The 57,671-nt window shown below is 69.8% G+C and carries 49 protein-coding genes and 1 tRNA gene (2 of these 50 only partly in view); 13 read left to right on the top strand and 37 right to left on the bottom strand.

The features are described 5' to 3' along the window. On the top strand, positions 1-580 hold the final stretch of the coding sequence (locus tag AC1DIW_RS12095; protein ID WP_442277725.1) for a sugar transferase. It extends 863 nt beyond the left edge of the window; the window shows 580 of its 1,443 coding nt (coding positions 864-1,443); the start codon falls outside the window, past its left edge; it ends in the stop codon at positions 578-580. A 190-nt stretch (positions 581-770) separates the two neighbouring features. Here AC1DIW_RS12095 and AC1DIW_RS12100 read toward each other — a convergent pair whose 3' ends face one another. From AC1DIW_RS12100 to AC1DIW_RS12130, 7 genes are all read right to left on the bottom strand, one after another. Continuing rightward, positions 771-1,760, bottom strand: a complete 990-nt coding sequence (locus AC1DIW_RS12100; RefSeq protein ID WP_478108433.1) for a nucleoside triphosphate pyrophosphohydrolase — start codon at positions 1,758-1,760, stop codon at positions 771-773. A 19-nt stretch (positions 1,761-1,779) separates the two neighbouring features. Then, complete coding sequence (locus AC1DIW_RS12105) at positions 1,780-2,340, bottom strand: hypothetical protein (protein WP_478108434.1); 561 nt, start codon at positions 2,338-2,340, stop codon at positions 1,780-1,782. A 33-nt stretch (positions 2,341-2,373) separates the two neighbouring features. Then, complete coding sequence (gene mfd, locus AC1DIW_RS12110; protein WP_478108435.1) at positions 2,374-6,021, bottom strand: transcription-repair coupling factor; 3,648 nt, start codon at positions 6,019-6,021, stop codon at positions 2,374-2,376. A 155-nt stretch (positions 6,022-6,176) separates the two neighbouring features. Continuing rightward, on the bottom strand, positions 6,177-7,016 hold the full coding sequence (locus AC1DIW_RS12115) for a sulfotransferase family protein (protein WP_478108436.1): 840 nt from the start codon (positions 7,014-7,016) through the stop codon (positions 6,177-6,179). After that, positions 7,013-8,479, bottom strand: coding sequence for a hypothetical protein (locus AC1DIW_RS12120; RefSeq protein ID WP_478108438.1), 1,467 nt, complete (start codon positions 8,477-8,479; stop codon positions 7,013-7,015). The genes AC1DIW_RS12115 and AC1DIW_RS12120 overlap by 4 nt, the downstream gene beginning before the upstream one ends. Next, positions 8,476-9,453, bottom strand: coding sequence for a hypothetical protein (locus tag AC1DIW_RS12125; RefSeq protein WP_478108440.1), 978 nt, complete (start codon positions 9,451-9,453; stop codon positions 8,476-8,478). Before AC1DIW_RS12125 ends, AC1DIW_RS12120 begins: the two co-directional genes overlap by 4 nt. A 20-nt stretch (positions 9,454-9,473) precedes the next feature. Then, positions 9,474-10,196, bottom strand: coding sequence for a hypothetical protein (locus tag AC1DIW_RS12130; RefSeq protein WP_478108441.1), 723 nt, complete (start codon positions 10,194-10,196; stop codon positions 9,474-9,476). Between the two features lie 234 nt (positions 10,197-10,430). Here AC1DIW_RS12130 and AC1DIW_RS12135 point away from each other — a divergent pair, with 234 nt between their 5' ends. Further along, complete coding sequence (locus AC1DIW_RS12135) at positions 10,431-11,708, top strand: glycosyltransferase (RefSeq protein ID WP_478108442.1); 1,278 nt, start codon at positions 10,431-10,433, stop codon at positions 11,706-11,708. Then, positions 11,705-12,652, top strand: a complete 948-nt coding sequence (locus tag AC1DIW_RS12140) for a sulfotransferase (RefSeq protein WP_442277716.1) — start codon at positions 11,705-11,707, stop codon at positions 12,650-12,652. The genes AC1DIW_RS12135 and AC1DIW_RS12140 overlap by 4 nt, the downstream gene beginning before the upstream one ends. On the opposite strand, the gene AC1DIW_RS12145 is transcribed toward AC1DIW_RS12140, so the two are convergent. Together AC1DIW_RS12145 and AC1DIW_RS12150 are read right to left on the bottom strand one after the other, a co-directional pair. Then, entirely contained in the window at positions 12,634-12,813 is a 180-nt protein-coding gene (locus AC1DIW_RS12145; protein ID WP_478108444.1) for a hypothetical protein, read from the bottom strand. The genes AC1DIW_RS12140 and AC1DIW_RS12145 overlap by 19 nt on opposite strands. A 121-nt stretch (positions 12,814-12,934) precedes the next feature. Continuing rightward, on the bottom strand, positions 12,935-15,259 hold the full coding sequence (locus AC1DIW_RS12150) for a hypothetical protein (RefSeq protein WP_478108445.1): 2,325 nt from the start codon (positions 15,257-15,259) through the stop codon (positions 12,935-12,937). 696 nt (positions 15,260-15,955) lie between these two features. On the opposite strand from AC1DIW_RS12150, the gene AC1DIW_RS12155 reads away from it, so the two are divergent. Further along, positions 15,956-16,978: a hypothetical protein gene (locus AC1DIW_RS12155; RefSeq protein ID WP_478108446.1), complete on the top strand. Its 1,023-nt coding sequence runs from the start codon at positions 15,956-15,958 to the stop codon at positions 16,976-16,978. 54 nt (positions 16,979-17,032) lie between these two features. Here AC1DIW_RS12155 and AC1DIW_RS12160 read toward each other — a convergent pair whose 3' ends face one another. From AC1DIW_RS12160 to AC1DIW_RS12175, 4 genes are all read right to left on the bottom strand, one after another. Then, on the bottom strand, positions 17,033-17,458 hold the full coding sequence (locus AC1DIW_RS12160) for an Ig-like domain-containing protein (protein WP_478108448.1): 426 nt from the start codon (positions 17,456-17,458) through the stop codon (positions 17,033-17,035). An 82-nt stretch (positions 17,459-17,540) separates the two neighbouring features. Next, positions 17,541-18,794 (bottom strand): phytase, encoded by a 1,254-nt coding sequence (locus AC1DIW_RS12165; RefSeq protein ID WP_478108449.1) that lies wholly within the window; start codon positions 18,792-18,794, stop codon positions 17,541-17,543. Positions 18,795-18,992: 198 nt separating this feature from the next. Continuing rightward, positions 18,993-20,408, bottom strand: coding sequence for an O-antigen ligase family protein (locus AC1DIW_RS12170; RefSeq protein WP_478108847.1), 1,416 nt, complete (start codon positions 20,406-20,408; stop codon positions 18,993-18,995). A gap of 376 nt (positions 20,409-20,784) precedes the next feature. Then, complete coding sequence (locus AC1DIW_RS12175; RefSeq protein ID WP_442277710.1) at positions 20,785-21,231, bottom strand: hypothetical protein; 447 nt, start codon at positions 21,229-21,231, stop codon at positions 20,785-20,787. 28 nt (positions 21,232-21,259) lie between these two features. On the opposite strand from AC1DIW_RS12175, the gene AC1DIW_RS12180 reads away from it, so the two are divergent. The 4 genes from AC1DIW_RS12180 (at position 21,260) to AC1DIW_RS12195 (ending at position 24,583) form a co-directional block, all read left to right on the top strand. Further along, positions 21,260-21,424, top strand: a complete 165-nt coding sequence (locus AC1DIW_RS12180; RefSeq protein ID WP_442277709.1) for a hypothetical protein — start codon at positions 21,260-21,262, stop codon at positions 21,422-21,424. Between the two features lie 229 nt (positions 21,425-21,653). Next, the gene (locus AC1DIW_RS12185) at positions 21,654-22,598 is read left to right on the top strand and encodes a sulfotransferase domain-containing protein (RefSeq protein WP_442277708.1); all 945 of its coding nucleotides are present in this window, start codon (positions 21,654-21,656) and stop codon (positions 22,596-22,598) included. Positions 22,599-22,674: 76 nt separating this feature from the next. Then, positions 22,675-23,820, top strand: a complete 1,146-nt coding sequence (locus AC1DIW_RS12190; protein ID WP_442277707.1) for a GumC domain-containing protein — start codon at positions 22,675-22,677, stop codon at positions 23,818-23,820. Continuing rightward, the gene (locus tag AC1DIW_RS12195) at positions 23,813-24,583 is read left to right on the top strand and encodes a sulfotransferase family protein (protein WP_442277706.1); all 771 of its coding nucleotides are present in this window, start codon (positions 23,813-23,815) and stop codon (positions 24,581-24,583) included. Before AC1DIW_RS12190 ends, AC1DIW_RS12195 begins: the two co-directional genes overlap by 8 nt. Before the next feature lie 87 nt (positions 24,584-24,670). Here AC1DIW_RS12195 and AC1DIW_RS12200 read toward each other — a convergent pair whose 3' ends face one another. From AC1DIW_RS12200 to AC1DIW_RS12245, 10 genes are all read right to left on the bottom strand, one after another. After that, on the bottom strand, positions 24,671-26,173 hold the full coding sequence (locus AC1DIW_RS12200; RefSeq protein WP_478108452.1) for a flippase: 1,503 nt from the start codon (positions 26,171-26,173) through the stop codon (positions 24,671-24,673). A 14-nt stretch (positions 26,174-26,187) separates the two neighbouring features. Then, complete coding sequence (locus AC1DIW_RS12205) at positions 26,188-27,162, bottom strand: sulfite exporter TauE/SafE family protein (protein WP_478108454.1); 975 nt, start codon at positions 27,160-27,162, stop codon at positions 26,188-26,190. After that, complete coding sequence (cysC, locus tag AC1DIW_RS12210; RefSeq protein WP_478108456.1) at positions 27,159-28,568, bottom strand: adenylyl-sulfate kinase; 1,410 nt, start codon at positions 28,566-28,568, stop codon at positions 27,159-27,161. The genes AC1DIW_RS12205 and cysC overlap by 4 nt, the downstream gene beginning before the upstream one ends. Beyond that, the gene (locus tag AC1DIW_RS12215) at positions 28,565-29,683 is read right to left on the bottom strand and encodes a glycosyltransferase family 4 protein (protein WP_478108458.1); all 1,119 of its coding nucleotides are present in this window, start codon (positions 29,681-29,683) and stop codon (positions 28,565-28,567) included. Before AC1DIW_RS12215 ends, cysC begins: the two co-directional genes overlap by 4 nt. 101 nt (positions 29,684-29,784) lie before the next feature. Beyond that, complete coding sequence (cysN, locus tag AC1DIW_RS12220) at positions 29,785-31,041, bottom strand: sulfate adenylyltransferase subunit CysN (RefSeq protein WP_442277702.1); 1,257 nt, start codon at positions 31,039-31,041, stop codon at positions 29,785-29,787. A gap of 4 nt (positions 31,042-31,045) precedes the next feature. Further along, entirely contained in the window at positions 31,046-31,891 is an 846-nt protein-coding gene (cysD, locus tag AC1DIW_RS12225; protein ID WP_478108849.1) for a sulfate adenylyltransferase subunit CysD, read from the bottom strand. Positions 31,892-31,956: 65 nt separating this feature from the next. After that, a complete protein-coding gene (locus AC1DIW_RS12230; protein WP_478108459.1) occupies positions 31,957-32,787 on the bottom strand; it encodes a 3'(2'),5'-bisphosphate nucleotidase CysQ in 831 nt (276 codons plus the stop codon). A 312-nt stretch (positions 32,788-33,099) separates the two neighbouring features. Next, positions 33,100-33,693 carry an aminoacyl-tRNA hydrolase gene (gene pth / locus AC1DIW_RS12235; RefSeq protein WP_478108851.1) on the bottom strand — a complete coding sequence of 198 codons (594 nt, stop codon included), beginning with the start codon at positions 33,691-33,693 and terminating at the stop codon, positions 33,100-33,102. A 122-nt stretch (positions 33,694-33,815) separates the two neighbouring features. Beyond that, entirely contained in the window at positions 33,816-34,496 is a 681-nt protein-coding gene (locus AC1DIW_RS12240; protein ID WP_442277700.1) for a 50S ribosomal protein L25/general stress protein Ctc, read from the bottom strand. 264 nt (positions 34,497-34,760) lie between these two features. Next, entirely contained in the window at positions 34,761-35,825 is a 1,065-nt protein-coding gene (locus tag AC1DIW_RS12245; RefSeq protein WP_478108461.1) for an EamA family transporter, read from the bottom strand. A 108-nt stretch (positions 35,826-35,933) separates the two neighbouring features. On the opposite strand from AC1DIW_RS12245, the gene AC1DIW_RS12250 reads away from it, so the two are divergent. Then, entirely contained in the window at positions 35,934-36,494 is a 561-nt protein-coding gene (locus AC1DIW_RS12250) for a CGNR zinc finger domain-containing protein (RefSeq protein WP_478108462.1), read from the top strand. 141 nt (positions 36,495-36,635) lie between these two features. Here AC1DIW_RS12250 and AC1DIW_RS12255 read toward each other — a convergent pair whose 3' ends face one another. The 4 genes from AC1DIW_RS12255 to AC1DIW_RS12270 form a co-directional block, all read right to left on the bottom strand. Next, positions 36,636-37,616 (bottom strand): ribose-phosphate diphosphokinase, encoded by a 981-nt coding sequence (locus AC1DIW_RS12255; protein WP_442277697.1) that lies wholly within the window; start codon positions 37,614-37,616, stop codon positions 36,636-36,638. After that, a complete protein-coding gene (glmU, locus tag AC1DIW_RS12260; protein ID WP_442277696.1) occupies positions 37,613-39,073 on the bottom strand; it encodes a bifunctional UDP-N-acetylglucosamine diphosphorylase/glucosamine-1-phosphate N-acetyltransferase GlmU in 1,461 nt (486 codons plus the stop codon). Before glmU ends, AC1DIW_RS12255 begins: the two co-directional genes overlap by 4 nt. 235 nt (positions 39,074-39,308) lie before the next feature. Beyond that, positions 39,309-39,387, bottom strand: a tRNA-Gln gene (locus tag AC1DIW_RS12265). A 57-nt stretch (positions 39,388-39,444) separates the two neighbouring features. Then, positions 39,445-41,523 (bottom strand): sigma-70 family RNA polymerase sigma factor, encoded by a 2,079-nt coding sequence (locus AC1DIW_RS12270; protein ID WP_478108464.1) that lies wholly within the window; start codon positions 41,521-41,523, stop codon positions 39,445-39,447. Positions 41,524-41,814: 291 nt separating this feature from the next. On the opposite strand from AC1DIW_RS12270, the gene AC1DIW_RS12275 reads away from it, so the two are divergent. Beyond that, positions 41,815-42,420, top strand: a complete 606-nt coding sequence (locus tag AC1DIW_RS12275; protein ID WP_478108853.1) for a TetR/AcrR family transcriptional regulator — start codon at positions 41,815-41,817, stop codon at positions 42,418-42,420. Between the two features lie 636 nt (positions 42,421-43,056). Here AC1DIW_RS12275 and AC1DIW_RS12280 read toward each other — a convergent pair. After that, positions 43,057-43,938, bottom strand: coding sequence for a methyltransferase domain-containing protein (locus tag AC1DIW_RS12280; RefSeq protein WP_478108465.1), 882 nt, complete (start codon positions 43,936-43,938; stop codon positions 43,057-43,059). 55 nt (positions 43,939-43,993) lie between these two features. Here AC1DIW_RS12280 and AC1DIW_RS12285 point away from each other — a divergent pair, with 55 nt between their 5' ends. Continuing rightward, entirely contained in the window at positions 43,994-44,530 is a 537-nt protein-coding gene (locus AC1DIW_RS12285) for a MarR family winged helix-turn-helix transcriptional regulator (protein WP_442281171.1), read from the top strand. Positions 44,531-44,543: 13 nt separating this feature from the next. Here the strand turns inward: AC1DIW_RS12285 and AC1DIW_RS12290 are convergent, their stop codons facing one another. From AC1DIW_RS12290 to metG, 7 genes are all read right to left on the bottom strand, one after another. Beyond that, positions 44,544-44,906, bottom strand: coding sequence for a VOC family protein (locus tag AC1DIW_RS12290; protein ID WP_442281170.1), 363 nt, complete (start codon positions 44,904-44,906; stop codon positions 44,544-44,546). Between the two features lie 121 nt (positions 44,907-45,027). Then, positions 45,028-46,899: an ABC-F family ATP-binding cassette domain-containing protein gene (locus AC1DIW_RS12295; RefSeq protein ID WP_478108467.1), complete on the bottom strand. Its 1,872-nt coding sequence runs from the start codon at positions 46,897-46,899 to the stop codon at positions 45,028-45,030. Positions 46,900-47,049: 150 nt separating this feature from the next. After that, positions 47,050-47,994, bottom strand: coding sequence for a 4-(cytidine 5'-diphospho)-2-C-methyl-D-erythritol kinase (locus tag AC1DIW_RS12300; protein ID WP_442281168.1), 945 nt, complete (start codon positions 47,992-47,994; stop codon positions 47,050-47,052). 30 nt (positions 47,995-48,024) lie between these two features. Then, positions 48,025-48,960: a 16S rRNA (adenine(1518)-N(6)/adenine(1519)-N(6))-dimethyltransferase RsmA gene (gene rsmA / locus AC1DIW_RS12305; RefSeq protein WP_478108468.1), complete on the bottom strand. Its 936-nt coding sequence runs from the start codon at positions 48,958-48,960 to the stop codon at positions 48,025-48,027. 86 nt (positions 48,961-49,046) lie between these two features. After that, on the bottom strand, positions 49,047-50,192 hold the full coding sequence (locus AC1DIW_RS12310) for a transglycosylase family protein (protein ID WP_478108470.1): 1,146 nt from the start codon (positions 50,190-50,192) through the stop codon (positions 49,047-49,049). 184 nt (positions 50,193-50,376) lie between these two features. Beyond that, positions 50,377-51,258 (bottom strand): TatD family hydrolase, encoded by an 882-nt coding sequence (locus AC1DIW_RS12315; RefSeq protein ID WP_478108471.1) that lies wholly within the window; start codon positions 51,256-51,258, stop codon positions 50,377-50,379. Continuing rightward, on the bottom strand, positions 51,255-53,153 hold the full coding sequence (metG, locus tag AC1DIW_RS12320) for a methionine--tRNA ligase (protein ID WP_478108472.1): 1,899 nt from the start codon (positions 53,151-53,153) through the stop codon (positions 51,255-51,257). The genes AC1DIW_RS12315 and metG overlap by 4 nt, the downstream gene beginning before the upstream one ends. Positions 53,154-53,291: 138 nt before the next feature. Between metG and AC1DIW_RS12325 the strand changes: the two genes are divergently transcribed. Next, a complete protein-coding gene (locus AC1DIW_RS12325) occupies positions 53,292-53,723 on the top strand; it encodes an SRPBCC domain-containing protein (protein WP_478108474.1) in 432 nt (143 codons plus the stop codon). A 79-nt stretch (positions 53,724-53,802) separates the two neighbouring features. Here AC1DIW_RS12325 and AC1DIW_RS12330 read toward each other — a convergent pair whose 3' ends face one another. Both AC1DIW_RS12330 and rsmI read right to left on the bottom strand, forming a co-directional pair. Further along, entirely contained in the window at positions 53,803-54,228 is a 426-nt protein-coding gene (locus AC1DIW_RS12330; RefSeq protein ID WP_330476399.1) for an OsmC family protein, read from the bottom strand. A gap of 140 nt (positions 54,229-54,368) precedes the next feature. Further along, positions 54,369-55,199: a 16S rRNA (cytidine(1402)-2'-O)-methyltransferase gene (gene rsmI / locus AC1DIW_RS12335; RefSeq protein ID WP_478108476.1), complete on the bottom strand. Its 831-nt coding sequence runs from the start codon at positions 55,197-55,199 to the stop codon at positions 54,369-54,371. 184 nt (positions 55,200-55,383) lie between these two features. Between rsmI and ppc the strand changes: the two genes are divergently transcribed. Next, positions 55,384-57,671, top strand: the 5' portion of a protein-coding gene (ppc, locus tag AC1DIW_RS12340) for a phosphoenolpyruvate carboxylase (RefSeq protein WP_478108478.1). 553 nt of this gene lie beyond the right edge of the window; the window shows 2,288 of its 2,841 coding nt (coding positions 1-2,288); the start codon lies at positions 55,384-55,386; its stop codon lies beyond the right edge, outside the window.

Raw genomic sequence — 57,671 nt, forward strand, 5'->3', positions numbered from 1 at the left:
CTTCGACCTGGTGGGCGCCACCGTCGCACTGCTCCTCGCGTCGCCGGTCATGCTGACCTTCGCGCTGCTGACCAAGCTGCAGGACGGCGGCCCGGTGCTCTTCCGCCAGACCCGTGTCGGCCGCGACGGTCAGCTCTTCGAGTGCCTCAAGTTCCGCAGCATGGTCGTCGATGCGGAGGCCCGCCTGTCGGGCGTCAGCCACCTCAACAAGAACGCCGAGGGCGTCCTCTTCAAGGCCGAGCACGACCCGCGGATCACGCGCATCGGAGCCGTCATGCGCCGGTTCTCCATCGACGAGCTTCCGCAGCTGATCAACGTCATCAACGGCGACATGAGCCTCGTCGGGCCGAGGCCGGCCCTGCCGGCCGAGGTCCGCCGCTACGAGACCGACGTCCAGCGCCGGCTCCACGTGCGGCCCGGGCTGACTGGCCTCTGGCAGGTCTCGGGTCGGAGCGACCTCTCGTGGCAGGACACCGTCCGCCTCGACCTCTACTACGTCGACAACTGGTCGATCGTCCAGGATCTCGCGATCCTGGCTCGCACGGTCCATGCCGTCTTCGCCTCACACGGAGCATACTGAGAGTGGACCCCATGAACGGCGGGGGCGCGGGTACCTCAGCCCGTGCATCCGCCCGCGGGCCCGGCGCTCCCGGCACCCCCCCTGCCGAGTTGCGCCGGGCTCGCCCCTTCGGCCTCACGCCAGGCCGAAGGGGCGGATCCGCGCCAGGAGTGACACGAGTGACGCGAGTGACGCGAGACTGAGACACGGCTCAGGAGGCCGGGTGGTCCTCGACTCCATCGGTCGCGGCTGAACGCTGCTCCAGCTGCCGGAGGGTCTCACGCAGGGCGGCTTCCGCGTCGACGCCCTCGGCCCGGGCACGTCGGACGAGGTCCAGCAGCTGGGCGCCGACGTCCCCTGCCGCGACGGCCGCGTCGACGAGGTCGTCCTGGCCGCTCCGGTGCAGCCGCGACACGAACTTCTCGGCCCGGGCGAGGGCCGGGAGGGAGCTCGGCACACCCTCGAGGGGGTGCGTCCGATGCTGCTTCTCGGCGGCCTTGATGGCCTCCCAGTTGGCCTCGACAGCATCAGCGGTGGCCGCCTCGACCTCCGCGAAGACGTGGGGATGACGCCGGACGAGCTTGTCGACGAGGCCGCCGGCCACGTCGTCGATGTCGAACGGCTCGGTCGCGTGCTCCTCGGCCACGCGGGCCTGGAAGGCGATCTGCAGGAGCAGGTCGCCCAGCTCCTCCTGCATGTGCATGGGATCGCCGCTCTCGATGGCCTCGATCGCCTCGTGGGCCTCCTCGAGCAGGTAGGGGACGAGGGAGGTGTGCGTCTGTTCCGCGTCCCACGGGCAGCCGCCCGGCGAACGCAGCCGGTCCATGACGGCGACGACGTCGAGCAGGCGCGCACCGGGGACGTCGAAGGAGCCGATGAGCAGCTCGACGTCGGGAGGTTCGGGAAGTCGCGTCACCTCGACGGCGATGGCGTCGCTGAGGCCGGGGTCGCCATCGGAGGAGCCGACCCACACCACGTCGCCGACCTCGGAGGCCGCCACGAGGTCACGCGCCAGGTCGGCCGGGTGGGCAGGCTCGCGGGGCAGCACCTCGACGCCGGCCTCGACCAGCGCGGCGACCTGCGGCTCGTCGGGACGTCCCCACACGGCATACGCCTGCTCGAGGCTCGACCACGCCTCGCGGGTGAGGAGCCCCGGCGCGATGCGGGGGGTCGTGACGAGCAGGACGACGCGGGCAGTCACGGCGGCGAAGGTGGCAGGGCTACTGCGCGGCGGACGGCGTGGCGGGAGCAGGGTTGGCAGCGGGCTTGACCCAGTTGGGCGTCTGCTGACCGATCGTGAAGTAGACCGGTCCCTGGTCGGACTTCACGACCGAGCCGTACTTGGGGTTGACCGTGATGTCGGCCTTCTGGAGGTCGGCGCGATAGGCGGCGACGTCGGCCGGCGTCATCTTCTGCGACTGGATGAGGGCGACCGCCGCGACGAACTCCTTCGTCGTGTCGGTGGCGCCGGGGATCGAGGAGATGACGGAGGCGTAGGTCGCGTCGGGCTTCCAGCTGCCGGAGGTCGCGACGGCGTCCTGGAGCAGCGGCGCCGCGACGAGGGCCGTCACGACGATGTTCTCGGCGAAGTCGAGCTTGGCGGCCTTGAGCTGGTCGAACGTCTCGCGCACGTCGGACTCGTGGATGACCTTGCCGTTGACGACGGCGGCAGCCTGCTGGCGCGTCTCGAAACCGCACCCGCCGAGCAGCGACACGGCACCGAGCGTGGCGACGCCGACCACGGCCGCACGCTTCGCGGATTGAGCAGACCAAGCCTTCACGAATTTCCTCCTCTGGCGGATGCGTCTGACATCCTACGGTGCTCCCACGCCGGACCTGGTCGCACCCGACGATGCGGACGACGCCGACGATGCGGCCGCGATGTCGTCGAGCAGGACGGCCTGGATCAGCTGCCGCGCCCACGTGAGCACCTCGACGTCGCGCAGTGGCTTGCCACCGACGCGCGCCGTCATCGGGACGGGAACGAGGATGGTGCCGAGCGCCTCCTTGACGAGCGTGCCCGGATACAGGCGCATGAGGCGCAGCTGCTGGCTCTCGCGCAGCTCCTTGACCGGGCCGAAGCGCACGACCTTGCCCTGGACGCCGATGTCGCCGATGCGCGCGGCGCGGGCCACGACACGCAGTCGCGCGACCTCGAGGAGGTTCTGCACCGGCTTGGGCGGCGCCCCGTAGCGGTCGCGAAGCTCGGCCTCGATCTCGTCGACGGCCTCGAACGTCTCGACGGTCGCGAGCTTCTTGTACGCCTCGAGACGCAGCCGCTCTCCCGGCACGTAGTCGTGCGGGAGGTGGGCATCGACCGGCAGCTCGATCTTGATCTCGGCGGGCACGTCGACGGCGTCGCCGCGGAAGTCGGCAACGGCCTCGCCGATGAGGCGGACGTAGAGGTCGAAGCCCACGCCCTGGATGTGACCGGACTGTTCGCCGCCGAGCAGGTTGCCCGCGCCGCGGATCTCGAGGTCCTTCATGGCGACGGCCATGCCGGAGCCGAGGTCGGTGTTGCTCGCGATGGTGCGCAGGCGGTCGTGCGCCGTCTCGGTCATCGGCTTCTCGGGCGGGTAGAGGAAGTAGGCGTAGGCGCGCTCGCGTCCACGGCCCACGCGACCACGCAGCTGGTGCAGCTGTGACAGACCGAGCATGTCGGAGCGTTCGACGATGAGCGTGTTGGCGTTGGAGATGTCGAGCCCGGTCTCGACGATCGTCGTGCAGACGAGCACGTCGAAGCGCTTCTCCCAGAAGTCCTCGACGACCTGCTCGAGCTTGTGCTCCCCCATCTGTCCGTGGGCCGTCGCGATGCGCGCCTCGGGCACGAGCTCGCGCAGACGGCCGGCGGCCTTCTCGATGCTGCTGACCTTGTTGTGCACGAAGAAGACCTGTCCCTCGCGCAGCAGCTCGCGCCGGATCGCGGCGGTGATCTGCTTCTCGTCGTAGGCGCCGACGAAGGTGAGGACCGGGTGACGCTCCTCGGGCGGCGTTGCGAGAGTAGACATCTCACGGATGCCGGTGACAGCCATCTCGAGGGTGCGCGGGATCGGCGTGGCCGACATCGACAGCACGTCGACGGCTGTGCGCATCGTCTTGAGCAGCTCCTTGTGCTCGACGCCGAAGCGCTGCTCCTCGTCGATGATGACGAGCCCCAGGTCCTTGAAGCGCGCATCCTTGGCGAGCAGCCGGTGCGTACCGATGACGAGGTCGATGCTGCCGTCGGCCATGCCGGCCATGACCTCCTTGGCCTCCTTGTCGCTCTGGAAGCGCGACAGCGAAGCGACCTTGACCGGGAACTGCGCGTAACGCTCGGCGAAGGTCTGCTGGTGCTGGCTGACGAGCAGCGTGGTCGGCACGAGGACCGCGACCTGCTTGCCGTCCTGGATCGCCTTGAACGCCGCACGCACGGCGATCTCGGTCTTGCCGTAGCCGACGTCCCCACAGATGAGCCGGTCCATCGGCACCTGCTTCTCCATGTCGGCCTTGACCTCGTCGATGCTGACCAGCTGGTCGGGCGTCTCGATGTAGGCGAAGGCGTCCTCGAGCTCGCGCTGCCACGGGGTGTCCGGCGCGAACGCATGACCCTTCGTGGCCTGGCGGGCGCTGTAGAGGCGGATGAGGTCGGCCGCGATCTGCTTGACGTAGCGCTTGGCCCGCGACTTGGTCTTGGTCCAGTCGGAGCCACCCATCTTGTTGAGGGTGGGCTCCTCGCCGCCGACGTACTTCGTCACCTGGTCGAGCTGGTCGGTGGGGACGAAGAGGCGGTCGCCCGGCTGGCCGCGCTTGCTCGGGGCGTACTCGATGACGAGGTACTCGCGGGTGGCTCCGGCGACGGTGCGCTGCATCATCTCGACGAATCGGCCGACGCCGTGCTGCTCGTGGACGACGTGGTCCCCCGGCCGCAGCTGCAGCGGGTCGACCTGGTTGCGCCGGCGCGACGGCATACGCCGCATGTCCTTCGTCGACGTCGAGCTGCCGACCTGACCCGTGAGGTCGGTCTCGGTGAGCACCTCGAGGCGTGCGGCCTCGTCGACGAATCCCCTTCCGAGAGAAGCGGTCGCGATGAGGGCTCGGCCGCTCGGGACCGTGTCGGCGAGCCGGTCGACGGGCACCTCGTGGTCGCGCAGCACCTCCTCGACGCGCTTGGCGAGACCTGGCCCCTCGGTGACGACGGCGACCCGCCACCCGTCGCCGGTGCGCTCCCTGAGGTGGGCGACCGCCCGGTCCGTGTCTCCACGGAACGCCTCGGGGTCGACGGTCCCGAGGGAGAGCCGGACGTCGACGTCGTCATCCTCGATGACGAGCTCGGCGTCCGAGCTGAACGGGGTCAGCGTCCACCACGGACGTCCGGACGCAACGGCGTGCGCGCGCACCTGGGCGAGCGTCCAGTAGGAGGCCGAACCGAGGACCGACTCGAGGTCGACGGGCACGTTGTTGCCGGCGGCTGCGTTGGCCCAGCTGGCCTGGAGGAACTCGTCGCTCGTGAGGACGAGGTCGTGGGCGCGGGTGCGGATGCGTTCGGCGTCGGCGAGCACGATGATCGACTCGGTGGGCAGCACGTCGAGCACGGACTCCATGCCGTCGACGAGCGCGGGCGCCAGCGACTCCATGCCCTCGACCGCGATCCCCTCGGCGACCTTGGTCAGCATGTCGGCGACGCCGGGCAGCTGCGTGGCCAGCTCGGCCGCTCGCGCCCGTACCTCGTCGGTCAGCAGGACCTCGCGGCACGGCGGGGCCCAGAGACCGTGCTCGGCGACCTCGAGGCTGCGCTGGTCGGCGACCTTGAACCACCGCACCTCCTCGACGGTGTCGCCCCAGAACTCGATGCGGACGGGGTGCTCCTCGGTCGGCGGGAAGACGTCGAGGATCCCGCCGCGCACGGCGAACTCACCGCGACGCTCGACGAGGTCGGTGCGCGTGTAGGCCGCGGCGGCGAGCGCCTCGACCACGTCGGAGAGCGGCTGCTCGTCGCCGGGACGCAGCGCCACCGGCACGAGGTCACCCAGACCCTTGGTGATCGGCTGGAGGACCGCACGGACCGGCGCGACGACGACCGACAGGGGGCCGTATGCCGTGTCGTCGGGGTCGGGGTGCGCGATCCGCCGCAGGACGGCCAGTCGCCGGCCGACCGTGTCGCTGCGGGGCGAGAGGCGCTCGTGCGGAAGGGTCTCCCAGCTCGGGAAGACGGCAACGGCGTCGCGCGGCAGGAAGGCCTCGAGGGCCGCGGCCAGGTCGTCGGCCTCACGTGTCGTTGCCGTCACGACCACGACCGGCCCGGCGTCGCCGGCGGCGCGCGCCAGGGCCGCGACGAGGAACGGACGGCTGCCGTCGCTCCCCGACACGTCGACGAGCTGGGCCCGCCCCACCTGCTCGAGCACCCGGCGGGCGGTGGGCTCTGCCTGCCAGGCGTCGAGGAGCCCGGACAGGCGAGCCGGGGTTCGGGTGGTGGTTGTGCTCATGAGCAGACGTCCCAACATTTCAGACGGCGATCGACAGGTCCCCCGACGCGCAGGCAGCATGACGGACCCACGTCGATCGGACACGGGGTGCCCCACCAGAGTAATCGCGCCGCGAGCGCAGCTTCACCGCGCCGGCACGGTCACGCCGTACCCCGTCAGATCGCTGCCGTCAGCCCCAGCGGGGTGCGGTGCTGGGAGAAACCGGACAGGTCGGCCCAGTCGTAGCCGAAGGCGGCGATGTCCTCGGCGTGGCGAGACCCGATGATGCGACGCTGCCATGCGCCCGGCCGCCACCAGCCCTCGTACGACGCCCACCGTTCCGCATAGGAGTCGCTGTGACTCCTGCTGAGCTTCGAGGAGTCGATCGGCTGACTCAGGCCGAGGAACGACTGCACGCGCTTCAGCTCCTCGTCCGGGCTCTGGATCAGGCGTTCGTAGTGCACCACGAGCAGCCGGTCGAGGTGTGGTGCGTCGGCCGCCAGGATCGTGTGAGCCGCTAGCCAGTGCTCCACCATCTGGTTGAGCGACTGGAACTTGCGAGGGTTGGTGGACGTGATGCGTCGCCACTTCTTGTTGGACAGGGCGACTGCCACCGGATGCCGGACCACGACGATGAGTGCCGACCCGGGGAACTGCGCCTGGAGGAAGCGGCCCATGATGATGTTCGGCGGGGACTTCTCCACGAGGAACGTCCGGCTGGTGTCCCAGAAGGGGACCCAGCTGTCGAGCATCGCCTGCGCATTCGCCGGCGACGTCAGCGGTGACGCCTCGGTGAGGTGCGCCTCCGGTCGGTGGGCGAACCGGCCGGACCCGCCGTAGACCTTCGCCTTGGGGTAGACCCGCTGGAGGTGTTGTCCTTCGTCCTCGCGGACCCCGGTGTCGACGAGTCCACTGATCTCCGGGTTTCCGTCCAGGATCTTGGCGAAGGGCGTCGTGCCGCTGCGGTGCAGTCCGCCGACGAACACGAGTCGCTTCGGGTCGGGATCGAGGCTCATAGCGTGCTCAACAATTCGGAGACCGTTCGGTTGGAGGCGATCTGGACCGGTACCGCACCGACCTTGGCCGACCCGGTGGCCCCCGAGCCACCCTGGGCGGCAACCGGCTTGACGACCTCACCAGGACCGAGCTTGATCATGACGTCGCCGGCCGGGCTCCAGGCGAACACCTGTGTCTTGCCGTCCTTCTCGAGGGCCACCCCGCTGAGGCCCTTCCCCGAGACTGAGGTCGCCGTCGCGCCGGCCGCGGCCTGGGCCATTGCCGTGAAGGCGGTGCCGGTCAGACGCGTTGAACCATCCGGGTTGAGCAGGCCGTAGCGCGGTTCGTTGCTGTTGCGTCCGACCGGGTTCATCACGAGAGGGAGCCACAGCACGCGCCGAACCCCGCCGGCGAGCAGGAGGGACACGGTCTTGACCATCTCCTGCGCGCGCTGCTCGTCGGTGAGGGTTCCGTCCTTGAGGAACTGGCCGACCTCCCATGCCTCTATCGGCATGCCGGCTGGAGTCGTGGCCTTGAGGTAGTCGACGAAGGCAGGGGCGGCTTGCCAGCTCTCGTAGAAGTGCACCTGCCTGATGTCGACCACCTTGTCCTTCTGGAGCTTCTCGGCGAGCGCGAGGTACTCGAGGTTGCGGGCCGCCTGGGGAGCGGCGAGAGCCGCAGAGAGACTCGCCCCGTCCGTGACGGACTGGAGCTGTTCGCCACGCGTTCCGATGCGGCGTGAGTAGTAGGTGTTCCAGGCCTTGACCGCCTCGGCGACCTTGCCCTGGTCCATCAGGCGTTTGGCAATGGCCGCCCCGTATGCCGTGCTGCTGATTCCCGGGTCGGCCACCGCTGCAGCCGGGTCCGCGGCGCGGATCGAGGCCGCGGCAGCCTTGGCCAGGGACTCGAACTCGGTGGTGCTGCCGCCCCAGAAGGACTCCGAGTTGATCTCGTTCTCGACGGCGTAGGTGTGCACACCCTGGGCGGAGTAGCGCTTGACGACCGAGGAGACGAACGCGTTGTACTTGCTCATGTCCTTGGGCATGAAGGACTCGGTCTTGTTCTTGGTACCGCGCACGTGCTGCGGGTCGCTCTGGGTGGTGGCCCAGCAGGAACCGACCCGGATCTTGATCATCAGCTGCGCACCGACGGTCTTCGCCTTGCGGGCAACGGCGTCCATGGTCGCCCAGTCCTGCTTGCCCTCGGTCGGCTCGATGTCGCACCAGACGAGCTCGTAGAACGTCGAGCTTCCCGACAGGTTCTTCAGGTACGGCGAGACGATGTCGAACCGCGACCAGTCGTACTTCGCGCCGAGCGGGGCGGTGAGCTTGGCAGCCGTCCCGGAAGGTGGACCACTCGGCGTCCCGGTGGGGCTGGTCGTCGGGGGTCTGTTGACGTAGGCCGGGCCGGTGCAGGCGCCGAGCACCAGGGCGCCGACCACCACGCCTGCTGCGGTGCGCATCGCCGCGGTCCTGGTCCTCATGAGGCGCTTCTCCCGCCGGCCGCGGACGAGTCCTGGTCCGCCGACCGGCGGTTCTGGGCCTCGCGCGCGGCCTCGAGACGCTCGTGGACCTCGATGGCGAGTGCGCGGACTCGAGGATCGATCTCCAGCGGCGTCGTCCCGTGCGAGACCCTGCGATCGACGTGCTCGTCGAGCTGGGGCCGGTAGGTCACCCCGACGAACCGGCAGAGACGCCGCATCTCGTCCGCCGGGTGGGCGGCGAAGGCGTCGTAGGACAACAGCAGCACGTCCTCGCGACGGTCGAACCCGAGCTCGAAGAACAGCTGGTTGCGGATGGCCCAGAAGAGCACCGCCGCGGTGACAGGAGTCATCGTGTCGAGATCGAACGACTGGACGAGCTCGACACTCGCCCTGGGCAGACGCTCCCCCTGCCACCGCATCTCACCCTTGCCGGCGGCGATGTCACGTAGGGCCAGAAGGTTGGCCGGCCCGAACTTGGAGACTTCCGACCGGGCCCGGGAGTCCGGGTCGCGGTAGACCCAGACCCCGCGTCCCGGGGCCAGCCCGTCGATGTCCAGGAAGGTGTCGAGCAGCTGCGAGTCACAGATCGGCTTGACGAAGACGAACTGCTGCCGGCTCGCCATGACGGTCGAACGCAGCACGTCGACGGACCTGATCCGGAAACGGTGGAACAGCACGCGGTCGTTCTCGTTGCGCACCTCGGTCTCGGGCGCCTCGTCCAGCCCACGCATGAGCATGTTGGTCCCCGACCGCTGGAGTCCGACGACGTAGACGGGCACGGCCGAACCAGGCGCGACGGGGTGACGGTGACGCCACCGGCGCTTGCGGGCGGCCGCTCGCAGCCGAGGGCGCGGGTCGAGGCGGTCCTCCTCGATGACCCGGCCGACACCTTCGGTCCGGGCCCAGTGGATCCGGCGCACGATCTTGCGGGTCAGGTGCTGCCTCGGGGTCTGCGGACCCGTCGGCGGATTCACGTACCGGTCCCACCACGCGCTCATCGCTCGACCACGTCCAGCCACTGCGCCTTCACCAGGGCTTCGAGCTCCGCGAGGCGGTCCGGGCAGGTGTGCTCGACTCCCGTCCAGAGCGCGTCCAGCGAGTCCACGGCAGCGTCGAGGAAGCCGAGGGAGAGGAAGGCCGCATACTCCCGCTCAGGCAACCGCAGTGCGGGGGCGAGGATCGCGGTGTTGTCGATGACCTTGCTCGGACGCGGGTCGATGCGGTGCATCGACGGTTCGAGAAGGCCTCCCGAGCGGTAGAGGAGGGCCAGTCGGTGTCCACCGTCGCCGAGGTGGAGCACCCGTGGGACGAGGACGCCGGAGTCGCTGACCGTGGGGCGAGCCAGACGGCGCAGCATGATCGGCTGGCGGGCATCGAAGCCGCGCTGCTGAAACGACTCGAAGGTGCGGACCGCGCGTTCGACCCGAGCGGCGTACGCGTCGGCGACGTCCCGTGGCTCGTTCAGCACCCACGGGAAGAAGCGACGGAGCTCGACCTCACGGAACCACACCGCGTAGGGATGCTCCGCCACCGACGACACGAACTCATCCATCGACTGGCCGTCCGGTCGCGCCGCCACCGCGTCGAACAGCTGCGCCCGCACGACCACGTCGTAGCGGAACGGGCTGATCAGCCGAGCCACGTCGACGCTCTCGGTCCCGTCGCGCTTGGGCCTCCACGTCGCTGCACGGCGCACCGTTCGTCGTGCGGTTGCCACCACGGATCGTGCCACGCTGTTACGTCCCCTCCGTCGAACATCGACAGCCGGGCGTCCCCCCCGGGGTCCCTCAGAGCCGATGCTGTCCCGGCTCATTATTGATCGGCTGCCGAGCTCGCACGGGAGAACCGCAAAATGTGCTCAAGCCAGCCGAATCGGCCGACCGTTCCCCACGATTCGCGGACATCTCGGGACGGCATGTGGTCAACTGTGCGAGTTCAGAAGGGACCGGCGATGCGCATTCTTCACGTCAACAAGTTCCTCTACCGACGCGGAGGCGCAGAGGGCTACATGCTGGACGTCGCCGCCCTCCAACGGTCGGCCGGACACGAGGTCGGCTTCTTCGGCATGGACCACCCGGAGAACGAGACTCCGCAGCCCCTGGGTCGGACCTTCCCGTCGTTCGTGGAGCTGGAGCCTGCACCCAGTGGGTGGGCCGGCATCAAGGCCTCGGCGCGGATGGTGTGGTCGAGCTCCAGCGCCCGAGGGATCGAGCAGGCGATCCGCGAGTTCCGACCCGACATCGTGCACTGCCACAACATCTACCACCAGCTCTCCCCCGCCGTGCTGCGGCCGGTGAGTCGCGCCGGCATCCCGTGCGTCATGACCCTCCATGACTACAAGCTGGCCTGCCCCAGCTACCAGATGCTCGACCACGGACGTCCGTGTGATGCGTGCGTGGGCCACGGGACGTGGCACGCTGCGGCGCACCGGTGCAAGAGCGGATCCCTTGGCGGGAGTGTGCTTCTCGCGGTCGAGTCGGGACTCCATCGCGCTTTCGACGCCTACGGCCCGGTCGACGCCTTCGTCAGCCCCAGCCGTTTCCTGGCTGCGGTGATGGTGCGCCAGGGCATCGCGGAGGATCGGATCAGCGTGGTGAACAACTTCACCCACATCCCCGAGCCTGCGCAGGATCCAGTGCCCGGCGAGGGCTTCGTCGTCGCTGGACGCCTGTCGCACGAGAAGGGCGTCGACACCGCCATCCGGGCGATCGGCCGTCTGTCGAGCGCCTGCGTCCTCCACGTCGCAGGAGACGGTCCGGAACGACCGAGCCTGGAACGGCTGGCGGCCGAGGTGGCCCCGGGTCGGGTGGTGTTCCATGGCCGCCTCAGCGCGGACGAGCTCGCTCCGCTGGTGCGGCACAGCCGCGCCCTGCTCGTGCCCTCGCGCTGGTACGAGAACCAGCCGATGACCATCCTCGAGGCGTTCGCCGCCTCGACCCCCGTCGTCGTCACGGACATGGGCGGGATGCCCGAGCTGGTGGAGCCCGGCGTCCACGGTCTCGTCGTTCCCGCTGACGACGACGCCCTCCTCGCCGGAGCCCTGGCTCGCCTGGACTCGAACCCCGAGGAGGCGGTGGCCATGGGCGTCGCCGGCCGCCGTCGGCTCGAGCAGGACTTCGCTGCCGCTGCGCACCTCTCGAGGCTCGAGGTCGTCTACGACAAGGCCTCGACGCGGGCGGGTCGATCGACGAAACCGCCTGTCGCGCAACGATCGGAGACCTCCCGGTGAGCACCCATCCGGCCTCCACGAAGGTGCTCTTCGTGGCTGGCACGGGCCGCAGTGGCACGACGATCCTCAGCACGATCCTGGGTCAGCTCCCCGGTGCCATGGCCGTCGGCGAGCTCCGCTACGTCTGGGAGCGCGGCTTCCTCGAGGACCACCGGTGCGGATGCGGCCTGCCGTTCAGCCAGTGTCCCGTCTGGAGGGCCGTCGTCGACCGCGCCTACCAGGGCGCCCCGCCACCCGACCCGCTCGCAGTGTCGCAGGACCTGCTGTCCCGGCTGCGGATGATGCGCATCCCCTCGATGGTGCTGCGCCAGCTCAGGGGTCGACCGGCCGTGCCGCCGCACCCCAACGACGACACGATCGCTGCCCTCTACAGCGCCCTGTCCGAGCTCGAGCATCCCGCAGTGATCGTGGACTCCTCGAAGCTGCCGCCCTACGGCAAGATCCTCGAGCGCCTTCCCGGGATCGAGCTCTACGTCGTCCATGTCGTCCGGGACCCGCGGGCCAACGCGTTCTCGTGGCGTCGGGTGAAGGTGACTGGCGACCGCGACGACGACGACGCCACCATGGAACGGCTCGAGCTGTGGCGCTCGTCGGCGATGTGGGTCGTGTGGAACTACCTCGTCGAGTTCTGGTGGCCCGTCAAGCGCGGACGCACGGTCCGGATCCGCTACGAGGACTTCGTCGATCGTCCGCGCGAGACCGTCGAGCGCATCGCACAGCTGCTCGACCTCGACACCAGTCCGACCCCCTTCGTCGACGAGCGCAGTGTCAGGATGCAGCCGACCCACACGGTGGCCGGCAATCCCAACCGGCACGACCGGGGCCTGGTCACGCTCCGCCCGGACGAGGAGTGGCGTCGGGCCATGCCGGTGCTGCAGCGGGCTGTCGTGTCACTGTTCACGCTGCCGGGACTGCGCCACTTCGGCTACTCGGTCCGGGGCTGAGCTGCGAGGGCGGCGGCGTGGAACGCTGTCGGCGCCCCCGGCACCGTCAGCGCCGCGGCGACGGGCGTCGCCTGCACGACCTCGCTGAGCGCGCTGTCGCCAGCGCCGTTGCGAGTGAGCACGGCATACGTGCACGGCGGTATTGACTCAAGGGCATACACCGTTCCCGTGGTAGACGGAGTCCAGCTGACGTCGAAGGTCCCGGTCGCCGGAAGGTACGTCGCGAGCCGCGCCGCCGGGTAGGAGCGACCGCTCGTGTCCGTCGGCCGTGCCTCAGGGTGGTCAGGGCGTTCCGCGGAACAGGGTCAGACCCTGGGCCACCGTGTTGCGGTCACCGGCGACGGTGAAGTCGCCACCGACGAGCAGCCCCTGTGGGACGGCTGCGAAGGACCACACACCCATGGGTGAGTCGAATGCCGGGGCATAGTCGGTCAGCGCTCCGTCACTCGCTCGGAAGGCGAAGAACCTCTGCTGGGCCACCTGCGTGGGAACGGTCGGGGACTGCCAGCAGTAGCCGCCGTTGCCCTTGTCGCCGCCATGGGTGCCGTAGTAGAAGGTCCCGTTCACCTCGAGCGTGCCTTGCATGCCGCCGTTGCAGGCCGTGCTCCAGTTGAGACCGTTGGCCTTGGTCTGCGAGAGGTTGACCGCGTCCCACTGGTAGATCCAGTCGGGACAGACGTCGCCTCCGTAGAGCCGCTGCCCGTCGTCACTGAGCTTGAGACTGACGATCCAGTGGTAGATCCCACAGCTGCGGACCCCGCCCAGCTGTTTGGGCAGCACTGCCCCGGTGGCCCCGCTGAGGGCCACGACACCGTCACTCAGGGCCACGCCGTTCACGGTCTTGAAGGGCCCGGCGAGGAAGACCCGCGAGTTGTCGGGGGCGACGGCCAGGGACAGCACCATGCCTTCGTGGTACGTCGTCCCAGTGGGCCCGTTGGTGTTCGCGGTCCACGTGGTGTCGACGGAGCCGTTGACGGCCGAGATGCGGGCCGCATGCGCTCGGGCCACCGTGCCGATCTGGGTGAACTGGCCTCCGAGGTAGACGAAGCTCTGTCGCACCGCGATCGTGTAGACGTCCTTGTTCACCTTGGCCACGAAGGCCGTGTCCAGGGCTCCGGTGGTCGCATCGACCGCAGCGATCCGTTGGCGGGTGACCCCGTTGACGGCCTTGAACGTGCCGCCGAGGTAGAGCTTGGTGCGGTCCGCGCTGAGCTCCAGGTCGAGCACCATGTTGTCGGCGTCGGCCCTGAAGGTGGGATCGAGGGTCCCGGTGGCGAGATCGATCTTGGCGACGCCCCGGCGGTACTGGCCGCCGGCACTGACGAAGTCGCCGGCCATCACCGTGGTGGCACCCAGGCTGGTGAAGGTGCGGACCCGAGCGCCCGGCATGGGCAGCCACGGCGTGAGCTGCCCGGTGGCCACGGAGTAGGAGGCCGCGTCGTGGCGCAGGCTGCCCTGGCTGGTGGTGAAGACGCCACCGACGTACACCGTTCCTGCTGCGACCTGGAGGGCCTGGACCTCGACGGCGCAGGCGGGGAGGGTGTAGGTCGACTTGAGCGTGTGCGGAGCCTGGCATCCGGCCAGCGAAGCGCTGAAGCCGGTCAGCGCTCCCGCTGCGGTGTACGCGCCGACTTGCGTGCGGTTCTGTCCGGACAGCTGGCTGAACGTGCCGCCCACGAACGTCGTCCCGGTCGCCGGGTCCGTCGCGATGGCTCTGACCGTCCCGTTGGCCGAGGCCGCCCATGGCAGCACCGCACCGCCGCCGTCGACGGCGGCCAGACGGGAACGACTTGCGGTGCCACCCGCACTGGTCACGCTGGTGAAGTCGCCACCGAGCCGCACGGTGTCCTGGGCGCTCGTGGCGCCGCCCTGGACGTCCAGGGCGAAGACCGGGGCGTTCGTCTGCGCCGTGAACGTCGGGTCGGTGACGCCATCGGCCAGCTGGACCCGGGACAGGTAGGCACGGCTGGCGCCGTTGAGGGTGGTGAACGACCCACCTACGTAGACCTTGCTGCCGACCACCGCCAGGGTGTTGACCGTGGCGCTGGCCGACGCCTGCCAGGACGGGATGACGTTGCCGTCCAGACCGATGGCGGCGAGACGGGACGAGCGCACACCGTTGACCGTGTCGAAGTCCCCTCCGATGATGAGACGGTCACCTGCGACGGCGATCGACTTGACCGAGCCGGTCTGCGACTTGGTGACGCCCTTGACCGTGACGGTGGTCGTCACAGCGGTCGCCGGCCACGAACGGTCGACGCTTCCGTCGGCCTTGATGTGCACGAGGCCCTGGCGCCGCACGTCAGCAACACGCGAGAAGTCGCCGGCGAGGTAGTAGCCGCCCTTGCCGTCGGTCGCGGACGCGTTGACGGTGCCGTCGACGACGTTGGAGGACGGCACCACGGCACCCGAGCTCGAGTTGACCGTGACCGCCCGACCCGTGTTGGGACCGACGTAGTCGAACCCGCCCGCGATCCAGGCCTTGGTCCCGTTGGAGACGATGTCGACCACACGACCGTTCGTGCCCCAGAACGTGCCGTCAGCGCTCGGCGAGAGCGCCGGACCCGCGGGCAGGGCCGTCGCGGCCGACGCCACCGGCGCCGTCACCGACAGCGTTGCTGCGACGGTCAGGCTCGCCGCGGCGGCGGCAGCGAGGGTGAGTCGGACCCCTGTGGACCGATCCGGTCGCCCCCGACTGCCTGACGCGTGTCGGCCCAGTGCACGGATACGAGATGTCCTCATGAATGCTCCACAGGTAACGAGCGAGCGACGGCTCGCCTCCCCCAGGCGGTGCACCGAATGGTGCCCACCGGTCCTGCCCCCCAGGACCAACGAAAAGGACCTTAGCAACAAGGAAGAATGCGAAAAGCGCTTTGCGGAGAACACATCGCGGATATTTACGTCTCAGCACACAAAAAGTGCAGACAACTGATGCAAACACGCCCTTTCCGACCCCGCGCCTGACCGGGGAAAGGATGCGCACACTGGGCGAATACGACAAGTCGGATATGTATTGCTAAGAGGATATTTGCTCTGTCGGGGCATAAATACACCTGGCCAATTCGCGTCCTCGCGACAACTCTTTGCTGTTATTTTGCTGAGACCGCGGCACGTGCTGCCGAGGCGACCGCGGGGCGTCGCCGCTCAAACGTCTCAACTGGGGGAACTCACATGCGTACTCGACTTCCGTTTGCCGCGCTCTGTACCACCGCTTTGGTGGTGGGGGGCGCATCGGCCGCCATGGCCTCCGTCGCTCCGACCGCCGTCCGGCCGTGCGCCCAACCGAACGGGCGTGTCAGCTCCATGGCGATCAGTGGGGGGACCCTCTTCATCGGGGGCACCTTCACCCAAGTCACGGACCGGTCCGGAAAGGCCCAGGTGCGCAGCCGGCTGGCCGCGATCGACGTCGCGACCTGTGACCTGACGTCCTGGACCGCAGCCGCGAACGGCGAGGTCCTGTCGATCGCCGTCTCCGGCAGCACCGTGTACGTCGGCGGCTCCTTCACCAGCGTCGGCGGCGCAAGCCGGAGCAACATCGCGGCCCTGAGCGTCACCAGTGCACAGGTGCAGTCGTTCAGCCCCGTGATCAACAAGCCGGTGAGGGCGCTCGCCGCGTCCGGCTCCAGCCTGTACGTCGGCGGCGAGTTCGCCAAGGTCGGGGCCGCGAGCCGGTCCAAGCTGGCCGCCTTCTCCCTCGCCAGCGGCGCCCTGGACCCGGGCTGGCAGCCCAAGGCGAACGCCAAGGTCAACACCTTGGCTCTCAGCGCCGACGGCGGGAGGGTCTATGTCGGGGGGCTCTTCACCACCTTGAACGGGCAGGGCGCCTACCCCTACCTCGGCGCCGTGAGCGCCGCCACTGGCAAGAACGACTCCGGCTTCGCCCCGCACTCGCTGTTCCCGGTCCTGAAGGTCGTCGCCGACGCGCAAGGCGTGTACGTCGGCCAGGCCGGCTCTGGCGGCCACCTCCTCCTGCTCAAGCAGGACGGCACCCTGCAACAGCAGGTCTACCAGCTGGACGGCGACGTCCAGGCCGTCGCCGTCGACGGCGACTCGGTCTTCGGTGGTGGCCACTTCACCAACTACTGCGTCGGCAACACCGGCGCCGGCGCACCTTTCCTGTGTGACAAGAACCTCCCAAGGCGCAAGGTGCTCGAGGTCTCGTGGTCCGGCGGACAGGTCACCTCCTGGGCTCCCGCCCTGGACAGCCCGTTCGGCGTGCTCTCGGCCGCGGTCGACCCCAGCACCCACGACCTGTGGCTCGGCGGCGACTTCACCAAGGTTGCCGGACAGCCTGTCGCGCACCTGGCCAAGTTCTCCGCGCTGTGACCACCTCGAAAAGCCCCTGGCGCCGTAGCGACCAGGGGCTTTTCGTGGTGTGGATCAGCGTTGGAAGGTCAGGAGACCGCTGCCCGACGACCCGCCCGCGGACGCGGTGACGCTGATCTTCTCCCCGGCCTTCGGGTGCTTGTCGACGAGCTCGGCGGAGCACGATCCGCTGGAGTTCGTGACGCAGGGGTTCTGGTTGACCCGGAAGAGCGCGTCCTGGGCGTCCGAGTCGGTCCACGTCACGACGACGCCGCGAACCGGCTTGCCGCTGCTGTCGCGGACCTTCGCGGTGTACGTCTGGGTGCCGTCGGGAAGGTAGTTGAGGCACGAGTTGGGCGCCAGCTGCCGCTCGGGCTGCGACTTGGGCACCGAACAAGTCACCGTGACCCGATAGCTCGTCGCCGCCTGTGCGGGCAGCGCCATGCCGCCCCAGGCTGCCGCAGCAGCAGCCACGCTCATCAGCGCCATTCCCCTATGCATGTCCGTCTCCTCGGGATCAGGGTGGGGCCACGCCAGCCCCACCAAGTGACTTGTCGTGTATCGCTCAGAATGCGTTCCTGCCTCAGTTCCGGGGGCTGCCGGCGGTGTCGACCACCAGACCCATGGAGCTGGCGACGCTCTGCCAAGGAGTGAACTTGAAGTTGGTACCGCCCTCCGGGGCGTCCTTCCCGTCCTGGGTGACGAGCATGCCCTGCGGGTACTTCGGACCCATGTTCACGTTGATGACATCCAGGCCGTCGGTGGCGTTCACCGCGTCGAACGCCCCGCCGCCGATGGCGAGCGTTCCGAGATAGCTCGAGCCGTTGCGGCTGAAGACGGTGAAGATCGACTTCTGCTGGTTCGAGATGATGAGGTAGCCGTTCGAGGTCGTCCCAGCCCGGTAGAGGCCGATGCCCTCCAGGTCACCCGGAAGGTAGGACTCGCCATAGCTGGTCGAGGCGGCGTCGATCTTGCACTTGTCGCTCACGACGCTGTACTTCTGGCCGAACCGGGTCAGCTTGTGGACGAGCACGGGGTTGGTCAGGTCGGTGCTCATCTTCCACAGACCGACGATCTCCTGGTCGGCCCAGAGCGTTCCCGTGTCAGGGTCGACGACCATGCCCTCGGCGTGCGCCACCCAGTCGGGGTGCTTCGGGTTGAAGCAGGGTTTCCACGTCGAACCGTTCGGAAGAGTGAAGTGATCCGGCAGGCTCAGTGACGCCACGCGCTGATAGCTCACCTTGCCGCCACCGGCGTCGATGAGCACGAGCTTGGCCAGGTTGGTGGTGTTCTCCTGCGTCACGAACACCTCGCCCTTGCCGGTCGCGCGGTTGCGCCACCCAGCGAGACCGTAGGTGGTCTTGGAGTTGATCTTCTTGGTGCCCCCGAAGACGAGTGGAGCGGAGCTCGCCGTGACCTCGCTGAGCGGCGCGGTGGCGCTGGCGCCGTTGATGGCGAAGATGTGCAGCTTGTCGGTGCCGCGGTCGCTCAGCACAGCCAGATCGCGAGTGGTCCCACCGAGGTTGATGCCGTAGAGGACCTCGATGTTGTTGTAGCGACTGCCCGACGGAATCGGCACTGTCTGCACCAGCGAGCCGTCCGTCCGGTACACATCCACACCGGCCTCCTTGACGGTGCCGATGACCAGGCTCTTCGACGGGTCACTCGGATGGACCCAGAACGACGGGTCGTCCGCATCGTTCGTGCCGGCCGGTTTGCGGTCTATGGTCTCTGCCGTCGCCGTGACGGTCGACGTCGCCGCGTAGGCCGCCGGCCCCAGGGCCACGACCGCCGCCCCTGCTGCGGCAATGGCCATTCGGTGGATCTGCTTGCCCATGTCCTAACCTCCCCCTCGAGCGCCCCCGACGTGCCACCCCCCGGTGGAAGTGTGTCGACCCTCTTCGACAGACGTCCCAGGCATCGCTTCGAATTGCTCGACCATAAGGCGGCCCCGAGCCTGCGGTGGCCCATTGCTGAGAATTGGCTGAAAGTCGTCCCCTTCGCCGTATGTGTGCCGCGCGGGCGGCGGCCCCCGTCAGGCAGTCCCTGCAGACACGACACCCACATCAGGCCTGCTCTGCAGGTCGTTGGAACCCCGCGGTCCCGACGCGTAGGTACGCGAGACATACCTTGCGGCAGCGGCGAAGGCGATCAGGTACCACAGGCTCACCACGTTGGACATGACGTTGGCTGCCATGCTGTCCAGCACGAAACAGACCGCACACCCCAGCGCCCCTGCCGCAACCCCACCCTCGAGCGTGCTCCTCGGCGCTCGTTGCACGGCACGGCGCGCGTTGCCCACCAATGCGACAAGCATGCAGGTGTAGAAGGCCAAGCCGACGAGGCCGGTCTCCACATAGGCCCGGATGAAGTCGTTGTGCGGCTGCTTGGCCGCATCGGTCTGGTACTGGGTCGAGTCGAGCCCGATGCCCGTTACGGGATTGGCGTTGGCCAGAGGAATGACCTCGGTCCAGTAGTGCAGACGCCACACCAGGGTGTTCCCGGTCGGGGTCCCTTGCGGAACGCTCCCGCTGTCGAGAGTCCCGAAACGGGCAGCCACACCGGGCAGGGCGATCAGGGCGGCGACTCCGATCGCGACCAGACCTGCGATGAGGCCCTTGCGCTTCTGCACCAGGGCTATGACGACAACCCCGGCGACCGATCCGAGAATGGCTGTACGGGTCAGGGTGAGGAGCATGAACACCGACGAGAGACCCAACATCGCGACGAAGAGGAGCTTCAGCTTCGGCTTGACGTACGGATAGATCGCGATCCCGAAGACCAGGAGGAAGGCGAGGTAACGGGCGAAGGTGTTCGACTGGTTGAAGGGCCCCGTGAGCCGCGTGAAACTCCCTCGCACCTCAGAGCTGGGCGAGCCGGTCAGGATCCCGAAAAGGGTGAAGCCGAGCGGTACGAGCATGGCGCCATAACAGGTGACCAGGACCCGGATCAATGCAGCTCGGGACGTGATGAGCTGCTCGAGCACGATGAACATCATCACCACCGTGCCGATCCGGAGCACCTCGAGCACGCTTGCCTGGGGTTGGATCGACCCGACGACGCTCAGTGCACATGCGGCCAGAAATGCGAGCATCGCTGTGCGCAGCCTCGAGCCCGCGACGAGCTGGCCGCTCCGCAGACGACCCGCCAGCCAGACCACTGCCGCGAGCAGGAACAGCACACCCACGATGCTGGAGGGATCGAGTCCGCGCTGGGAGGCAGTGTTGCCGACGGCCGTCCCCGTCGAGTTCGAGCTCAGCTTCAGCAGGTCCAGGGTCGGCCGCACCGCCAGAAGGAGGAGCACGAAAGCCGAGAACCGGGTCAAGGCCAGCAACCCCAGGCCGACGGCGACCATGGCGACCACGGGAAGCACGGCCCGCGTCTTGTCGCCCCCGACAATGCTGAGGCCGCAGACCAGCGCCCCCGCCGTCACGAGCACCACCAAGGCCATCTGCAGCACGACGGTCAGCGCCGACCTTCGCGCACTGCCGGGACTCGCGTGGCGACCCTTCCGTGCCTGCGCCGGCCCTCTTGGCGCCCACTGCTGTGCGATTTGCGATGGTGACATGCTGGCCCGAGTGCTTTCCCTGTGACTGCATGGTGAGGTCGATCGAAACCTCCTGCCGGGTCCACTATGCCCCGCGGTCACGGCTTCTCGTGGTGCAACGACGGAAGTGACCCGGGCAAGTTCGCAGAGCGCGCCACCGGAACGGTCGAAATGCTTGCGGCACAATACTTCTCATGGTCCGACACAGCGAATCGACCCAGTGTCGTTCTCGACGCAGGACGGGAAGCTCCCGGTCGACGAGCGACAGCGCGCAGTCGGATCAGCAGGTCTTGGACAGGATCTGCGCACCGTTGGCACTGACCTGAATTGCATTGTCACGCAATGACACCGCTGACTGGGTGGCCTTGTCAGTGGCCGCGGTCTCCGCCGCGATCGTGGATCGAGCTGAGGCCACGGCAGCCTGGACGTTGGGCATGGATGCGAGCGTCGAGCGCTGGGCCGTTACCGCTCGCTCCACGGTCGTGGCGGCCTGCGCCAGCGCAGCGAGCTGCGCGCGTCGCGAGACGAGAGCGTTGATGACGGCGTTGGCGCTGTTGACGGCCACGCCGGCCTTGGTCCGGCCGATGCCGTTCTGCGCCAAGGCTGCCGGGCAATTACGAGGGCTGCCGTAAACGGCGGTCCGAATGGCCGTGATTGTGGCTCGGGCCTGTCCCAGTGCGACGTTGCCCGCCTGCAGCTGCTTTCGGGCGCCATCGAGCGACACCACGTTGCGCTTCTTGCTCGAGAGGTCGTCGATGGCCGCCGCCAGGGCCGCGCCGACCGCCGGACCCGGCGCCGGCGCTGTGACCGACGAGCTCGGCTTGTTGCTGGACATGGTCACGGACGGTAGCGGAGCAGTGGTCGACGTGGACTCCGTCCTCGTGACGGCTGCTGTCGAGACCGGCGCCGCGACGCCCTGACTGGACGTGCAGCCGGCCAGGGCGCAGACCGCCGCCCCCAACACCACCAGGCCGTGAGCGGCCTGCCGGGCACTCTGGCCCCCTGTGGCGCTCGCGGTGAGTTCTTGCGTTCTCGTCATGGTGCAACTCACTGGTCTTCTTCCTTGTCGGGCGGGGTGCATGCCGCGACCTGGCCCCGCTGGGACTGTAACCGTTCAGTTCTCGAGAGGTGCCCTTTCTGGAGGTTTCCGTGGAATTCGCGAATCCCCAGTGCAGCGCCAGTCCGCCGGTTAGGCTCGAAATCGCTCGAGCGGCGCCGGGTCACAAGGACCATGGGGGGAACGTGCTCGCGCCGGGAGAGATTGTGATGTCACGCCGTTCAATGGGGGCCACACTGGCTCCGCTGCGCGCGCGGCTTTCGCGCGGTGAGCGACTGCTGCCGGGATACCTGGTCGTGGGTACCAAACGAGGAGGCTCGACCTCGCTCGCCGAGTGGATCACGCTGCATCCCCAGGTGGGGCAGAGCAGGTCCGGCAAGGGCACGCACTACTTCGATGTGAACTTCGATCGTGGATTCCACTGGTACACATCGCAGTTCCCGAAACTCGACGAGAGTTTCGGGCTCGTCGGGGAGTCGAGCCCGTACTACATGTTCCACCCGCTCTCCCCGCGCCGGATTCGAGACGCGCTGCCGGATGTCAAGATCGTCATGTGCCTGCGGGATCCCGTGGCTCGCGCCTGGTCGCATCATGCGTACGAGATGGCGCGCGGGCACGAAGACGAATCCTTCGAGCGCGCTTTGGATCTCGAGGCTTCACGCCTCGAGGGCGAAGAGGCTCGGATCGTTGCCGACCCGGCGTACTCGGCAGTCCACTGGCGCTACCACGCCTACCTCCGCCGCGGACACTACGCCCAGCAGCTGCAGACCTTCCACGACCTCTTCGGACCCGAGCAGGTTCTCGTCGTCCAGAGCGAGGCCCTGTTCGCCGACCCGCACGGCCAGATGGACCGCGTCTTCTCGTTTCTCGGCCTCGAGCCGCACCGGAGCGACCAGCTCGAGCCGCGCAACGCCAACAAGCCCTACGGCGAGATGACTCCGGCGACCTTCGCTCGTCTCGTCGACTACTACACGCCCTTGAACGACCAGCTCCGCGCCATGCCCGGGATCGACTTCGCCTGGGACTATGACCGCTGAGCCCACCACCTGCACGCACCCGTGACGGACGACCGAACCGTCGACCGACATCGTTTCTCACCAAGATAGGAACACCATGGAGATCATCGATTACCTCCGCATTGCCCGTCGGCGGTGGTGGATTCTTGTCGCCGTGCCCGTACTGGCTGGGTTGGCGGCCGCCGTACTCATCCTCTCGGCACCCGCCTCGTACACCACGACCGCCACCGTGTCTTCGGGAGCGCTGGTCAGCAGCGATGGCAGCCCCTTCAGCGGGCCTCAAGGGACGGCCCAGTTCGTCGCCGCCTTCACTGCTGCCTCACAGAACCCGCAGACGCGACAGGCCGTTCAGACCCAGACCGGTGTGAGCGCTGTCGATCAGGCCGATGGCGTCGCGGTCACCCAGGTCGGAACCAGCAGCGACATCCAGGTCGCCTTCACCAGCGGGGACCGCAAGCTGTCCGCGGCTGTGGCGAATGCGACTGCCAAGGAGACCCTGAAGCACATGGTCACCGTACGTGCTGACCAGGCGGTGGCCACGCGTGATCGGGCCCAGCAGTCCGCTACGGATGCCAATGCCGCGATCGATGCCCTCGCGACGAAGTACCAGATGGCCGACCCGCCGAAGGCGTACCAGACCCAGCTCGGCCAGGTCGCGAGCCTGCAGCAGCAGCAGGCCACCATGCGAGCCAGCGGAAACGCGATCGGTGCTGCGGCCATGGACGCGCCCATCGCCGCGGCGAAGAAGGAGCTGGTGGCGTTCCTGCCGATCCTGGCGGAGTACAACGACCTCAACTCACGCCAGACCGCGGCGAGCAGCGACCTGGCGCAGGCCCAGGCAGAGTGGCGTCATGCGCTGGCGCTCAAGGCGGCCGCCACGTCTGACGGTGTCGTCTACCTCGGACCGGCGACCCCCGCGGACAAGAAGGCGACACTCGTCGCCACCCTCCCCGTCATCATCGGAGTCGGCCTGTTCCTTGCGGTTCTGCTCGTTCTGCTGATCGAGGTGACCACTCGTCTGCGGGGACGGAAGACAGCAGCGGTCGACGAGGAAGCAGTGGTTGCTGAGCACGACGAGCACGCCACGGGGCCCGACGCCCACACCATCAACGGTCACGAGCCGTTCAACGCCGACGCATCCCCGGTCGCAGGCTCGACGAGGACGCGCAGCATCGACGATCCGGACATCCTCAGTGACACCGAGCAGGAGGCTGCGCCTGAGGCGGCGAGGAGCCGTGTCTGACGGGAGTCACCAGCCCATCTTCATCGTGGGCTGCCAACGGTCCGGCACGACGATGCTCCGACTGATGCTCGACTCCCACTCGCAGATCAGCTGCGGTCCGGAGACGCGCTTCCTCGAGGACCTGGAGCGCATCGTCGGGCCGGACTGGAAGCGGCTCTCACAGTTCGGCTACTCGCAGGAGGAGTGGCTGAGGCGGATCCGCGTGTTCTTCGAGGGAATCCAGAGCGACTACGCCCGTTCGCGCGGGAAGACGCGGTGGGCAGACAAGAGCCCGCGGTACGCGTTGCACATTCCCTTTCTCCTGCAGGTCTTTCCAGACGCGCAGATCGTGCACGTGATCCGGGACGGTCGCGACGTGGCGGTCTCACACCGCAAACGGTTCGGGTACTGGTCGAGTGTCAAGTCGTCGGTGAAGTGGCCGCGCTACATCAGCGCAGCCCGCAGCGCCGGCCTGGCGCTGCCGACGGGCTCGTACTACGAGCTCCGCTACGACCACCTCGTGGGCGACACGGAGCGGACCCTGCGGTCGCTGCTCGAGTGGCTCGGTGAGGACTGGGAGCCGGAGGTTCTCGAGTTCGCGACCAAGAAGCACGATGTCCCTGAGCGCTACCACCGGCAGCTCGCTGCACGCAACCAGAAGGCCGGGACTGACGGCAGCGTGTACGCGTCGCGGGTGGGGACCTACCGCGCTGAGCTGGATCCCCTGGTCCGCAGCCTGTTCTGGTTCACCTCAAGGAGGACGCTGCGCGAGCTGGGGTACTGAGCCCACGCGAGCCCGAACCCAGGGAGAGGCGGTTCGAGCTGAACCGCCTCTCCCTGTGTGCTGCGCACTGCAATGCGCCCTCGAGGCTCAGGACAGACGGTGGCGGAGGCGGCGCAGGGCACGCACGTCCTCCGGGTGGGGTCGCAGGACCACGATGAAGGCGATGTACACCACGGCACACGCGGTCGCACCGACGACGAGGGACGTGACCCAGCTGTCGATGACGTGGTTGACCAGCACACCGGCGCCGGCAGCCGGGAGAGCTGCCAGCACGATCTTGCCGGTCGAGGCCCCGTCGGCGCGGATGCCGACGATCCTCCAGGCCTGCATGACCTTGACCGCGTTGACGATGATGATCGATGCGCTCCAGGCCACCGCTGCACCCACGATCCCCCAGCGGGGGATGAGGAGCAGGTTCAGCCCTATGTTGACGACGAGGATGAGTGCATTGTCGAAGAGGCTCAGTCCGACTCGTCCCGACATGTTGAGCACGACGCCGCACGGTCCGGCGGCTGCGCCGACGAGCTGACCACACGCGAGGATGACCGTGACGATCGCGCCCTCGGTGAACCCGCCGCCGAAGACTCTGAGCAGCTGCTGGGGGAAGACGAGCAGCACGACGAAGGCCGGCATGGACAGGAGCAGGGTCCAGCGGGTCGCGCTGCCGTAGGCCCGGGCTGCTCCGGCGTAGTCCTGGGAGTGGTGCAGGTGGGCCATGTGGGGGGCGAAGGTCGCGGTGATCGGCGGCAGGACGAAGACCGCCAGCGTGACCAGCCTCGTCGCGACGTTGTACACGCCGACCTGTCCGGCATCGGTCATCGCCCCGAGGATCAGGGTGTCGGCCCAGATCAGGCCGGTGGCGGCGAGAGCAGACGCCCAGCTGATCATCGAGAACGACATGATGTCCCTGATCGTGTAGACGGCTCGCTCCTGCGGCACGTGCTTCATCCGGAACCAGAGCGCCCCCAGGGCGAGCAGAACCGTCACCCACGACGCGATGACCAACGACCACATCGCCCCGAGGTACCCATAGCCCAGCCACAGCGCCGCGACGGTCAGGGCCAGACGTAGGACCGGGTCGAAGATGCGGCCGATGAGCGTGTACGCCTTCTGGCTCCGCCACCCCTGCGTGGCTGCCAGCGCTGCCTCCGACAGCGCGTGCGCCGGCAGCGTCAGCGCCACCAGGCGAACTCCCGTCTCCAGCTGGGCATCGCCCATCACGCGCGCAATGGTGGGCGCGAGCAGACCCAGGGCCACCGCCAGCGCGAGGGAGCCGGCGGCGGTGATCCCCATCCCGAGGCGCACCGTCCCACGCAGCCGCGACACATCCGCGTCGGCCAGGTGGATCGCGACGAAACGTGTGAGCCCGGAGCGGAAACCTGCCATCGCCAGGAGGCCGAGCAGGGAGAGCAGCGCGAAGCACTCGGCATACCGGCCGACGTCGTCCTTGCCGAGGACATGCGCCAGCAGGGTGACGATGGCGAAGAGGGCCGACTGCTGCAGGATGGCGCCCGCTAGGTTGAGCCCGCCCCCGCGGGCCATCCGGTCGCTGTCAGCGCGACGGTCCGACTTCGAAGTCGATGTCTCCACGGACGCACCGGTGCTCATCGTGCTGCGGTCTGGGGGTTGTTCCCGACGTCGGATGCCGCGCGAGCCTTCGCGTGACGCTGGCTTCGAGCCAGGGCAGGAAAGCCGTTGGCGCGACGGACGACCATCCAGACCGTCGGGGCCACGAGCAACGCGGCCAGCAGGGCGATGCCGGTCGCCGCGGTCCCGAGGCCGAGCAGCTTGAGCGCCGAGGCAAGAAGGACGAACGCCAGGACGCGCCGGATGAACCCTCCCGGAGCCCGCGAGGACAACCGGGCCCCCACCCAGGCCCCGGGGACACAGCCGACGAGCAGCGAGGTGGTGAGGGCGAGCTGGAAGTCGCCGAAGAAGATGTGGGCCACCGCTGCCGCGGCAACCAGAGGCACGGCCTGCACGAGGTCCGTCCCGACGAGCTGACTGGCCTTGAGAACGGGGTAGAGCGCCATCAGGGCGATGATGATGAGTGAACCCGAGCCCACCGACGTCATCCCGACGACGAGCCCCCCGACCGCCCCCACCAGGATCGTCGGGAGCCTGCGAACCTCCACCTGCGGACGTTCCTGGGGAAGGGGCTCCCCTCGGCCGTCGCGGCGTCGGGCCCGCTCGAGGAGTCTGGTGTACGCCCGAAAGGCCAGGCCGAAGGCGGCGATCAGGAGGGCGACCCCGAGGGCCACCTGGATGGTCTGCTGGACGACGGCGTCCGTCCCCAGCGACTTGACGACCATGACCCCGAGGAATGCCATCGGCACCGACCCGACACACAACCATTTGACGAGTGACAGGTTCACGGTCCCGCGTCGCAGATGGACGATCGAGCCGACGGGCTTCATCACGGCGGCCGCGACGAGGTCGGACGACACGGCGGTCAGGGGTGGTATGCCGAAGACGAGCACGAGCACGGGCGTCATCAGCGCGCCACCACCCATGCCCGTGAGGCCGACGACGACGCCGATCCCGAAAGAGGCTGCGACCAGGAGCCAGTCGATGGTCATGGGGTCCCCGTTTCGAGCCAGCCTCCGCCGGCCAGATAGATGAAGAGTCGCTCGACCGCGGCGGCATTCGAGACAGCCGTCGTGTCGATCGTGATCTCGGCGTTCGTCGGAGCCTCGTACGGGTCGGAGATACCGGTGAAGTTCGGGATGAGCCCCGCTCGGGCCTTGGCGTACAGACCCTTGAGGTCGCGGCGCTCGCATTCCTGCAGGGGCGTGTTGACGTGCACGAGCACGAAGTCCCCGACCTCGCCGACCATCGTCCGGACATCGTCTCGCGCCTGCGCGTACGGAGCAACGGGAGCGCAGATCGCGAGCCCGCCATGACGTGCGACCTCCGTGGCGACGAAGCCGATACGCCGGACGTTGAGAAGCCGGGACTCGTGGTCGAAGCCCAGCCCGGACGACAGGAGCTGCCGCACGACGTCTCCGTCCAGGAGCGACACCGTGCGACCCGTCTGCTGGCTGATCCTCGCCGCCAACGAGCGGGCGATGGTCGACTTGCCGGACCCCGACAGGCCGGTGAACATCACGACCAGTCCGCGGCGGGCACGAGGAGGTCGCCAGCGGCTCAGGGCTTCGAGATCGGTGGGATGCAGGACCGCGGGGTGGACGCCTCCGTCGTCGAGCTGTCCCACCACGTCGCGCCAGCGAGCGGCGGCGTCGTCGAGCCCGACATCGTCGCTCAGGACGAGCACGTTGCGAGCGCCCACGTGAGCCGACAGGGCTGCCACGAGCGCGGGGTCGCTGACCGGGTCACGCCACGCCAACGGCGCGGTGGCCACGTCCACGTGCACACCGCCCGCTCCGGCGGAGGCGCGATCGACCGAACGAGAGGCGAGCTCCGCCATGAGCAGCGTGGGCACCCCTGCGGTGTCGACCGATTGGTCAGGCACCGCCACGAGCACCCGAGCTTGAGGACTGCTGCGACGGACCTCGCGCAGGAATGTCGTGAGCCGCGGTTCGTCGGAGGTCAGGGCCGGTCGGCCGAACACGATGAGGCCGTCGTAGGCGCCCGCCGACACCGTGAGGTCGACGGCCAGCTCTCGAGCGGCGCCGCTCTCACGGAGCCGTTCGCGCGTCAGGGTCCCCGTCACCAGCACCTCGTCGCCGACGTCGTTGCCGACCGCCGTGGGCGTTGCGCGAATCATCGCCAGTGAGGCCAGCGGAGTCTGTTCCTGGTCGACGAGGGTGAGACATCCTGCGGCACTGGCCAGACGTGCGAGATCAGGATCCACCACCAACCCGGCGCAGACCGCCCCCCGTGGTCGAGCAGACGGCCCCGGCGCACTGACGATCCGTCCGCCGAGGACGTGCCCACTGGGCAGGATGCCGTCCAGGACGAGCTCGACGTCACGGATCTCTCTCGGCGCCATGACGCGCACGGGCACCGCTGTCACCACGGTCACCGGACTCTCCCCCGCCGTCCGTCCACCGCTCGGAGGTAGAGGTCCTCCAGCTGGTCGGTTGCGGAGTCCCAGGAGTAGTCCTCGAGGACGCGGACCCGCAGGTCGTCCCCGGATCCCCCCAGGGCGCCGTCGAGCATCTGCTCCAAGGCAGTCCGCAGCGAGTCGACGTCCCCTCGGGTGAAGATCCGGTGCGCCGGTGAACCGGAGCCGATGACCTCGAGGTGGGGAGCGATGTCGCTCGCCAGCACCGGGACACCGTTGGCGATCGCCTCGAGCAGAGTCAGTGGGAGTCCCTCGAGGTCGGAGGGCTGCACGAAGACGCCGGCGCGTTGGAACACCTCCTCCAGGTGCGCGCCACCCACGAAGCCCGCGAACACGATCCGCGGGTCGTCCCCGGCGAGCTCACGCAGGTGCAGGCTGTACTCATCGCTGAAGGACGAGTCGCCGACGATCGCCAGCTGGCGGATGCAGTCGCTCGCCAGCACGGCCCGGATGAGCAGGTCCGGGCGCTTCTCGGGAACGAGACGGCCGACGAACAAGGCGTACTCATCAGGGACGAGGCCGATCGATCGAACGAAGTCGCTGGCGTCCGTGAGCACGGGAGTCGTGACCCCGTTGGGGATGCACGCCACGGTCTTGCGGAAGTGCTCACCGTAGTGCGCAGCCAGATCACGGGAGACCACCACGGTGCGGTTCGGCACCCGACCGCTCATCCAGTGGGCCGCACCGAGAACGGCCCGTGCCGGCGCTCCCCACTTGTCCCGCTGGTGGTCCAGGCCGTGCACCGTCATCACCACGGCTGCACGCGAGAGGTATCGCGGCACCGGCGTCATCAGGCCCGGACCGAGTGCGTGGTAGTGCACGACGTCTGCACGCCGAGCCAGCGCGCCCCACGTCGAGGCAGCACTGTGCACGATCGCGTCGAGGTGCTTGGTCGCGATCGTCGGGGCCTCGAGCAACGTCATGCCGCGATACGACTGATGTGCGCTCGAGCCGTACGACGACCGACAGAACACGAGCACCTCGTGACCTCGGGATGCCAGTCGGCTGCCCACCTCCTCGACGTGTCTCTCGACCCCACCCATCGTCGCGGGCAGCCCCTTCTGACCGACCATCGCGATGGTCAGCGGCCGCCACCCAGGGGCACCGGCGCCGGCAGCCCCGTCACCTCCTGGCGCACCGCGCGAGGAGGGTTCGAGGTCTCCGAGCTGCCGAGTCACCGGACGTTGTCGGTGATCATGCCGGCGGCGACGGTGCGGTTGGTCGCCTCGTCGACGAGGACGAAGCCGCCTGTGTTGCGGTTGCGGGAGTAGTCGTCGGCCATGAGCGGAACCGTCGTGCGCAGCCGCACCCGACCGATCTCGTTGAGCGACAGCTGGTTCGCCTCCTCGTCACGGTGCAGGGTGTTGACATCGAGGCGGTACTGCAGCGCCTTCACGATCGTTCGAGCGGTGCGGGTGGTGTGCTTGATGCAGTACTTGCCTCCGAGACGCATCGGGGCGGACTCGTCCATCCAGCAGATCATCGCGTCGAGGTCCTGGGCCACGGTCGGCTGGTTGTTCGGCCGGCAGATCATGTCGCCCCGCGAGACGTCGATCTCGTCCTCGAGCCGGACGGTCACCGACATCGGCGGGTAGGCCTCGTCGACCTCTCCGTCAGCGGTCTCGACGGACAGGATCCTGCTGGTGAAGCCCGACGGCAGCACCATCACCTCGTCACCCTTCTTGAGGATGCCGCCGAGCACCTGCCCGGCGTATCCCCGGTAGTCGTGCCACGCGTCGGACTGCGGGCGGATGACGTACTGCACCGGGAAGCGGACGTCGATGAGGTTGCGGTCGCTGGCGACGTGGACGTTCTCGAGGTGGTGCAACAGGCTCGGCCCGTCGTACCACGGCATGTTCTCCGAACGGGTCACGACGTTGTCGCCGTTGAGGGCCGACACCGGCATGACGGTCAGGTCAGGCACCCGCAGCTTGGCGGCGAACTGGGTGAACTCGTCGCGGATCTTCTCGTAGACCTCCTGGGAGAAGTCGACGAGGTCCATCTTGTTCACCACGAGCACCAGGTGCGGCACCTGCAACAGGGTGGCGAGGAAGGCGTGTCGCCTGCTCTGCTCGACCAGGCCCTTGCGAGCGTCGACGAGCACGAGGGCCAGGTCAGCGGTGGAGGCGCCGGTCACCATGTTGCGGGTGTACTGGATGTGGCCCGGGGTGTCCGCGATGATGAACTTGCGGTTGGGCGTCGCGAAGTAGCGGTAGGCCACGTCGATCGTGATGCCCTGCTCGCGCTCCGCACGCAGCCCGTCGGTGAGCAGCGCGAGGTCGACGTAGTCGTCGCCCCGGTCGTGGCTGACCTTCTCGACGGCCTCGATCTGGTCCTGGAACACGGTCTTGGTGTCGTAGAGCAGGCGGCCGATCAAGGTGCTCTTGCCGTCGTCCACCGAGCCCGCCGTGGCGAACCTCAGGATGTCCATCATTTCAGAAGTACCCCTCACGCTTCCGGTCTTCCATGGCCGCTTCACTGAACTTGTCGTCCCCACGGGTCGCGCCGCGCTCGGTCACGCGGGTCGAGGCCACCTCGGCGATGACGAGGTCGACGGTGTCGGCCTCGGATCGCACGGCGGCCGTGAGGCTCGCATCGCCGACAGTGCGGTACCGCACCATCGCGGTGAACACCTCTTCGCCGGGCTTGGGCTGCTTCGTCTCGTGGACCGCGAACAGCATCCCGTCCCGGTCGAACACCTCGCGCTCGTGCGCGTAGTAGATCGAGGGGAGCTCGATGTCCTCGCGCTTGATGTAGTGCCAGATGTCGAGCTCGGTCCAGTTCGACAGGGGGAAGACGCGGATGCTCTCCCCCGTGTGGATCCGCCCGTTGTAGAGGTTCCAGAGCTCCGGGCGCTGGTTCTTCGGGTCCCACTGTCCGAACTCGTCACGGAAGGAGAAGATCCGCTCCTTGGCCCGCGCCTTGTCCTCGTCGCGTCGCGCCCCACCGAAGATGGCGGTGAACCGGTGCTTGTCGAGAGCGTCGAGCAGCACAGGTGTCTGGATGCGGTTGCGGGTCCCGTCCGGCGGCTCGCACACCGTGCCGGCGTCGATCGCCTCCTGGACGCTGGCGACGATGAGCTGCACCTTCAGCTCGTCGACCCGCTTGTCCCGCAGGGCGAGCACCTCGTCGAAGTTGTGGCCGGTGTCGACGTGCATCACCGCGAACGGGATCCGCGCCGGGTGGAAGGCCTTCTCGGCCAGCTTCAGCATGACGATGGAGTCCTTGCCGCCCGAGAACAGCAGCACCGGCCGCTCGAACTCGGCGACCACCTCTCGCATGATGTAGATGGCCTCGGCCTCGAGCAGGTCGAGCTGGCTCAGCTGGTAGTCGTGCGTTGGTGGCGTCACTTCGAATCGTCCTCGTCTCTCAGGGCGGACATGGCTGCCAGGAGCAGATCGGCGTGCTCCGGGCGGCAGATCAGCAGGTCGGGGAGCAGCGGGTCCGGCTGGTTGTAGCGAAGGGGCGAACCGTCGATGCGGCTGGCGTGCAGACCAGCGCTGCGGGCCACCGCTACCGGTGCGGCCGAGTCCCACTCGTACTGGCCCCCGGCGTGGACGTAGGCGTCGACGGTCCCATCCAGCACCGCCGTGGCCTTGACTCCTGCCGACCCCATCGGCACGAGCTCCGCGCCGAGGCGCTCCGCGAGAGCGGAGACGAAGGCGGGCGGCCGGGTTCGGCTGACAGCGAGCCGGATCGGCCCCTGGACCGCCGCCGGCAGGGACGGAGGGTCGTCGGTGGCCAAGGTGTCACCCATGGCCGGTCGCGCCACGGCGCCGGCGACGAGCTCGCCACCCTCCCAGAGGGCGACGTGGACGGCCCAGTCCTCACGTGGGATCTCGGAGAACTCACGCGTGCCGTCCAACGGGTCGATGATCCAGACGCGGTCTGCGTCCAGACGCGTCGTGTCGTCGGTCGCCTCCTCGCTCAGCACCGAGTCCGCCGGCCGATGTCGCTGCAGCTGCGCGGCCAGGTGCTCCTGCGACCGCTGGTCGCCCGCCGCCTTGAGCGCCGACGGGTCGAGGTCGGGCTGGTCGCGGCGCAGCTCGAGCAGCACCCGCCCTGCCGACTCAGCCAGCCGACGCGCGAGTCGCGCATCATCCAGCGGGTCGTCGTCATCCCCCGATGCCGTCGAAACCCGTTGCGCGGCATGCTCGCGCCCGTCCGAAAAACTCATCTGTACCCCCCCGGCACATCCGATTCTGGACGCGTGGGATCGGCGTCACGCCCGCCGTCACCTGTGACGGCGTCTGCGTGATCAGCGGCCCCCCGCGACATCTGCGGCGGCGATCCCTGTTGGCGCCCCGCCGTGCATTGGATTCATGCTACGACCGGGTCGCAGGCGTGTCCGGGGAATGCGCAAAGGTGCCGTTTGCACGTTTGCGCCGCTGGTGGTTCGCCTAAGGCTGCGACGTGGCGCACGGTCGTGCCACAGCGCTCGGATCACCAATTCGGCTGAGGCCCAAAGAGATCCGGCGGACCTTCGAGGTCAGCGAGGGGCGTGGAACCGCTGTTGGGCGTCGAGGAGCCCGACCTCGATGAGCGCTTCGACGGCGTCGGCCCCGTCGTCGAGAAGGAAGGGCAGCACGTCCGCGCGCTCGGCCTTGGAGAAGTCCTTGAGGACGAAGTCGGCGGGATCCTGGCGTCCCGGAGGCCGGCCGATCCCGAGGCGGACGCGGAGGTAGTCCTTGGTGCCGATCGACTGCGAGATCGAGCGCAGGCCGTTGTGCCCGCCCTCACCGCCGCCCTTCTTGAGGCGGACGACACCGGCGTCGATGTCGAGCTCGTCGTGGATGACGACGAGGCGCTCGGCGGGGACGTCGTAGTACTTCAGGAGGCCCGCGACCGGAGCGCCCGAGACGTTCATGTAGGTCGACGGGACAGCCAGGACGACCTTGGGACCGGCGAGCTTGAGGCGCACCTCGGCGACCCGGGCGCGGACCTTGTGCGCCTTGAACGAGGGCCGGCCGCCGGTGGCGTCACGGCCGGCGAGCTCCTCGACGGTCATCGCACCGACGTTGTGCCGGTTGCCGGCATACTCCGGCCCCGGGTTGCCGAGCCCGACGACGAGCCAGGTGTCCATGGGGTCCTCGATCACTGGTCAGTTCGTTGTCGGGCGGGTGCGGGTGCGGGCCCCGCCAAGCCGGAGCTCGAGCGGGACCCGCAGACGCATCGGGTGGCGACGCGCGCCACTCCTGGTGTGGCTCAGGCCTCGTCGCCCTCGGCCTCGGCGCCCTCGGCGGGGGCGCTCTCGGCACCCTCGGCGGCGGCCTCCTCCTCGGACTCCTCGCGCTCGATGCCGGCCTCGGCCTCGGCCTCGGCGAGCTCGGCCTCGAGGGCCTCGGCGGAGATGGCCTGCGTCACGTTGACGACGAGAGCCTCGGGGTCGGTGACCAGCGTCGCACCCTCGGGCAGCTCGACGGCACCGGCGAGGATCTGCGTGCCGGCCTCGAGGCCCTCGACGGAGACGACGACGTTCTCGGGGATGCTCGTGGCCGGAGCCTCGATCTGCAGGGTGTTGTGGTCGAGCGTGACGACGGTCTCGGGAGCGGCCTCGCCCTCGAGGTGCACGGCGACGTCGACGGTGACCTTCTCGCCCTTGCGGACGACGACGAGGTCGACGTGGTCGATGACCGGCTTGATCGCGTCGCGCTGGACGTCCTTGGCGAGGGCGAGCTGCTCCTTGCCGTCGATGACGATGGTGAGCAAGGCGTTGGCCTGCTTGAGGGCCATCATCGTGTCGTGGCCGGGCAGCGAGATGTGCACGGGGTCCGTGCCGTGGCCGTACATGACGGCGGGGATGTTGCCGGCGCGGCGGATCTTGCGGGCGGCCCCCTTGCCGAAGTCGGTGCGCTTCTCGGCGACGAGCTTGGAGGTGTCAGACACAGGAGTCTCCTGGGGATCTCGGGTGAGGCGGGTCTCTGGGTGGTCGGCCTCGACGCGGGACGACGCGCGGTGATCGGCAGTGACGGAGCGGTCCGGTCATGTGGTCCGCACGCAGAGGCGAACCCAACCATGGAGAGCTCCACGTCAGGCCACCGCGTCGATCACGGACCTCGTCACGTCCTGCTGTGGCAGCCGTGCACCGTCCCTCGCCGAGGCAACTGCTCGATCTTACGCGACGGACGCCCGGGCAGCGAAATCCGTGGGCTAGGGCTCATCGGCGCAGGGCGGGAGCGCGTCGGGACCGGGCAGCGCCCGCGCCTCGTCCGCGCGGACGGCAACGAGCCCGACGACGATGAGCACCCCACCGAGCAGCTGGACGCTCGTCGGCAGCTCGGCGAGGACGAGCCACGCGAAGAGCACCGCGAAGAGGACCTCGGTGAGCGCCACGAACGAGGCCACCTTGGCGCCGAGCATGCGCACCGCCGCGATGCCCGTGACGTAGGCGAACGCCGCAGCCACGAGGGCGATGACGAGCACCGGCACCCACCACTGCACGACGACACCACCCAGCGGCACGCTGGTGGCCCCCCGCGTCATGTCGAGCACGCCGACGAGGCCCGCGAGCCCCAGGGCCGCTGCACCGACGGCGAGGCCGCCACCGGCGAGGGCGATCGGTGGCACGTCGTCGTCGACGTGGTCGGCGAGCAGGAAGTAGAGGACGAGGCAGACGGCGGCGCAGAGGCCCCAGAGGACACCGACGAGGCTGATGCTCGCGCCACCGACGACGTCGAGGACGAGGAACAGCCCGGCGACGGCGAGCGCCACCCCGGCCAGCGTCAGGCGGCGCGGGGCCTGCCGGTGCCGCGCCCAGAGCCAGCCGACGATGAGGATGGGGGCGAGGTACTCGAGCAGCAGGGCCACGCCGACGGAGAGGTGGGTCACCGCGTTGAAGTAGGCGAGCTGACAGCCCGCGACCCCGGTCAGGCCGTAGCCGATGACGACCCAGACGTTGCGCCGCAAGGCCGCCCACCGACCGCGGAGCGACCACAGCGCCGGACCGAGCAGCACGAGGGCCGCCAGGGTGACGCGCAGGGTCACGACGGCGCCCGGAGACCAGCCGCCGACGAGCAGCGACTTGCCGAAGGCGCCCGACGTGGCGAACGCCGCGGCCGACGCGAGCGCGACCCCCAGTCCGACGAGCGGGTGCCGGACCGGCCGATTCCGTCGGACGGGCGAGGCCGGCAGGGCCGTCGGCGCCGTCGGCGCCGCGTCGCCACTTCCGGTGGCCGGAGCCACCACGGACGTTCCGACCCGGATGCGCTCCGCCATGACAGTCCTCGTTGCTCCGGCCGGCGGGCTCGTCCCCGCCCTGCCTGATGTCAGTATCAAAACTGATTACACTCATGACAGTAGCGACCGCCGCCGTCAGGAGTCAACATGCCTTTCACCCATGACACCGAGGTTGCCCTCGCCGCCGCCGCTGCCCTCGTCAACACGATGCCCGGGTCGGTGCCCGGCGACCGCGACCCCGACCGCCTGACGAGCCTCGACGAGCTTGCGGCGCTCTACCATGACCAGGGCTGGACCGGGCGCTTCGACCGCGATGCCGCCGAGCTCGAGGCGGTCCGCGCGCTGCGCCCCCGGCTGCGCGGCTTCTGGGAGCTCGACGAGGCCGCCGTCGTCGACCTCGTCAACGAGCTGCTCGCCGAGGCCCGCGCCGTCCCCCAGCTCGTCGACCACGACGGCGTCGGCTGGCACGTCCACGCGACACCGGCCAACGCCCCGCTCCCCCGACGGATGGCCGTCGAGGCGGCGATCGCGGTCATCGACGTCGTGCGGGCGGGCGAGCTCGACCGACTCCGCGTGTGCGAGGCGGCCGACTGCGACGACGTGGTCGTCGACCTCTCGCGCAACCGGTCGCGTCGCTTCTGCGAAGGCGGGTGTGCGGCGCGGGCCCACACCGCCGCCTACCGCGCCCGCCGGTCCGCCCTCGCCTGAGACCGCCCCACGCACGAGGGGCGTATGCCGCGCGTCCGGGCCCAAGGCATACGCCCTCCGTCTTTGGCGCTCCACCAACCCCGCGGGCCTTTCGGGGGCACTCGGGGGCGCAGGCCGTCCGCGGCCGTGAGCCCCCGAGCGTCAGGCCCTGCCGTCGAAGAGGCTCGTCACGGAACCGTCCTCGAAGACCTCCTTGATCGCCATCGAGACGAGCGGGGCGATGGAGAGGACCTCGAGCTTGTCGAAGCGGCGGTCGTCGGGGATCGGGAGGGTGTTCGTGACGATGACCTCCTCGACCTTGCACGCCTTGAGGCGGTCGACGGCCGGGCCCGAGAGGATCGCGTGCGTGGCGGCGATGATGACGCCCGCAGCGCCCTGGTCCATCAGGGCGTCGGCCGCCTTGGTGATGGTGCCGGCGGTGTCGATCATGTCGTCGACGAGCACGCAGGTGCGGCCCTTGATCTCGCCGACGACGCGGTTCGCAACGACCTCGTTGGGCCGGTTGATGTCACGCGTCTTGTGGATGAAGGCGAGCGGAGCGCCGCCGAGGCGTGAGCTCCAGTCCTCGGCGACCTTGATGCGGCCGGCGTCGGGTGACACGACGGCGAGGTCGAGGTGGCCGTACTTCCTGCCGACGTAGTCGGCGAGGATCGGCATCGCCATGAGGTGGTCGACGGGGCCGTCGAAGAAGCCCTGGATCTGCGCGGTGTGCAGGTCGATGGCCATGAGCCGGTTGGCCCCGGCCGTCTTGAACAGGTCGGCCATGAGGCGCGCCGAGATCGGCTCGCGGCCGCGGTGCTTCTTGTCCTGCCGGGCGTAGCCGTAGAAGGGCAGCACGACCGTGATGCGCTTGGCCGAGGCGCGCTTGAGCGCGTCGATCATGATGAGCTGCTCCATGATCCACTCGTTGATCGGAGCGGTGTGGCTCTGGATGACGAAGGCGTCGGAGCCGCGCACCGACTCCTCGTAGCGCACATAGATCTCGCCGTTGGCGAAGTCGTAGGCCGAGGTCGGCACCAGATCGGTGCCGAGCGCCTTCGCGACCTCCTGGGCGAGCTGCGGGTGCGCCCGGCCGGAGAAGACCATCAGGTGCTTCTCGGTCGCCTTGTTGATGCCGCTCATGCTTGCGCGTCCTTCGTCTCGGTGGTCGGCTGTCGCTGGGCGGCTCGGGCGGCCTCGTCCGTCTTCGTGCCGGCGCGACGGCGAGCGACCCAGCCGTCGACGTTGCGCTGCTGGGCCCGCGTGACGGCAAGCTGGCCGGGTGCCACGTCGCTGACGACGGCCGAGCCGGCCGCGACGTAGGCACCGTCACCGATGGTGCGTGGTGCGACGATGACGGAGTTGCTGCCGACGAAGCTGTGGGCTCCGACGTCGGTGTGGCCCTTCGTGACGCCGTCGTAGTTGGCGAAGATCGTGCCCGCACCGATGTTGGCGCCCGGGCCGATCGTCGCGTCGCCGCAGTAGGTCAGGTGCGGCACCTTGGCGCCCTCCCCGATGACGGCGTTCTTCGTCTCGACGAAGCCGCCGATCTTGCCCTTCGCGCCGAGACGCGTGCCGGGCCGCAGGAACGAGAAGGGGCCGACCGTGGCGCCGGGCCCGATCTCGGCGAGCTCGGCCTGCGTGCGGACCACGCTCGCGCCGTCGCCGACCTCGACGTCGGTCAGGGTCGTGTCGGGACCGATGACACAGTCGCGGCCGATGGTGCTGGCGCCGAGGACCTGGGTGTTGGGGCGCACGACGGTGTCGGGTCCGATCGTCACGTCCGCGTCGAGCCACGTCGTGGCGGGGTCGATGACGATCGCGCCGTCGCGCATGGCCTGTTCGACGGTGCGGCGGTTGAGCTCGGCACCAAGGCGGGCCAGCTGCACCTTGTCGTTGACACCCTCGGTCTGCCACAGGTCGGCGACGAGGTGGGCGCGCACGCCGAGCCCCCGGCCGCGCGCGATCGCGATGACGTCGGTGAGGTACTTCTCGCCCTGGGCGTTGTCGGTGCCCACCTCGGCGAGGGCGTCGCGCAGCACGGCCGCGTCGAACGCATACAACCCGCTGTTGACCTCACGGATGGCCCGCTGGTGCTCGTCGGCGTCCTTCTGCTCGACGATCGCGACGACCGAGCCGTCGGCCTCACGGATGACGCGGCCGTAGCCCGTCGGGTCCTCGAGCGTCGCGGTGATCACGCTGACGGCGCTGCTGGACTCGTGGTGCGCCGCGACGAGTCCCTCGAGCGTCTCGCTCGTCAGCAGCGGGACGTCGCCGTACGTGACGACCACGGTGCCGGACAGGTCGGCGGGCAGCGCGTCGAGGGCGCACTCGACGGCGCGGCCGGTCCCCTTGACGTCGTCCTGGTCGGCGACGACCGCCTCGGGGTCGACCTGCCTCACGTGCTCTGCGACGCGGTCGCGCTCGTGGCGCACGACGACGGCGAGGTGCTGCGGGCTCGTGCCCCGGGCCGCGCGGATCGCGTGGGCCACGAGACTGCGGCCACCGATCGTGTGGAGGACCTTGGGGGTCGTTGACTTCATGCGTGTGCCCTCACCGGCGGCGAGGACGATCACGGCGGTGGGCCGTCGATCGCTCACAGGGCGCAGCTCCTTTGGGTGGATCGGGGTGCACTCGGGTGCGTACGACCCCGGCCGACGTCGGCGCCGGGGTGCGCCTCGGCCATGCTACCCGTGGGGCTGGGGTCGCCGTCCCGCCCCGGGCTCCACCGTGATCCCCTCCACACGGAGTTGCACCTCGCGTACGTCGCCCGAGGGTGCGTATGCCGCCGAGCGGGCCGCGTGGACATCGCGGGCCCCGCTCGACGTGCGACTGCTCCCCGGGCAGGAGTCGAACCTGCGTCGCTTGTCCTGATTCAAAGTCAGGCGGGCCCTGCCGGCAGACCAACCGGGGATCGTCGAGGGACGAGCACAGGGTAGTGCAGCGGCGCGGCGGATCTGGCGCGGGACGGTCAGGGCGAGCTCGGCGCAGCCGCGGCCTGAAGCCCACCGGAGGGGTCGGACGCCGGCGCGACCGCGTCGGCCGAGGGCGATGCGGGTGTCGGGTCGGCGGTGGGGGCAGGCGCCGGCCCGGCCGGAGTCTGGACGGGAGCAGGGGCAGGTGCGGGCGTCGGGTCGACCGGGGCCACCTGCGCCGGGTCAGCCGGAGAGGTGTCCGCCGACGTCGGAGCGGCCGGAGCGGGTTCCACGGCGGCGGGGGCAGCGGCGGGCGGGACGGGCACCGGCGAGGGCGTCGTCGTCGGAGTCGTCACCGAGAGGTCGTTCTCGGCAGCTGTCGCCGAGCCGGCAGGAGCTCCGGTCGCGGCGCCAACGGGCGCTGAGCCTGTCGTGGTCGGGGTCGTCGTGGTCGGGTTCGTCGTGGCCGGGTCGGTCGGAGCCGTGGTCGCCGACGGCGGCACGGCGGCCGAGCCGGTGCCCGTCGAAGCCGTGGTGTCCGCAGGAGCCGACTGAGCCGCGGGCGACGCCACGACACTGCCCGCACCCGGCAGGGCCGGGGTGAGGTCGATGAGCTGCAGGAGGTCGGTCGGGGAGGGCGGCGGTGCGGGCGCGGCAGGTGCCGGTGCGGCGGCTGCCAGTGCGGCCGCTCCTGGTGGGGCCGCTGCCGGTCCCGATGCGGACGAGGCCGGCGCGGCAGCGGCCGGTGGCGGCGCGACAGCCGGGCCGGCGGTGACCACCACGGCCGCGGGGGCGGGCGGCGGCAGCTGCTGCGCGGCCGCGGGCGCCACCGCGACCCCCATCCCGACGACGAGGCCGGCGAAGGCGGTGGCGAGCGGCGGACCGAGGGTGGAGCCGGCCAGGATGGAACCACCGGCAACGGCCCCTGAGGTCAGGACCGCAGAACCCGCGACACCCGCGGCGACGGGCAGCGCCACGGCCGCAGTCCCGGTGGCAGCTGTGACGGCGGTCGCGGTGGTGGCCGCCACGGTGGCCGAGGTGGTCGCCACGGTCGCGGTGGCCGCCCCCGTGGTGGCGGCACCGATGCCCGTGACGACTCCCGACGATGCAGCGCCCACGCCTGCAGCGGAGGCCGTGGCGCCGACGCCCGCCGTGGCGCTCGCTGCGGTGGCACCGACGCCGGCCGTGCCGACGGCTGTGGCGCCCGCTGTGGCACCCGCCGCGGCGGTTCCTGCAACGGTCGTCCCCGCCGCCGCACTGCTCACGAGCCCCGCCATCGTCCCGTGCCCGAGGTGGCCGACCACGGCCGACCCGGCGATGAGGACGAGCGGCCCGGTGAGGGCGCCGAACCGGTCGTAGACGTGCTGCAGCTCGCCGGCAAGGCAGGCATCACGGGGGCACGCCTCGAGGTGTGCCGCAGCCCGGGCTCGTTGCCGCGAGGTCAGCCGGCCCCGGACGAAACCGCCCAGGTGGTCGAGCGTCCAGCGGCACTCGGGTGCCCCGCAGGCGGGGACGCGTCGCTGCACCCAGACGTCGAGGTAGCTGTTGCGCAGCGCGTCGCGAGCCCTCATGGCCCGGGCGCTGACGGCGTTGGCCGACACCCCGAGCAGCGGCGCGACGACGCGAGGGGCGGAACCCTCGACCATGGTGTGCCACAGCAGCTGCTGGTCGCCGTCGCCCAGGAGGCGGAACGCGGCCCGCACGATGTCGGTGTCGACCCCGTCGCCGGCCAGGGCCGACACGTCGGGCTCGGGGGCGGCGAGCATCTCGAGGTCGGGAGCCTCGGTCGGGACGACGTTCATCTCACGCCGCACCGCGTCGACCCCGACGGTGCGCACCGTCGAGGCGAAGTACGACCGGAAGTTGTCGGTGGGGCCGCCGCCTTCACGCAGGAGGCGCAGGATCCGGGCGGAGGCCTCGGCGACGAGGTCCTCTGGCGCCACCCGGCCACGGAAGCGCGTCGCGACGGCATACGCCGCGGGCAGGTGCCGCCGCCACAGGGTGGCGAACGCGCTGTCGTCTCCGCGACGCGCACGAGCGAGGAGCTCGGTGTCACTCGACGCGGCCGAGTCCGTCGTCTCGGGCTCCACGACCGACGTGGACCCGAAGGGCGATGCGATCGTGTGCGCAGTCATCTGGGGCCCTCCCGGGAGGTATGCGCCTCCAGTGTGGGGCACGTCGGCTCGAGATGGGGCCGTTTCGGTTCGAGCTTCTCGAGCACGACGTCGGGAGATGACGGTTGAGGGCCGGTTGCTCGACCACCTGKMCAGGTGGTCGAGTTCATGACGCGATTTCACGAAGATTTCATGACGGGTTCTCTCGAGACGCCCTCGAACCGCTGCGGCGGGGTCCGTGAGAGGACCGCTGGCCTGCACAATGGCGGCGTGACCGCTGATCGAACGGACCGCTCCCGCCCCCGAGCACGCATGACCGGACCGGAGCGCCGCGAACAGCTCATCGCCGTCGGCCGCAAGCTCTTCGCCGACAAGGGTTTCGAGGCCACGACCGTCGAGGAGGTCGCCTCGAAGGCCAACGTCTCCAAGCCTGTCGTCTACGAGCACTTCGGTGGCAAGGAGGGCCTCTACGCCGTCGTCGTCGACCGTGAGATCCAGACCCTGATGAGCGGCATCGGCGCAGCGCTCGAGGAGCCGGAGGGGGCCCGGGTCCTGCTCGAGCGGGCCACGTTGGCCCTGCTCGACTACATCGAGACCGATCCGGCAGGCTTCCGCATCCTCGTGCGGGACTCCCCGCCCGGACAGTCGACGGGGTCGTTCGCGAGCGTCCTCGGCGACGTGGCCGTGCACGTTGAGCACCTGCTCGCTGCCGAGTTCAAGCAGCGCGGGCTCGATCCCAAGTCGGCGCCGATCCACGCGCAGATGCTCGTCGGGATGGTGGCCCTGACCGGCCAGTGGTGGCTGGACCGCCGCAAGTTCAAGAAGGACCAGGTGGCGGCCCACCTCGTCAACCTCGCCTGGAACGGCCTCTCCGGCCTCGAGCGCACTCCCCGGCTCGTCACGCTTCCGCGCCGCTGACGCGTCGTCGCGGGACGAGCCAGCCTGCTGGTGCCGCGAGGTTCAGGTTTCGCCCTCCCGAACGATCCCCTCCACGAAACCACCCGGAAGGACGAAACCTGGCGGCACCACCGAGGACAACCCCGCAGGTGTCACTCCCTCCCCTGACCAAGCGGGAGACTCCTGCGGTGCCGCCATCTGTATGACGTGCCAGGACCCATTTCATGACATGAATTCCGAAAATGGGGCAAAACACCAGAAATTCGCGGGCATTTTTTCCGGGCACGAGGCCACCACCGCGAATGGGCTCCGCACGAGGGGTGTCCGAGGTCTCGGTCATGACGGGCCGGGTGCCCTCGATGAGACACCGATGACCGCCCGATGACGAGACGCTGGCTGTTCGCCGACCAGCTCGGGCCCCACTTCGACGTGGGACGCACCGGAGCCCTCCTGGTGGCGAGTCGCCGGGCGTCGGTGACGACGCGTGCCCGTTCACCGCGGGCTACTGGGCCTACCTCGACCGCAATGCCGAGCGGCTCGAGGGCAACCACCGGATGGCCCGGCCACTCCAGCAGCGCCACCGTCTCGCCGACCTCGCCGAGGTCGTCGCCCAGGAACGTGAGCGGGGCGACAGCCCGCCCTGATCCGACGACTGGGTCAGCGCGGGGTGCGCGCGACGGCGAACGTCCGCGTGAACGGGAAGAGCACCCCGAACGACCGACGGGGGTATGCCGCCTCGAGCTCGCGCTCGTAGTCGACGACGAACCCCTCGCGCTCGTCGTCGTCGAGCACGCCGAGCACCGGGCGCAGGCCCGTGCCCCGGACCCACTCGAGCACGGGGTGCGGGCCGTCGGGGACTGCCGCGAGCACGTGCTGGTACGTCGTCTGCCACACGTCGGCGTCCGGGGTGAGGTCGAGGAGGAGGGCGGCATACGTCTCCGGGCGCGCCACGGCACGGGCACGGTCGAGACCCGGCCGCAGGTCGGCGGCGCGTGGGTGGCGGGCGGCGACCTCACGCATGAGCCGGTGCGAGGGGGCGTCGAAGTTCGAGGGCACCTGCATCGCGAACGTCCCGCCCGGCGCAAGGCTCTCGACCCACGACGGGATGAGGCGCAGGTGCCCGGGCACCCACTGGAGCGTCGCGTTGGTGACGAGGACGTCGACCGGGGCCCCGAGCTCGGCGGGGTCCCAGCCCTCGGCGGTCGCCTCGACCCATTCGACGCGGCCGTCGGTGTCGAGCTCGCGCGCCCTGGCGAGCATGTCGGGCGAGCTGTCGACGCCGACGATCCGGGCGTCGGGCCAGCGCTGGGCGAGGCCGAGGGTCAGCTCGCCGGGCCCGCAGCCGAGGTCGACGACGAGCCTGGGCGACGCGGCGTCCACCCGAGCCAGCAGGTCGGCGAAGGGTCGGCCGCGGTGACCCGAGAAGACGGCATACTGCCGCGGGTCCCACGCGGCATCGGTCGTGCGGTCGCCGGCGACGCCGGTGCTGGTACCGCCGGGCGCGTCCTCAGCGGCGGACGGAGGCGTCGAAGGAGTCATGTCATCCTCAGTTTCGTTTGATGTCAAGAGTCTTGATGGCGACTACGATTGGCGTATGAGCGCCGACCGCAGGCCCGCCGACGACGTCGACGAGATCGTCGCGGCCTGGCGCCGGGAGCGGCCCGACCTCGACGTGTCGCCGCTGGAGGTGCTCTCCCGGGTCTCTCGGCTGGCGCGCCGGCTCGACCTGGCCCGTGGGTCGGCCTTCTCGGAGCACCTGCTCGACGGGTGGGCCTTCGACGTGCTCTCGGCGCTGCGCCGCGCGGGCGAGCCCTACGAGCTCTCCCCCGGCCAGCTCGTCCAGCAGACGCTCGTCACGTCGGGCACGATGACCAACCGCGTCGACCGGCTCGAGCGCAGCGGGTTCGTCGACCGGCGCCCCGACCCGGGCGACCGGCGCGGGGTGCTCGTGCGCCTGACACCGGCGGGCCGCGACGTCGTCGACTCGGCGATGGCCGACCTCATCGAGCAGGAGAAGTCGCTCCTGTCGGAGCTGTCCGCCACCGACCGGGCGCAGCTGGCCGGCCTGCTGCGCCGCATGCTCGCCCCCCTCGAGACCCGGGAGACTCGACGCGGCGACATGCACGGCTGAGGACCTCACCCGCTCACCGCTGCGCCTGCTGGAACTCGAGCCGGTTGCCGACCGGGTCCACCGTGTGGAAGCGGCGCAGTCCTGCGATGTTGTCGTCCCAGGCCAGCGGCGCGCCGGCGGCCTCGACGACCCGGGCCAGCTCCTCGACGTCCCCGACGGCGATCCCCGGATGGGCCTTGCGGGCCGGGACGAAGCCGTCCTCGATGCCCACGTGGATCTCGGCCGCGCCGGCCCGGAACCAGGCGCCGCCTCGCGCGCGGAGACGCTCGGGCTTGGTCACCTCGGTCATGTCGAGGACGCCGACGTAGAAGCCGCGCATGGCGTCCTCACAGCCCGCAGGGCCGGACACCTGAACGTGGTGCAGGTACATCTCCATGCCCACCAATTTATCTTGACGTCAAGATAAATGGCAACGGCTTCCCGATCGAAAGAGCAACTCGTCCGGACGGATCGCTCTTTCGATCGTCAGGGAGTCGGACGAACTGCTCTTTCGATGGTCAGCCGACGGTCTCGGCTGCTTCGAGCCACTCGAGCTCGAGCTCCTCGCGCTCGGTGACGACGGCCTGGAGCTTGACGCCCAGTTCGGCGAGCGCCGAGGGGTCGGTGGCCTTCTCGGCCATGTCGCCGTGGAGGCGCTCCTCCCGGTCCTGGAGGCGCGAGAGCTGCTTCTCGATGCGGGCCATCGTCTTGCGGGCCTCGCGCACCTCGGCCGGGCTCGCCGTCGTGGCGGACCCGGGGGGTATGCCGTCAGGCCCGCTCGTCGTGGCCGGCGAGCCGCCGCTGCCCTTCGGTCCCGCTGCGGACCGCGCGGCCTGGCTCGCGATGTCCGCCGAGCGCAGCCGGAGGTACTCCTCCACGCCGCCCGGCAGCTCGCGGAGCTTGCCGTCACCGAGCAGGGCCAGCTGCTTGTCGGCCACGCGCTCGAGGAGGTAGCGGTCGTGCGAGACGACGACGAGGGTGCCCGCCCAGCCGTCGAGGACGTCCTCGAGTGAGGTGAGGGTCTCGATGTCGAGGTCGTTGGTGGGCTCGTCGAGGATGAGGACGTTCGGCTCGGTCAGCAGCAGGCGCGTCAGCTGCAGCCGGCGTCGCTCACCACCGCTGAGGTCACCGACGCGTGACTGCTGACGCCCGCCCGGGAAGCCGAGACGGGTGGCGAGCTGGCTGGCGCTGATCTCCTTGTCACCCAGCGTCGTCCACTGCTTGACGTCCTCGATGGCCTCGATGACGCGCCACTGCTCGAAGCGCTCGAGCTCACGGACCTCCTGGGTGAGGTGGGCGATGGCGACGGTCTTGCCGATCTTGCGCCGGCCGTCGTCGAGCGGAATCTCCCCCGTCAGGGCGCGCAGCAGCGTCGACTTGCCGGCGCCGTTGACACCGACGATGCCGACGCGCTCCCCCGGCGCCAGCCTCCACGTCACGTGGTCGAGCAGGCGGCGCTCGTTCGGCGGCTGCCCGACCGACACCGTCGCGTCCTCGAGGTCGAGGACGTCCTTGCCGAGACGGCGGCTCGCGAACGACGCGAGCTCGACGCTGTTACGGGGGTCCGGCTCGTCGGCGATGAGGGCGTTGGCGGCGTCGATGCGGAACTTCGGCTTGCTCGTGCGCGCCGGCGCACCGCGGCGCAGCCAGGCGAGCTCCTTGCGCATCAGGTTGGAACGGCGGTCGGCCATCACCCCGGCGAGACGGTCCCGCTCGGCCTTCGCGAGGACGTAGGCGGCATACCCTCCCTCGAACGGGCTGACCTTGCCACCCTCGACCTCCCACGTCATCGTCGCGTAGGCGTCGAGGAACCAGCGGTCGTGGGTGATCGCCACGGTCGCGTTGCCGGGGCGGGGCCGCTTCGTGGCGAGGTGGTCGGCCAGCCAGGCGACGCCTTCGACGTCGAGGTGGTTGGTCGGCTCGTCGAGGAGCAGCAGCTCGGGGTCGGAGACGAGCAGTCGGGCCAGGGCGAGGCGGCGGCGCTCGCCACCGGACTTCGGGCCGACGCGGCTGTCGAGGCCGCCGACGTTCTCCGCCCCGATGCCACCCAGCAGGCCGGTCAGGACGTCACGGATGCGGGGGTCGCCGGCCCACACGTGCTCGGGCAGGTCGCCGAGCACGGCCTCACGGATCGTCCACGAGGGGTCGAGCGCGTCCTCCTGGGCGAGCATGCCGATGCGGATGCCGTCGGTGCCGCCCTGCTTCGTGATGCGGCCCGAGTCGGCATCCTGCAGACCGGCCATGACACGCAGCAACGTGGACTTGCCGCCGCCGTTGACGCCGACGACGCCGATGCGGTCGCCCGTGAGGACGCCGAGGCTGACGTCGTCGAGCACATGGGAGGTGCCGAAGACGAGGGAGACCCGTTCGAGGGAGATGAGGTTGGCCATCGCTGACTGACCCTATGCCGTCCCCCGATCGAGAGAGCAATCCGTCCGCCCCCACCCGATCGAAAGAGCAATCCGTCCGCCCCAACCGATCGAGAGAGCAATCCGTCCCCCGGACGGATTGCTCTTTCGATCGTGGGGGGGACGGGTGGGTCAGGAGGTGGTGCGGGGCGCGGCGACGAGGTGCGCGCCGTGGACCGGGCCCTTGGCGCGGCGCAGGTCGCGGCACAGCCCGGAGGCCGCGAGCGACACCGAGAGGTCGAGCGAGGCCTCGCGGCTCTCGGTGAGGAACGCGACGGTCGGGCCCGATCCCGACACGATGCCACCCAGCGCGCCGTACTCGACGCCCGCGTCACGGAGCTCGCGCAGCTGCGGTCGCAGCGAGAAGGCGGCCGGCTCGAGGTCGTTGTGCAGGGCGGCTCCGAGGGCTGCGGGCTCCCCCGATCTCAGGGCCGCCATGAGCTCGGGGCTGACCCGGGGCTCGGGCACGTCTGCACCGGCACGCTCGCGCAGGCGGTCGCACTCGGCATACACCTCGGGGGTGGACAGCCCCGTGTCGCTGATCGCGAAGACCCAGTGGAAGGTCCCACGGGCCAGGACGGGCGCGAGCTGTTCTCCGCGGCCCGAACCCATCGCGTTGCCGCCGGAGAGGACGAAGGGGACATCGCTGCCCAGGCTGGCGGCGAGCTCGGCGAGCTCGTCACGGTCGAGGCCGAGACCCCAGAGCTGGTCGCACGCGACGAGGGCGGCCGCCGCGTCGGCCGAGCCGCCGGCCATGCCACCGGCGACGGGAATGTCCTTGTCGATGCGGATCGAGAGGCACTCGTCGACGGACCAGCGGTCGGCGACGAGGCGGGCGGCCCGGACGGCGAGGTTGTCGCCGTTGGTCGGGATGCGGTCGGCGTACGTCCCCGCCGGGATGACCTGCCAGTCGTCCCAACGGGTGACGGAGACCTCGTCGTGCAGCGACACCGCCTGGTAGACCGTCGCGAGGGCATGGAACCCGTCGGGCCGGCGCGGCCCGACGCGCAGGTCGAGGTTGACCTTGGCCGGGACCCGCACGGTTACCGCGCCGGGCTGGGTCGGAGCGACAGTCATGCGCCCACCCTAGGCGCCGACCAGCTCGCGTCAGGACGTATGGCCCCGACGGCGCGCTCGGGGCCGCCCGGCGTCGGCATCCTGGGGAGGCGCCTCGGGACGCGCCTCGGCGATCCGGGCGAAGGTCGTGATGTCGAGCTGCTCACCGCGCGTCCGCGGGTCCACGCCGGCCGCGACGAGGGCTCGCTCCGCGGCGTCCGGGGAACCGGCCCAGGACGCGAGCGCGCCGCGCAGCGCCTTGCGTCGCTGGAGGAACGCCGCGTCGATGCAGCGGAAGACCTCTTCGCGGCTGGCCGTGGTCTTGGGCGGCTTGCGCCGCCGCAGGGCGACCAGGCCCGAGTCCACGTTGGGTGCGGGCCAGAAGACGTTGCGACCCACGCGGCCGGCGAGCTCGACATCGGCGTACCACGCGGCCTTGAGGCTGGGTACGCCGTAGATCTTGCTTCCCGGCTTGGCCGCGAGCCGCTCCGCCACCTCGAGCTGCACCATGACCAGGACCCGCTCGATCGTCGGGAAGCGCTGCAGGAAGGACAGCACGACCGGCACCGAGATGTTGTAGGGCAGGTTGGCGACGAGAGCCGTCGGGTCGGGGCCCGGGAGCTTCGTGATGGTGAGCGCGTCGGCCGCGACGAGGCGCAGCTTGTCGGCGTTCTCCGGCTGTAGCGACCGCACGGTCTGCTCGAGGGCCCCCGCCAGCCGCGGGTCCACCTCGACGGCTGTGACGTGCTTGACGACCGGCAGCAGCGCGAGGGTGAGCGAACCCAGGCCCGGTCCGACCTCGACGACGACGTCGTGCGGGCCCACCCCGGCGACGCGGACGATCTTGCGCACCGTGTTGGCGTCGACGACGAAGTTCTGGCCCCACTGCTTGGTCGGTCGCACCTCGAGACGCTCGGCGAGCTCGCGCACCTGGGTCGGCCCGAGGAGGGCGGCGTCGTCGACGTGCGGCGCGTCCTTCTTCGTCATGCGCACACCCTATGGCCACGACCGAAAGAGCAATCCGTCCGCAGGGCGGACGGATTGCTCTTTCGATCAGGTTGTGTGAGGTCAGGTCAGGGCTTGCACTGCCACTGCGAGACGCCGTTGTCGGCGTAGACGCGGTTCGCGACGGTGATCTGCTGCTCACGGCTGGCGAGGTCGGCGCGGGGGGCGAACTGCCCGCCGCCGTAGCCCAGCCAGGTCGAGGTGAGGAACTGCAGGCCGCCGTAGTAGCCGTTGCCGGTGTTGATGTGCCAGTTCCCGGTCGACTCGCACTGGGCGATGCTGTCCCACATGGCCGCGCGGGAGAGGTCGAGCCCGGCGGTCGAGCCGCTCGTGCTGGGAGCGGGAGCGCTCACCGGCTGGGGGGCGGGGGCGGGGGCGGGACGCGGCTTCGTCCCGACGAGGACGATCTGGTCGACGGGCGCCTTCGTCACCGTGGAGGCGACCTCCTTGGTGGAGACGACCTTGCCGTCGACGACCGTGGTGCGGACCGTCACGGTGCGGACACCGGCGACACCGGGGCGCGAGACCTTCGTCTCGTCACGGTAGAGGTCACCCGAGCTCTGCTTCGTCGTGCCGAAGGCGATCTGCTGGGCGACGCTCTTGTCCTGGGTCGCGACGCGCTGCACCGTCACGGTGCTGCCGGACGTCAGGACCGTCGTGAGCGGCGGGTTGACCTTGTCGGCCTTGCCGACGTGCACGCCGAGCTGGGTCAGCGCCTCTCCGACGGTGGCGGCGGCGATGGTCTTCGTCGTCTTCTTGCCGTCGGCGTTGACCGTCACGGCCTTGGGCGTGACGACGGTGAGGGTCAGTCCCTGACGACCGATGGTCTCGGAACGCGAGACGGACAGGCGCGCACCCTCGCCGCGGAGACCGAGAGCGAGGAGCGCCCCGTCGACCGTGGTCTCGGTGGTGCGCAGCTGACGGGTCTTGCCGTCCACCGTGAGCGTCAGCAGCCGGGCGTACTTGACGGTGATCGTCTCACCGTCGCTGATGGGGGCGCTCGCGGCGGGAACGACGACGTCGCCGGGCTTGACCACGATCCCCTGGCTGTCGAGGACATCTGCCACGGTGCTGCCGAAGACGTGCGCGGTGCTTGCCGTGCCGTCGACCGAGAGGTTGACGGACTTGTCGAGCTGGGCGGCGCCGACGGCGCCGCCGGTCAGGATGACGGCCGCACCAGCGGCGGCCAGGATCTTGGCGTTGCGAGAAATCACGTCACTCCGAACGTCGAACCATCCGGATGCAACGCGCTATCGATCCATCCTCCTCACGTCTTCGGGAGGAGGTCGATGCGGGGCGGCAACCGGCCAACAGTCGAACAGAGTGGCCGACCGACGACGCCAAGGTCAAATTTTGGTAACGGAGCCACGTCTCGCTGGACGTCCGAAGAAGTGTGCGCTAGGCGCTTTGCCCGATTCGCTCCGCACCCCACGGACCGTAGACCCGCTCGCTGTTCTCGGACACGACGCGGCACAGCGTCGGGACGTCGAGGTTGAGCACGGCGGCCATCGCCCGGATGGTCACCGGCACGAGGAACGAGGCGTTCGTCGCACCCCGGTGCGGGGCCGGCGCGAGGTACGGCGCGTCGGTCTCGACGAGCAGACGGTCGAGGGGCACCGCGGTCAGCGCGTCCCGCAGGTCTCGCGCGTTCTTGAAGGTCACGGTCCCCGCGAAGCTGAGGTAGTAGCCGCGCTCGGCGCACTCACGGGCCATCGTCAGGTCACCGGAGAAGCAGTGCAGGACGGTGTGCTCGGGCGCCCCCTCCTCCTCGAGGATGCGCAGCACGTCTGCGTGGGCATCGCGGTCATGGATCTGGAGGGCCTTGCCGAGGCGCTTGGCGAGGTCGATGTGCCAGCGGAAGCCGTCCTGCTGGACGGGGATGCCCTCGGCGTCGGTGCGGAAGTAGTCGAGGCCGGTCTCACCGATGACGCGGATGCGATCGTGGGTCGCACACCGCTCCACCTCGGCATACGCCTCCGCCAGCCGGCCGTCGGCTGCCAGGCGAGGAACCTCGTTGGGGTGCAAGGCGATTCCGCCGACCAGCTCGTCGTGAGCCTCGATGGCATCCATGGTGAAACGGATGCCGTCGAGGTCGCAGCCGACCTGGACGAGCCGCGTCACCCCGACCGAGCGGGCTCGCTTGATGGCGTCGGCCACGTCGAACGGCTCGTCGCCCTCGCGCGTGATGTCGAGGTGGACGTGGTTGTCGACGACGTCGATGGGCAAGGGGTCCGGCAGGGTCTCCGGCAGGCCCCGCTGCCCCGACGCGTGAGGCGTCATGCGGTCGGCGCCTCGTCGGTGCGCTCGGCCTGCCTGGGGGGTGCCATCTTCGGCGCAGCGAGCGGGTCGGTGTGATGTCGCGTGCCGCCGGGGGCGGCGTCGCCGAGGCGGGCCCGCTCGTCCTCGATGACCTGCTCGGGGTCGAGCTTGACGAAGACACCGGACGGCTTGGCGATGGGCGTCCCGACGACGACGGGCCGCGACTCCCAGCTCGGGGTCGAGGAGTACTCGCCGGTGATGACGGGGTAGCTGCGCGCGTCGTCGTCGAGGTCGCGCACGACCTCGAGACGGGGCATCGGCATGAGCTCGCCCTGGCCGCCCAGCACCGCATGGACCCGGTTCGCCGCGTGCGGCAGGAACGGTGAGATGAGCGTATTGATATCTGAGACGGCCTGGACCAGGGTGTGCAGCACGGTGGAGAGCCGCTCGCGCTGGTCGTCGCCCTTGAGCTTGAACGGCTCGGTCCTGCTGACGTACGCGTTGGCCTCCCCCACGACCCGCATGACCTCCGCGAGGGCGGCCTTCTGCCGGTGGCGCTCGAGGGAGGCTCCGACGGTCGCGAAAGCATCCCGCACGGTGGCGAGCAGCTCCTCGTCGACGGGCTCGAGGGCAGACGGCTGGGGGATCTCGCCGAAGCTCTTCGCGATCATCGCGGCGGTGCGGTTGACGAGGTTGCCCCAGCCGGCGACGAGCTCGCTGTTGTTGCGCTGCACGAACTCGGCCCAGGAGAAGTCGGCGTCCTGGTTCTCCGGCCCGGCCGCGCAGATGAAGTAGCGGATCGGGTCGGGGCCGTAGCGCGCGACGATGTCCTGGACGTAGATGACGTGCTTGCGCGACGTCGAGAACTGCTTGCCCTCGAGCGTCATGAACTCGCTCGCGACGACCTCGGTGGGCAGGTTGAGGGTGCCGTACGCCCCCGGCTCGCCGCCCTTGTCGCCCTTGCCGGCATAGCCGAGCAGCTCCGCCGGCCAGATCTGGCTGTGGAAGGTGATGTTGTCCTTGCCCTGGAAGTAGTAGGAGACGGCCTCGGGGTCGTTCCACCACTCGCGCCAGCGCTCCGTGTCACCCACGCGGCGAGCCCACTCGATCGACGCCGAGAGGTAGCCGATGACGGCGTCGAACCACACGTAGAGCCGCTTGCTCGGGTTGTCCTCCCAGCCCTCGAGCGGGATCGGGATGCCCCAGTCGATGTCGCGGGTCATCGCGCGCGGGCGGACGTCCTTGAGGAGGTTCTTGGAGAACTTGATGACGTTGGGACGCCAAGAGCCCGATGCCTCGCGGCCGTCGAGCCACTCCCCCAACGCGCCCGCGAGTGCAGGCAGGTCGAGGAAGAAGTGCTGCGTCTCGATGAACTCCGGCGTCTCGCCGTTGATCTTGCTGCGGGGGTTGATCAGCTCGTCGGCGTCGAGCTGGTTGCCGCAGTTGTCGCACTGGTCGCCGCGGGCCTCGGGGAAGGAGCAGATGGGACAGGTGCCCTCGATGTAGCGGTCGGGCAGGGTGCGGCCCGTCGACGGGCTGATCGCGCCGCGGGTCGTCTGCTCGACCATGTAGCCGTTGGCGTGGACCTGACGGAACATCTCCTGCACGACGGCGTAGTGGTTTCGCGTCGTCGTCCGGGTGAAGAGGTCGTAGGAGAGGCCGAGGTCGGTGAGGTCCTGGGCGATGACCGCGTTGTACTTGTCGACGAGCTCCTGCGGCGTCAGGCCCTCCTCCTCGGCGAGGACGAGGATCGGCGTGCCGTGCTCATCGGTGCCGCTCACCATGAGGACGTCGTGCCCGGCCATCCGCATGTACCGGCTGAACACGTCGGAGGGCACACCGAAACCGGCCACGTGGCCGATGTGGCGCGGGCCGTTGGTGTACGGCCAGGCGACGGCAGACAGAACATGACTCATGCGGAGAATCCTAGGTGGGCGTCCGACTCCCCCGCGCGCGCCTTCCGGTCGGTCACCCGACGGCTCGCGTCACGGCCCAGGCGAAGTGGGCACACGGCATACGCCCAACGGACGCCCCCACGGGAGTAGGACAGGGGGATGACTGGTCATGTTGCACACGCGAAGGTCACGGTCGACGCCACGCCGCAGCAGGCGTGGCACGCGCTCACCGACCCGGACACCGTCCGGCAGTGGATGGTGGGCACCGAGGTCAGCACCGACTGGCAGGTCGGCAGCCCGATCACGTGGCAGGGCGAGATGAACGGCAAGCCCTACCAGGACAAGGGAGAGGTGCTCGAGGTCGATGCGCCCCGCCGCCTCTCGGTCACGCACTACAGCCCCCTGATGGGCCAGGAGGACCGGCCCGAGAACTACCACACGATCATCTACACGCTCGAGGGCGATGGCTCCGGGCCGACGACCGTCACGCTCGAGCAGGACGGTAACGACTCGCAGGAGCAGGCTGAGCAGTTCGGGCAGAACTGGCAGTCGATGCTCGACGCCTACAAGGCCACGGTGGAGTCCACCTGAGCCATCCGGAAATCACTGCAGCACAAGCAGATCGGCGCCGACCGTGCGGGTCGGCGCCGATCGGCGTGACGGTGGGGCCTCAGCCCAGGCGCGCCTCGAGCGAGATCGGGACGGCCTTGAGGGCCTGGCTCACGGGGCAGTTGGTCTTGGCGTCCTCGGCGGCCGCCTGGAAGTCCTCGGCGGAGATGCCCGGGACGTCACCGACGACGCTGAGCGCGATCTCGGTGATGCCCGTGCCCGGCACGAAGGTGACGTTGGCCGTCGTGTCGAGCGTGGTGGCGGGCGTGCCGGCCTGAGCGAGCCCGTTGGACAGCGCCATCGAGTAGCACGAGGAGTGCGCTGCGGCGATGAGCTCCTCGGGGCTCGTCTTGCCGTTCGAGGACTCCGCCCGCGAAGGCCAGTTGACGTCGTACGTGCCGATGCCCGAGCTCTCGAGGCTCACCTGGCCGGACCCCTCGAACAGGGAGCCCTCCCAGTGCGTGCTGGCGGTGCGGGTGGTAGCCATGCCGTGCTCCTTCGCTGTGCTGTCGACGCGGCCGGACGGGTCGCCGGCCTCCGGGAAGAGAACTACGCAAGCCTGACCCGCTGTTCCCCCCGCGGCAAGGGGCTCGCCTGTCGAGACGTTCCGACGGGCGCGTTCGCGGCTCAGCGCGCCGCGAGCGAGGCGTCGTAGAGCGCCTTCTTGGACAGGCCCGTCCGCGACGCGACATCGGCCGCGACGTCCTTGAGCCGCTCCCCGGCATCCACCCGCTGTCGTATGCCGGCAACGGCCTCCTCGAGGGAGGGCACCACCCGCTCGGCGCCCGCCACGACGACCGTGATCTCGCCCTTGACGCCGTCCTGCGCCCAGGCGACGAGCTCGCCGAGAGTGCCGCGTCGGACCTCCTCGTAGGTCTTCGTCAGCTCGCGGCACACGGCTGCCCGACGCTCCGGCCCGAAGGCGTCCCGCATCGCCGCGAGCGTCTCGGCCAGCCGGTGCGGCGCCTCGAAGAAGACGATGGTGCGACGCTCCTCGGCGACCTCGGCGAGGACCTTGGCGCGCTCCCCCGGCTTGCGCGGGAGGAAACCGTCGAAGCAGAACCGGTCGACGGGCAACCCCGAGACGGCCAGCGCCATGAGGACGGCGCTCGGCCCGGGAACGCACGTCACGCGTACTCCTGCCTCGACCGCAGCAGCGACGAGACGGTAGCCGGGGTCGGAGACGGACGGCATCCCGGCGTCCGTGACGACGACGACGCGCTCCCCCGCGACGAGGCGGCCGACGAGGTCCGGGGTGCGGGCGGCCTCGTTGTGCTCGTGGTAGCTGACGACGGACCCGGTCGGGGTGACGGCGATGTCGGTGAGCAACCGGCGCAGACGGCGGGTGTCCTCGGCCGCGACGACGTCGGCGGTCGCCAGCTCCTGCGCCAGGCGCGGCGCGGCGTCCCGCGGGTCGCCGATCGGGGTGGCTGCCAGGACGAGGGTTCCGGTGCTCATGGCGTCATCCTCGCAGGGCCACTCACGCCCCCGGCCGCGACAGCGCGCCACCTGGTGGGTTGTCGCTGCAGCGAGAGGTCGCCGGCCGCGACAACTGTCCACGTGGTGGACTCTCGTGTCCAATGAGAGGTCCCCATCGTGGACTCGAAACGCTCGTGAAACGTCGACGCGGTACGACAGACCCATGAGCACCAAGAGCCGCACCGACACGACCGAGCAGCTCCTCGAGGCCGACCGCCGAGAGCCGAACGTCGCGACGTTCGCCTCCGGGGTCTCGTCGGCGCAGCAGCACGCCGCACTCCGGGCCTCCGTGCGACAGCTCGGCACGCTCTTGGGTGAGGCCCTGACGCGGCACGAGGGGCCCGAGCTGCTCGCCCTCGTCGAGCGGGTGAGGGCGCTGGCCCGCGAGCCCGAGGACGCCGAGCTGCGCGCCCTGCTCGAGGGCGTCGATGCGCCGACCGCCGTCATCCTGGCCCGCACGTTCACCGCCTACTTCCAGCTCGTCAACGTCACCGAGCAGCTGCACCGCTGGCAGGAGCTGAGCGCCGTCGACGAGGCGCCGCTCGCCGCGACCGTGCGACGCATCGGCGAAGCGCTCGACGCCGGCACCCTGGAGCGTGACGAGCTCGACGACGTGCTGGCCCGCCTCGAGTACCGGCCTGTCTTCACCGCCCACCCCACCGAGGCGACGCGCCGCACCGTCCTCAACCTGCTCCGCCGCATCGCCGTGACCGTCGACGAGCTCGAGGACCCGCGCCGGCCGGCCACCGACGGACCGCGAGCCGAGCGACGGCTCGCCGAGCTCGTCGACATGATGTGGCAGACCGACGAGCTGAGGATCGTCCGGCCGGAGCCCACCGACGAGGCGCGCACGGCCCTGCACACGCTCCGGTTCCTCGCCGACCAGGTGGTGCCCGACCTGCTCGCCGAGCTCGACCGGACGCTCGCGGGCATCGGCGTCCAGCTCCCGGCGACGGCCCGGCCCCTGCGTTTCGGGGCCTGGGCCGGCGGCGACCGCGACGGCAACCCCAACGTGACGCCTGCGGTCACCCTCGCGGTCATCGGCATGCAGCACGACGCCGGCATCGCCGAGCTCGTCGAGAAGCTCGACCACATGCTCCACGAGCTGTCGTCCTCGACCCGCTTCGTCGAGGTCACCGACACGATGCGCGAGAGCCTCGAGCGGGACGCGGCGGCCCTCCCGGTCACGTACGACGCGGTCCGGCGGCTCAACGCGGAGGAGCCCTACCGGCTCAAGCTGAGCTTCGTCCGCGTGCGCCTGCTCCGGACCCGGGACCGCCTCACCCACGGCACCGCGCACGAGCCCGGTCGCGACTACGCGACCTTCGACGAGCTGCTCGAGGACCTCGTGCTCATCCGTGACTCGATGCACGCCGGCGGCGACGCCCTGACCGCCGACGGCGCCATCCTGCGCCTGATCCGGACCGTGGTCGCCACGGGCACGGGCCTCGCCACGCTCGACATCCGTGAGCACAGCGCCAAGCACCACGCCGCCCTCGCCCAGCTCTACGACCGCATCGGCGAGCTCGACACCCCCTACGGCGAGCTCGACGCGCCGGCGCGCATCGCGCTGCTCTCGCGTGAGATGGCCTCGCGCCGACCGCTCACGGGAGCGGGTCTCCACGACGTGGGCGACGCGGCATCCGCCTCCCTCTCGCTCATGACGGCGATCAGGCGGGCTCTGGACACCTACGGTCCCGAGGCGGTCGAGACGTACATCGTCTCGATGACCCACGACGTCGACGACCTCTTCGCCGTCGTCGTCCTCGCCCGCGAGGCCGGGCTCCTCGACACCGGCGACGACACCACCCCCGCGACCGCGCGGATCGGTTTCGCCCCGCTCTTCGAGACCGTCGCCGAGCTCGAGGCGGCCGGCCCGCTCCTCGACGCGCTGCTCTCAGACCCGTCGTACCGCCGCGTCGTCACGGCCCGGGGTGACGTGCAGGAGATCATGCTCGGCTACTCCGACTCCTCCAAGGACGCGGGAATCGCCGCGTCCCAGTGGCAGATCCACCGAGCGCAGCGCGCGCTGCGCGACGTCGCCCGCCAGCACGGCGTCGTGCTGCGGCTCTTCCACGGTCGAGGCGGCTCGGTGGGCCGCGGGGGTGGCCCGACGGGTGAGGCGATCCTCTCCCAGCCGTACGGCAGCCTCGACGGCCCGATCAAGATCACCGAGCAGGGTGAGGTCATCAGCGACAAGTACACCCTGCCCGGGCTGGCACGGTTCAACCTCGAGACCGCTCTCGCCGCGGTCCTCGAAGCGTCGGTGCTGCACCGCAGGTCGCTGCTGCCGCGGGACGTCCTCGACGGCTGGAACGGGACGATGGACCTCGTCGCCGGCCACGGCCAGGACGCCTACCGCGGCCTGGTGGGCGACTCCCGCCTCGTGCCGTTCTTCGTGTCGGCCACGCCCGTCGACGAGCTCGGCAAGATGAACATCGGTTCCCGCCC

The sequence above is a fragment of the Terrabacter sp. 01T434 genome, from assembly GCF_056398545.1.

Excerpts from the sequence above, each read along its gene's own strand:
- cysD (WP_478108849.1), bottom strand. The coding sequence starts at position 31,891 with ATGCGAGAGGTGGTCGCCGAGTTCGAGCGGCCGGTGCTGCTGTTCTCG.
- AC1DIW_RS12115 (WP_478108436.1), bottom strand. The coding sequence starts at position 7,016 with ATGAGCCTCGATCCCGACCCGAAGCGACTCGTGTTCGTCGGCGGACTG.
- AC1DIW_RS12135 (WP_478108442.1), top strand. The coding sequence starts at position 10,431 with ATGCGCATTCTTCACGTCAACAAGTTCCTCTACCGACGCGGAGGCGCA.
- AC1DIW_RS12230 (WP_478108459.1), bottom strand. The coding sequence starts at position 32,787 with ATGAGTTTTTCGGACGGGCGCGAGCATGCCGCGCAACGGGTTTCGACG.
- mfd (WP_478108435.1), bottom strand. The coding sequence starts at position 6,021 with ATGAGCACAACCACCACCCGAACCCCGGCTCGCCTGTCCGGGCTCCTC.
- AC1DIW_RS12330 (WP_330476399.1), bottom strand. The coding sequence starts at position 54,228 with ATGGCTACCACCCGCACCGCCAGCACGCACTGGGAGGGCTCCCTGTTC.
- AC1DIW_RS12160 (WP_478108448.1), bottom strand. The coding sequence starts at position 17,458 with ATGCATAGGGGAATGGCGCTGATGAGCGTGGCTGCTGCTGCGGCAGCC.
- metG (WP_478108472.1), bottom strand. The coding sequence starts at position 53,153 with ATGAGTCATGTTCTGTCTGCCGTCGCCTGGCCGTACACCAACGGCCCG.
- AC1DIW_RS12250 (WP_478108462.1), top strand. The coding sequence starts at position 35,934 with ATGCCTTTCACCCATGACACCGAGGTTGCCCTCGCCGCCGCCGCTGCC.
- AC1DIW_RS12275 (WP_478108853.1), top strand. The coding sequence starts at position 41,815 with ATGACCGGACCGGAGCGCCGCGAACAGCTCATCGCCGTCGGCCGCAAG.
- AC1DIW_RS12270 (WP_478108464.1), bottom strand. The coding sequence starts at position 41,523 with ATGACTGCGCACACGATCGCATCGCCCTTCGGGTCCACGTCGGTCGTG.
- rsmA (WP_478108468.1), bottom strand. The coding sequence starts at position 48,960 with ATGACGAAGAAGGACGCGCCGCACGTCGACGACGCCGCCCTCCTCGGG.
- AC1DIW_RS12205 (WP_478108454.1), bottom strand. The coding sequence starts at position 27,162 with ATGACCATCGACTGGCTCCTGGTCGCAGCCTCTTTCGGGATCGGCGTC.
- AC1DIW_RS12120 (WP_478108438.1), bottom strand. The coding sequence starts at position 8,479 with ATGAGGACCAGGACCGCGGCGATGCGCACCGCAGCAGGCGTGGTGGTC.
- AC1DIW_RS12190 (WP_442277707.1), top strand. The coding sequence starts at position 22,675 with ATGGAGATCATCGATTACCTCCGCATTGCCCGTCGGCGGTGGTGGATT.
- AC1DIW_RS12255 (WP_442277697.1), bottom strand. The coding sequence starts at position 37,616 with ATGAGCGGCATCAACAAGGCGACCGAGAAGCACCTGATGGTCTTCTCC.
- AC1DIW_RS12280 (WP_478108465.1), bottom strand. The coding sequence starts at position 43,938 with ATGACTCCTTCGACGCCTCCGTCCGCCGCTGAGGACGCGCCCGGCGGT.
- AC1DIW_RS12215 (WP_478108458.1), bottom strand. The coding sequence starts at position 29,683 with ATGGTCGGTCAGAAGGGGCTGCCCGCGACGATGGGTGGGGTCGAGAGA.
- pth (WP_478108851.1), bottom strand. The coding sequence starts at position 33,693 with ATGGACACCTGGCTCGTCGTCGGGCTCGGCAACCCGGGGCCGGAGTAT.
- AC1DIW_RS12325 (WP_478108474.1), top strand. The coding sequence starts at position 53,292 with ATGACTGGTCATGTTGCACACGCGAAGGTCACGGTCGACGCCACGCCG.
- AC1DIW_RS12180 (WP_442277709.1), top strand. The coding sequence starts at position 21,260 with ATGGCCGCCGCCAGGGCCGCGCCGACCGCCGGACCCGGCGCCGGCGCT.
- AC1DIW_RS12315 (WP_478108471.1), bottom strand. The coding sequence starts at position 51,258 with ATGACGCCTCACGCGTCGGGGCAGCGGGGCCTGCCGGAGACCCTGCCG.
- AC1DIW_RS12300 (WP_442281168.1), bottom strand. The coding sequence starts at position 47,994 with ATGACTGTCGCTCCGACCCAGCCCGGCGCGGTAACCGTGCGGGTCCCG.
- AC1DIW_RS12285 (WP_442281171.1), top strand. The coding sequence starts at position 43,994 with ATGAGCGCCGACCGCAGGCCCGCCGACGACGTCGACGAGATCGTCGCG.
- AC1DIW_RS12295 (WP_478108467.1), bottom strand. The coding sequence starts at position 46,899 with ATGGCCAACCTCATCTCCCTCGAACGGGTCTCCCTCGTCTTCGGCACC.
- AC1DIW_RS12290 (WP_442281170.1), bottom strand. The coding sequence starts at position 44,906 with ATGGAGATGTACCTGCACCACGTTCAGGTGTCCGGCCCTGCGGGCTGT.
- AC1DIW_RS12165 (WP_478108449.1), bottom strand. The coding sequence starts at position 18,794 with ATGGGCAAGCAGATCCACCGAATGGCCATTGCCGCAGCAGGGGCGGCG.
- rsmI (WP_478108476.1), bottom strand. The coding sequence starts at position 55,199 with ATGAGCACCGGAACCCTCGTCCTGGCAGCCACCCCGATCGGCGACCCG.
- AC1DIW_RS12245 (WP_478108461.1), bottom strand. The coding sequence starts at position 35,825 with ATGGCGGAGCGCATCCGGGTCGGAACGTCCGTGGTGGCTCCGGCCACC.
- AC1DIW_RS12155 (WP_478108446.1), top strand. The coding sequence starts at position 15,956 with ATGGCGATCAGTGGGGGGACCCTCTTCATCGGGGGCACCTTCACCCAA.
- AC1DIW_RS12170 (WP_478108847.1), bottom strand. The coding sequence starts at position 20,408 with ATGGCCTTGGTGGTGCTCGTGACGGCGGGGGCGCTGGTCTGCGGCCTC.
- cysN (WP_442277702.1), bottom strand. The coding sequence starts at position 31,041 with ATGGACATCCTGAGGTTCGCCACGGCGGGCTCGGTGGACGACGGCAAG.